46 protein-coding genes and 2 pseudogenes (1 of these 48 running past the window's edge) are annotated in these 57,671 nt (G+C 62.5%); 28 read left to right on the top strand and 20 right to left on the bottom strand.

Going from position 1 to position 57,671, the window contains the following annotated elements; all coding sequences use genetic code 11:
* Window positions 1–1,061: the 5' portion of an aldehyde dehydrogenase family protein gene (locus tag SOP95_RS23585; protein ID WP_323608510.1), read on the bottom strand. Its footprint begins 430 nt before the window's first position; 1,061 of the gene's 1,491 nt are visible here — the first part of the coding sequence; the start codon lies at window positions 1,059–1,061; the stop codon falls past the left edge of the window.
* A gap of 9 nt (window positions 1,062–1,070) precedes the next feature.
* A complete protein-coding gene (locus tag SOP95_RS23580) occupies window positions 1,071–1,463 on the bottom strand; it encodes a c-type cytochrome (protein WP_274076201.1) in 393 nt (130 codons plus the stop codon).
* 257 nt (window positions 1,464–1,720) lie between these two features.
* On the opposite strand from SOP95_RS23580, the gene SOP95_RS23575 reads away from it, so the two are divergent.
* The 4 genes and pseudogenes from SOP95_RS23575 (at window position 1,721) to SOP95_RS32245 (ending at window position 6,194) form a co-directional block, all read left to right on the top strand.
* Complete coding sequence (locus tag SOP95_RS23575) at window positions 1,721–2,437, top strand: glycosyltransferase family 25 protein (protein WP_274076200.1); 717 nt, start codon at window positions 1,721–1,723, stop codon at window positions 2,435–2,437.
* Window positions 2,438–2,612: 175 nt separating this feature from the next.
* Entirely contained in the window at window positions 2,613–3,935 is a 1,323-nt protein-coding gene (locus tag SOP95_RS23570; protein WP_323608508.1) for a hypothetical protein, read from the top strand.
* Window positions 3,936–4,067: 132 nt separating this feature from the next.
* A pseudogene (locus SOP95_RS32250) lies at window positions 4,068–5,339 on the top strand (HAMP domain-containing protein); the annotation flags it as partial.
* A 24-nt stretch (window positions 5,340–5,363) separates the two neighbouring features.
* Window positions 5,364–6,194 carry a methyl-accepting chemotaxis protein gene (locus tag SOP95_RS32245; RefSeq protein ID WP_442967759.1) on the top strand — a complete coding sequence of 277 codons (831 nt, stop codon included), beginning with the start codon at window positions 5,364–5,366 and terminating at the stop codon, window positions 6,192–6,194.
* Between the two features lie 754 nt (window positions 6,195–6,948).
* On the opposite strand, the gene SOP95_RS23560 is transcribed toward SOP95_RS32245, so the two are convergent.
* Window positions 6,949–8,028 (bottom strand): sigma-54 interaction domain-containing protein, encoded by a 1,080-nt coding sequence (locus SOP95_RS23560; protein WP_274076189.1) that lies wholly within the window; start codon window positions 8,026–8,028, stop codon window positions 6,949–6,951.
* A gap of 307 nt (window positions 8,029–8,335) precedes the next feature.
* Between SOP95_RS23560 and SOP95_RS23555 the strand changes: the two genes are divergently transcribed.
* From SOP95_RS23555 to SOP95_RS23530, 6 genes are all read left to right on the top strand, one after another.
* Window positions 8,336–9,412, top strand: coding sequence for an ABC transporter substrate-binding protein (locus SOP95_RS23555; protein WP_323608506.1), 1,077 nt, complete (start codon window positions 8,336–8,338; stop codon window positions 9,410–9,412).
* Between the two features lie 10 nt (window positions 9,413–9,422).
* Window positions 9,423–10,646, top strand: a complete 1,224-nt coding sequence (locus tag SOP95_RS23550; RefSeq protein ID WP_274076187.1) for a lipase family protein — start codon at window positions 9,423–9,425, stop codon at window positions 10,644–10,646.
* A gap of 15 nt (window positions 10,647–10,661) precedes the next feature.
* Entirely contained in the window at window positions 10,662–11,870 is a 1,209-nt protein-coding gene (locus SOP95_RS23545; protein ID WP_274076186.1) for an LLM class flavin-dependent oxidoreductase, read from the top strand.
* Between the two features lie 4 nt (window positions 11,871–11,874).
* Entirely contained in the window at window positions 11,875–13,461 is a 1,587-nt protein-coding gene (locus SOP95_RS23540) for an ABC transporter substrate-binding protein (RefSeq protein WP_323608505.1), read from the top strand.
* 161 nt (window positions 13,462–13,622) lie between these two features.
* A complete protein-coding gene (locus tag SOP95_RS23535; RefSeq protein WP_323608504.1) occupies window positions 13,623–16,205 on the top strand; it encodes a TonB-dependent receptor plug domain-containing protein in 2,583 nt (860 codons plus the stop codon).
* 40 nt (window positions 16,206–16,245) lie between these two features.
* Window positions 16,246–17,331 (top strand): LLM class flavin-dependent oxidoreductase, encoded by a 1,086-nt coding sequence (locus SOP95_RS23530; protein WP_323608503.1) that lies wholly within the window; start codon window positions 16,246–16,248, stop codon window positions 17,329–17,331.
* A gap of 572 nt (window positions 17,332–17,903) precedes the next feature.
* On the opposite strand, the gene SOP95_RS23525 is transcribed toward SOP95_RS23530, so the two are convergent.
* The 7 genes from SOP95_RS23525 to SOP95_RS23495 all read right to left on the bottom strand — a co-directional run bounded on the left by SOP95_RS23525 (window position 17,904) and on the right by SOP95_RS23495 (window position 26,338).
* Window positions 17,904–19,706, bottom strand: a complete 1,803-nt coding sequence (locus SOP95_RS23525) for an ABC transporter ATP-binding protein (RefSeq protein ID WP_323608502.1) — start codon at window positions 19,704–19,706, stop codon at window positions 17,904–17,906.
* On the bottom strand, window positions 19,703–20,548 hold the full coding sequence (locus tag SOP95_RS23520; RefSeq protein ID WP_323608500.1) for an ABC transporter permease: 846 nt from the start codon (window positions 20,546–20,548) through the stop codon (window positions 19,703–19,705). Before SOP95_RS23520 ends, SOP95_RS23525 begins: the two co-directional genes overlap by 4 nt.
* 10 nt (window positions 20,549–20,558) lie before the next feature.
* Window positions 20,559–21,620: an ABC transporter permease gene (locus SOP95_RS23515; protein ID WP_274076180.1), complete on the bottom strand. Its 1,062-nt coding sequence runs from the start codon at window positions 21,618–21,620 to the stop codon at window positions 20,559–20,561.
* Window positions 21,613–23,184: an ABC transporter substrate-binding protein gene (locus SOP95_RS23510; RefSeq protein WP_323608499.1), complete on the bottom strand. Its 1,572-nt coding sequence runs from the start codon at window positions 23,182–23,184 to the stop codon at window positions 21,613–21,615. The genes SOP95_RS23515 and SOP95_RS23510 overlap by 8 nt, the downstream gene beginning before the upstream one ends.
* A 10-nt stretch (window positions 23,185–23,194) precedes the next feature.
* Window positions 23,195–24,394, bottom strand: coding sequence for an LLM class flavin-dependent oxidoreductase (locus tag SOP95_RS23505; protein WP_323608498.1), 1,200 nt, complete (start codon window positions 24,392–24,394; stop codon window positions 23,195–23,197).
* Window positions 24,395–24,535: 141 nt separating this feature from the next.
* Window positions 24,536–25,267, bottom strand: a complete 732-nt coding sequence (locus SOP95_RS23500; RefSeq protein WP_323608497.1) for a class II aldolase/adducin family protein — start codon at window positions 25,265–25,267, stop codon at window positions 24,536–24,538.
* A 15-nt stretch (window positions 25,268–25,282) separates the two neighbouring features.
* Window positions 25,283–26,338 (bottom strand): ABC transporter substrate-binding protein, encoded by a 1,056-nt coding sequence (locus tag SOP95_RS23495; protein WP_323608496.1) that lies wholly within the window; start codon window positions 26,336–26,338, stop codon window positions 25,283–25,285.
* A 438-nt stretch (window positions 26,339–26,776) separates the two neighbouring features.
* Here SOP95_RS23495 and SOP95_RS23490 point away from each other — a divergent pair, with 438 nt between their 5' ends.
* From SOP95_RS23490 to SOP95_RS23435, 12 genes and pseudogenes are all read left to right on the top strand, one after another.
* Complete coding sequence (locus tag SOP95_RS23490; protein WP_323608494.1) at window positions 26,777–28,048, top strand: acyl-CoA dehydrogenase family protein; 1,272 nt, start codon at window positions 26,777–26,779, stop codon at window positions 28,046–28,048.
* Window position 28,049: 1 nt separating this feature from the next.
* A complete protein-coding gene (locus tag SOP95_RS23485) occupies window positions 28,050–29,831 on the top strand; it encodes an ABC transporter ATP-binding protein (protein WP_274076174.1) in 1,782 nt (593 codons plus the stop codon).
* On the top strand, window positions 29,824–31,692 hold the full coding sequence (locus tag SOP95_RS23480; protein ID WP_323608492.1) for an ABC transporter ATP-binding protein: 1,869 nt from the start codon (window positions 29,824–29,826) through the stop codon (window positions 31,690–31,692). Before SOP95_RS23485 ends, SOP95_RS23480 begins: the two co-directional genes overlap by 8 nt.
* A gap of 312 nt (window positions 31,693–32,004) precedes the next feature.
* On the top strand, window positions 32,005–33,165 hold the full coding sequence (locus SOP95_RS23475) for an LLM class flavin-dependent oxidoreductase (RefSeq protein WP_274076172.1): 1,161 nt from the start codon (window positions 32,005–32,007) through the stop codon (window positions 33,163–33,165).
* Window positions 33,166–33,185: 20 nt separating this feature from the next.
* Complete coding sequence (locus SOP95_RS23470) at window positions 33,186–34,238, top strand: ABC transporter substrate-binding protein (RefSeq protein ID WP_323608491.1); 1,053 nt, start codon at window positions 33,186–33,188, stop codon at window positions 34,236–34,238.
* 36 nt (window positions 34,239–34,274) lie between these two features.
* Window positions 34,275–35,333 (top strand): ABC transporter substrate-binding protein, encoded by a 1,059-nt coding sequence (locus SOP95_RS23465; RefSeq protein ID WP_323608490.1) that lies wholly within the window; start codon window positions 34,275–34,277, stop codon window positions 35,331–35,333.
* Window positions 35,334–35,809: 476 nt separating this feature from the next.
* Window positions 35,810–38,077, top strand: a complete 2,268-nt coding sequence (locus tag SOP95_RS23460; protein WP_323608489.1) for a TonB-dependent receptor — start codon at window positions 35,810–35,812, stop codon at window positions 38,075–38,077.
* Window positions 38,078–38,101: 24 nt separating this feature from the next.
* Window positions 38,102–40,564 (top strand): TonB-dependent receptor plug domain-containing protein, encoded by a 2,463-nt coding sequence (locus SOP95_RS23455; protein ID WP_323608488.1) that lies wholly within the window; start codon window positions 38,102–38,104, stop codon window positions 40,562–40,564.
* Window positions 40,565–40,791: 227 nt separating this feature from the next.
* A complete protein-coding gene (locus SOP95_RS23450; RefSeq protein ID WP_274076167.1) occupies window positions 40,792–41,553 on the top strand; it encodes an ABC transporter permease in 762 nt (253 codons plus the stop codon).
* 9 nt (window positions 41,554–41,562) lie between these two features.
* The gene (locus SOP95_RS23445) at window positions 41,563–42,324 is read left to right on the top strand and encodes an ABC transporter permease (RefSeq protein ID WP_274076166.1); all 762 of its coding nucleotides are present in this window, start codon (window positions 41,563–41,565) and stop codon (window positions 42,322–42,324) included.
* Window positions 42,325–42,335: 11 nt separating this feature from the next.
* Window positions 42,336–43,130, top strand: coding sequence for an ABC transporter ATP-binding protein (locus SOP95_RS23440; RefSeq protein WP_323608487.1), 795 nt, complete (start codon window positions 42,336–42,338; stop codon window positions 43,128–43,130).
* A 72-nt stretch (window positions 43,131–43,202) separates the two neighbouring features.
* Window positions 43,203–43,346: pseudogene (locus SOP95_RS23435) on the top strand (MotA/TolQ/ExbB proton channel family protein); the annotation flags it as partial.
* Between the two features lie 33 nt (window positions 43,347–43,379).
* Here SOP95_RS23435 and hpaC read toward each other — a convergent pair.
* The gene (gene hpaC / locus SOP95_RS23430; RefSeq protein ID WP_274076164.1) at window positions 43,380–43,892 is read right to left on the bottom strand and encodes a 4-hydroxyphenylacetate 3-monooxygenase, reductase component; all 513 of its coding nucleotides are present in this window, start codon (window positions 43,890–43,892) and stop codon (window positions 43,380–43,382) included.
* Between the two features lie 257 nt (window positions 43,893–44,149).
* Between hpaC and SOP95_RS23425 the strand changes: the two genes are divergently transcribed.
* Window positions 44,150–44,779, top strand: coding sequence for a response regulator transcription factor (locus SOP95_RS23425; protein WP_323608486.1), 630 nt, complete (start codon window positions 44,150–44,152; stop codon window positions 44,777–44,779).
* 103 nt (window positions 44,780–44,882) lie between these two features.
* Here SOP95_RS23425 and feaR read toward each other — a convergent pair whose 3' ends face one another.
* The 9 genes from feaR to SOP95_RS23380 all read right to left on the bottom strand — a co-directional run bounded on the left by feaR (window position 44,883) and on the right by SOP95_RS23380 (window position 52,677).
* Window positions 44,883–45,803 carry a transcriptional regulator FeaR gene (gene feaR / locus SOP95_RS23420; RefSeq protein ID WP_323608485.1) on the bottom strand — a complete coding sequence of 307 codons (921 nt, stop codon included), beginning with the start codon at window positions 45,801–45,803 and terminating at the stop codon, window positions 44,883–44,885.
* A 59-nt stretch (window positions 45,804–45,862) separates the two neighbouring features.
* On the bottom strand, window positions 45,863–46,813 hold the full coding sequence (locus SOP95_RS23415; RefSeq protein WP_323608484.1) for a PDR/VanB family oxidoreductase: 951 nt from the start codon (window positions 46,811–46,813) through the stop codon (window positions 45,863–45,865).
* A 150-nt stretch (window positions 46,814–46,963) separates the two neighbouring features.
* Window positions 46,964–47,704, bottom strand: a complete 741-nt coding sequence (locus SOP95_RS23410; protein WP_323608483.1) for an SDR family NAD(P)-dependent oxidoreductase — start codon at window positions 47,702–47,704, stop codon at window positions 46,964–46,966.
* A 10-nt stretch (window positions 47,705–47,714) separates the two neighbouring features.
* On the bottom strand, window positions 47,715–48,215 hold the full coding sequence (locus SOP95_RS23405; protein WP_323608482.1) for an aromatic-ring-hydroxylating dioxygenase subunit beta: 501 nt from the start codon (window positions 48,213–48,215) through the stop codon (window positions 47,715–47,717).
* Window positions 48,212–49,495 (bottom strand): aromatic ring-hydroxylating oxygenase subunit alpha, encoded by a 1,284-nt coding sequence (locus tag SOP95_RS23400; RefSeq protein WP_274076158.1) that lies wholly within the window; start codon window positions 49,493–49,495, stop codon window positions 48,212–48,214. Before SOP95_RS23400 ends, SOP95_RS23405 begins: the two co-directional genes overlap by 4 nt.
* 23 nt (window positions 49,496–49,518) lie before the next feature.
* Window positions 49,519–50,643, bottom strand: coding sequence for an amidase (locus SOP95_RS23395; protein WP_323608481.1), 1,125 nt, complete (start codon window positions 50,641–50,643; stop codon window positions 49,519–49,521).
* Window positions 50,640–51,110: a nuclear transport factor 2 family protein gene (locus SOP95_RS23390; RefSeq protein WP_323608480.1), complete on the bottom strand. Its 471-nt coding sequence runs from the start codon at window positions 51,108–51,110 to the stop codon at window positions 50,640–50,642. The genes SOP95_RS23395 and SOP95_RS23390 overlap by 4 nt, the downstream gene beginning before the upstream one ends.
* Window positions 51,111–51,113: 3 nt before the next feature.
* A complete protein-coding gene (locus SOP95_RS23385) occupies window positions 51,114–51,485 on the bottom strand; it encodes a hypothetical protein (protein ID WP_323608479.1) in 372 nt (123 codons plus the stop codon).
* 28 nt (window positions 51,486–51,513) lie between these two features.
* Window positions 51,514–52,677, bottom strand: a complete 1,164-nt coding sequence (locus SOP95_RS23380; protein ID WP_323608478.1) for an acyl-CoA dehydrogenase family protein — start codon at window positions 52,675–52,677, stop codon at window positions 51,514–51,516.
* 314 nt (window positions 52,678–52,991) lie between these two features.
* Here SOP95_RS23380 and SOP95_RS23375 point away from each other — a divergent pair, with 314 nt between their 5' ends.
* The 5 genes from SOP95_RS23375 to SOP95_RS23355 all read left to right on the top strand — a co-directional run bounded on the left by SOP95_RS23375 (window position 52,992) and on the right by SOP95_RS23355 (window position 57,584).
* Window positions 52,992–54,479, top strand: a complete 1,488-nt coding sequence (locus SOP95_RS23375; RefSeq protein ID WP_323608476.1) for a sensor histidine kinase — start codon at window positions 52,992–52,994, stop codon at window positions 54,477–54,479.
* Window positions 54,480–54,712: 233 nt separating this feature from the next.
* Window positions 54,713–55,864: an amine dehydrogenase large subunit gene (locus SOP95_RS23370; protein ID WP_323608475.1), complete on the top strand. Its 1,152-nt coding sequence runs from the start codon at window positions 54,713–54,715 to the stop codon at window positions 55,862–55,864.
* 14 nt (window positions 55,865–55,878) lie between these two features.
* The gene (locus tag SOP95_RS23365) at window positions 55,879–56,418 is read left to right on the top strand and encodes a MauE/DoxX family redox-associated membrane protein (protein WP_323608474.1); all 540 of its coding nucleotides are present in this window, start codon (window positions 55,879–55,881) and stop codon (window positions 56,416–56,418) included.
* 5 nt (window positions 56,419–56,423) lie between these two features.
* Window positions 56,424–57,044 (top strand): methylamine dehydrogenase accessory protein MauD, encoded by a 621-nt coding sequence (gene mauD, locus SOP95_RS23360; protein ID WP_075949195.1) that lies wholly within the window; start codon window positions 56,424–56,426, stop codon window positions 57,042–57,044.
* A gap of 18 nt (window positions 57,045–57,062) precedes the next feature.
* The gene (locus SOP95_RS23355; RefSeq protein ID WP_323608473.1) at window positions 57,063–57,584 is read left to right on the top strand and encodes a methylamine dehydrogenase light chain; all 522 of its coding nucleotides are present in this window, start codon (window positions 57,063–57,065) and stop codon (window positions 57,582–57,584) included.
* The last annotated feature ends 87 nt before the right edge of the window (window positions 57,585–57,671 follow it).

Below are 57,671 nucleotides of genomic sequence, written 5' to 3'. Positions count from 1 at the left end.
ACGCTTTGCTGCTGCTTGCGCGACACCAACGGGTTGATCGCCGCTTCGCCGTTCATGCCTGCGCCAATCGGCATCGCCGAGACCGCCGCCGCGAGTGCTTCGACAAACTGGTCGTGGATCGAACGATGCACGTAGAAGCGCGAGGCCGCTGCGCACACCTGGCCATTGTTCAGCAGGCCGCCGAGGATCGCGCCCTGCACGGCTTTTTCGATGTCGGCATCGGCGAGCACGATCATCGGGTTCTTGCCGCCCAGCTCCAGGGAGAAGCGCGTCATGTTTTCCATGCACGCCACACCGACGCTCTTGCCCACGGCGGTCGAGCCGGTGAACGACACCTTGCTCACCAGCGGGTGCGCGGTCAGTACGCCGCCGACCGAGGCCCCGCCGCCGGTCACCACGTTGAACACGCCCGCCGGAATGCCCGCTTCCAGGGCCAGTTCGGCCAGGCGCATGGCGGTCAACGGGGTTTCCATCGCCGGCTTGATGATCACCGTGCAACCGGTGGCCAGCGCCGGCATCAGTTTCCAGGCGGCGATCAGCAGCGGGAAGTTCCACGGCACGATGCCGACCACGACGCCCACCGGCTCACGCTTGGTGAACGCGGTGAATTTGGCGCCCGGCGGCAGCGGGATCGACACATCGAAGGTCTGCCCTTCGATCTTCGTCGCCCAGCCGGACATGTAGCGCATGAACTCCACCGTGGCGTTCAGGTCCAGCGCGCGGGCCATGTTGATCGACTTGCCCTGGCTCAGGGTTTCCAGTTGCGCGAGCTCTTCGGCATGCTCCTCGACCAGGCGGGTGAAGTTCAGCAGGATGCGCTCACGGTCCGCCGGACGCAGGCCCGACCACACGCCGGACTTGAAGGCCTGGTGCGACGACTGCACGGCGCGCTCGACGATTTCCAGGGGCGCGTCGAGGGTTTCGCACAGGGTTTGCCCGGTGGCCGGGTTGACCACGGCAATGCTCGGGCCTTCGGCAAACACCCACTGGCCATCGATGAAGCAGCCGTGCTGGCGATCGAGGAATGCAGCAACCTGCGGCAGGATTTCAACGTTGCTCATGAATCACCTTCAGTTCTGTTGTTCTTTGAGGAAGCACACGACCGCCTGGCGATCATCTGCCGAAGCCATGCCCATGTAAGGCATGTAGGTGCCAGGCACATAGGCCTGGGGTTGGGTGATGAGTTGCGCGATGTTCTCGGCTTGCCAGTCGATGTTCTTGTTGCGCATGGCCTGCGAGTAGTTGAAGCCTTCCACCGAGCCGGACTTGCGCCCGATCACACCCGCCAGGTTCGGCCCCATCATGCCAGTCGTGCCTTTGCTCACCGCATGGCAGACCCCGCATTCATTGGCGAACAGTTCGGCGCCACGACTCTTGACCGGTGCGCAATCGGCCGCCAGGGCGGCCTGGGCCAGGGTGAAGGTCAACAAACCAACGAGGGGCAAACGCAGGGTGGCGAACATGGGAAACGACCTTGAAAATCCACGCGTTCGCCAGCCGGCGAACGTCAACACAGAAAGTGCCGAGGCGACGGGGCTTCGGCAGGTTGAGAGGGATTGTCGGTGCTGCGCGATTCGCAGGTTTTGCCCTGCGTGCCAGTTGTGTTGGCGGTTCTGCCAAACTGCTGCATGGGCACGACGGGTGATGGCAAAGCGACATTCAAAGTTCTGCCTATACTGCAACCCAGCCGCCCTGATCACCTGCGCTGAGGAATTGCTGGATGAATGTGACCGACTATTTTGATCGAGCCAGAATCATCAATATTTCGTCGAGAAAGGATCGCCGTGTAGAAACGGTGGAAGAATTCGCGCGCAACGGTTTTCCCTTCGATCATGAAAAAGTCAGCTTTTTCCAGGCGGTGACGCCCAGTGAGGACGATGGCTTCCCGAGCATCGGCGCCCGGGGCTGCTTCATGAGTCACTTGGGCATTCTGGAAGAGGCGATCCGCCTGAACGTAAGCAACATCCTGATCCTGGAGGATGACATTCAGTTTTCCAGGCGCATTGGCGAGTATGGCAAACAGGCCATCGAGTCCCTGCAAGGCATGGAGTGGGACATCGCCTACTTCGGCCATCCGTTTGAAGGCGACTCCAGCTCGCCCTCCTGGAAAGCGGTCGACCAACCCATACACCTGTCGCATTTCTATGCGGTAAACGGCAAATGCATTGTCAGGCTGAGGGACTTTCTGCTGCAGATCCTCGAGCGCCCGCCGGGGCATCCGGACGGCGGTCCGATGCACTATGACGCGGCCCTCAATACGCTCATTCATTCGAACAAAGACGTGCAGGCCTACTACTTCACCTGGAATCTTGGCTATCAAAGACCCTCACGCACCGACCTGCATGCACTGTCCCTCTTCGACAGGACTCCTGTGCTGCGGGATGTCATGGGCATGCTCCGCAAGTTGAAGGCCAGGAACCTGAGACGAATTCGTTAGATCGAAAAACGCCCCTTCCCGAGCAGTGCACGGACCTGTGCACTGTCACCCCGCCCTGCAATCTGGCAAGCACAACCAACTCTTTGGCACCGTGGCAACAAGGCGCAAAAAATCCCGGCATTAGTATCTGGCGGGACGCAAACCTGCGCTCAAGAACAAGAACGGATGCCACACCATGCTCAAGTCCCCCTTGCTTCGCCTCTCGACCCTGGCGCTGATGATCAGTGCTGGCCAAGCGAGCGCCTACGAACTCTACGCCACTGACGACAGTCACCTGAACGCCACCCTGGAAGCGGTTTTCGGCGTTTTCCACAGCCAGGAAAACTACGCCCTGTCGGGTCGACTCGACGAAGGTTCGTCGTCGTGGCGCGAGGGCTACATCAAGTACGGCCTGAGCTTCGACCAAGGCCTGGCGGGGGTCGGCACGGCTTACGGCGCGGCGAACATGCTCAGCTCCGGCACCTGGGGCGACGGTGATGCCGCCGGCTTCACCGACGGCTCGGAACGCACCAGCAAGTTCGAAGACGCCTACCTCGGCTGGCGCTCGAGCGACCTGTTCCCTGTACTGGGCGCTGACGGCATCGACCTGTCGTTCGGCCGCCAGAACATCATGGTCGGCGACGGTTTCCTGATCAACGGCGATGCGCTGAACCTGGGCAAAGGCCTGGCCGACGGCGAGTTCAATCGCGGTGGCGCCTACTGGCTGGCCGCGCGCAAGGCGTTCGATGAAACCGCAGTGCTGCGTATCGGCGGCAAGGAAGGCTGGCGCAGTGACCTGATGTGGCTCAAGTCCAACAATCGCGCCCAGGCCATGACCGAAATGTACGTCGGCACCCTGGAACACGTGTCCGAGGCCGGTACTGTCGGCCTGACCTACATCGACACCACGGACATCGACGAGCAGTACGCCTCCCCCGCGCAACTCGAGCGCGACGGCATGAAGACCTACAGCCTGCGCGCAACCGGTAACGCCGGGGTCAAGGACCTGTTCCTGTCCGGCGAATACGCCAAGCAGGACAAACCCCACACGGCCACCGAGGACGCCTGGTACCTGGAAGCCGGCTGGACCTTTTCCGAAGCACCCTGGACGCCCTATGCCGGCTACCGCTACAGCCGTTTCTCGGAAGGCTACGACACACTGTTCTACGGCTTCAGCCGCGGCTTCGGCACCTGGTTCCAGGGTGAAGTGGCGGGCAACTACGCCGGCCCGTTCAACAGCAACTCGCGCATCCAGCAACTCAAGTTCACCGTCTCGCCGCTGGAGAACCTGACCGTCGGCGCGATGTACTTCAACTTCGACACCATCGACCGCGACCTGGGCAACACCGATGGCCACGAAGTCGACCTGTACGCCGAATGGCACCTCAACGACCACCTCACGGTGATGCCGCTGGTGGGCCTGTTCCAGCCGGACAAGAGCGCCGACCAGGGCGGCACGCAGTTGGGCAACAACGACAAGAACCTCTACAGCCAGCTGATATTCGCCACTACTTTCTGATCTCGAGCCCCTGTAGGAGCTGCCGCAGGCTGCGATCTTTTGATCTTGAAAGTCAAAAGATCGCAGCCTGCGGCAGCTCCTACAGGTTCGTGATGGCAGCGCCAATGCATTCCAGGGAAAAAGGTGTTTCCAATGCACAAAAGATTTCTCACGATACAGAGCAAGATCACCCTGCTCGCCGGCCTCTGCCTGGTGTTGGTGGTGGGCTTGCTGATGGGCCTGTCGCTCTACCAGACGCACCAAAGCAGCCAGCAAGTGGCCCGGGCCAGCAGCGACATGCTCGCCGATGCCGCCAAGGAACACATGCAGGCCCTGGGCAAAGTGCAGGCCATGCAAGTGCAACGCACCTTCATGCAGACCCACGAATACGGCCAGGGATTATCGCGGTACCTGTTGTATCTGAGGCAACTCCAGCAACAGGGCAACCTGACCCGCCAACAACTGCGCCACGAGCTGAGTACCCAGCTTCAACAGGCCCTGATCGACAAGCCCGACCTGCTCGGGCTTTACGTCATTTTCGAACCCGACGCGCTGGACGGCGCCGACGCCGGTTTCGCCGACAAGCCGGACCTGGGCAGCAACGAAACCGGACGCTTCTCCCAGTACTGGGTGCAGGGCAACCCCGGCGAACTGCAAGCGGTGATCGGCGATGAAGGCCTGCTGGCCAACACCGAGCCGGGCCCCAGCGGCGCACCCTACAACGCCTTCTACACCTGCGCCCGCGACACCCGCCAGGCCTGCGTGCTGGAGCCCTACTTCGACGAGGCATCGGGCAGTCGCAAGCTGGTGACCAGCGTCGCCTTCCCGCTGCTGGAGAACGGCAAAGTCATCGCCGTGGTCGGCCTCGACATCAACCTCGCCGCGTTGCAAAAGAACAGCGAAGCCAGCGCGCTGCAGCTGTTCGACGGCCATGGCCAGATCAGTATCGTCAGTCCCCGTGGCGTGATCTCCGCCAACAGCCAGGACATCAGTCGCCTCGGCCAACCGATGGACAACGCCCAGGTGATGGACGCCTTGCGCCAGGGTCGGCCGAAGGTGTTTGTCGACCCGCAGCAGATCAAGGTCCTCGAACCGCTGCCGCCGATTGCCGGTGCCGCGCCCTGGGGTGTGCTGGTGGGTGTACCACAAGACGTATTGCTGGCACCGGTCACCACCCTGCAAAAACAACTCGATGCCAAAAGCATGCAAAGCACTGCGCTGGAACTGCTGCTCGGTGGCGGCTCGGCCCTGCTCGGCCTGCTGCTGATGGGCTACACGGCACAGCGCATCACCCGGCCGCTAAAAGTGCTGACCCGGGTCATGGAAGATATCTCCCTCGGCGAAGGCGACCTGACCCGGCGCCTGCAAGTGCAATCGCGGGATGAAATCGGCCAGTTGGCCACGGCGTTCAACCGTTTTGTCGAGCGCATTCACCAGTCGATCCGCGAAGTGTCGTCGGCGGCCCATGGCGTCAACGAAGGTGCCCGCCGCGTGCTGGACGCCACCAATTCGTCCCTGAGCAATTTCGACGATCAATCGAGCCGCACCAACAGCGTCGCCGCCGCCATCAACCAGTTGGGCGCTGCTGCCCAGGAGATCGCGCATAACGCCTCCGATGCCTCGCAGCAGGCTTCTTCCGCCCGACAACAAGCCGAAGACGGTCGCCAGGTGGTGCAGCGCACGATAGAAGTGATGAACGAACTGTCCGGCAAGATCAGCGCGTCGTGCAGCAACATCGAAGTGCTCAACGACAAGACCGTGAACATCGGGCAGATCCTCGAAGTGATCAAGGGCATCTCCCAGCAGACCAACCTGCTGGCACTCAACGCCGCCATCGAAGCGGCACGTGCCGGTGAAGCCGGCCGCGGCTTTGCCGTGGTTGCCGACGAAGTGCGCAGCCTCGCTGGCCGCACCCAAACCTCGGCACTGGAGATCCAGCAAATGATCGAGGAGCTGCAAATCGGCGCCCGCGACTCGGTCACCACCATGACCGAAAGCCAGCAGCACAGCGAAGAAAGCGTCACCATCGCCAACCTCGCCGGCACCCGCTTGAGCAGCGTGACCCAACGCATCGGCGAGATCGACAACGTCAACCAGTCCGTCGCCGCCGCCACCGAAGAACAGACCGCCGTGGTCGAGGCCTTGAACGTCGACATCACCCGGATCAACACGCTGAACCAGCAAGGGGTGGAGAACCTGCAGGCGACGTTGCGGGCTTGTACGGAGCTGGAGCAGCAGGCGGCGAGGTTGAATCAGTTGGTGGGGAGTTTTCGGATCTGAGATAGGTGTTGCCTGATCTACCGTCTTCGCGAGCAAGCCCGCTCCCACACTTTGATCTTTGCCACACACAAATCCCGTGTTCACTGAAGACCCCCTGTGGGAGCCAGCTTGCTCGCGAAGAGGCCATCAAATCCAACATCCCTGGCGACTGACACTCCGCCATCGCGAGCAGGCTCACTCCCACACTTTGATCTTTGCCACACACAAATCCCGTGTTCACTGAAGATCCCCCTGTGGGAGCGGGCTTGCTCGCGAAGAGGCCATCAAATCCAACATCCCTGGCGACTGACACTCCGCCATCGCGAGCAGGCTCACTCCCACACTTTGATCTTTGCCACACACAAATCCCGTGTTCACTGAAGATCCCCTGTGGGAGCCAGCCTGCTGGCGATGAGGCCATTACTTCCAACATCCCTGGCGACTGACACTCCGCCATCGCGGGCAAGCCCGCTCCCACATTTGATCCTCGTCGAACACAGTCTTTGTGCTCACTGGAGATCGAGTGTGGGAGCGGGCTTGCTCGCGAAGGGGCCGGCACATTCAACATCGATGTCGACTGACACACCGCTTTCGCGAGCAAGCCCGCTCCCACATTTGATCCTCGGCGAACACAGTCTTTGTGCTCACTGGAGATCGAGTGTGGGAGCGGGCTTGCTCGCGAAGGGGACGGCACATTCAACATCAATGTCGACTGACACACCGCTTTCGCGGGCAAGCCCGCTCCCCCAGGGGGCAGCGGCGAGTCGCTGCGACATTACTCCTCCACCGACAGTGGCTTGTTCAGTTCTCCGATCTTTTCCAGTCGAGCCCTCACGATATTGCGGCTGATGTTCAGCAGTCGTCCGGTCTGCAATTGGTTGCCATGGCAGAAACGGTAGGCCGCACGAAAGATGGTCTCCTCGATGTGCTCGTAGAGGTCTGGAATGTTCTGCTCGAACAGCGCGTTGAGCGCCGTTTCCAGGTCCACCGGGCCGGCAATGGCATGACTCGTTTGAACCGTTTGCTCCTGTTCATGGCGGATGCCTGAGGAGCGCATGTCCACCAGGTGCAAGTCCCCCGGTGCGACTCGCTGGTTACGGCACACCAGCAAGGCGTGGTGAATGGAGTTTTCCAGTTCGCGGATGTTGCCCGGCCAACTGTGTTCCAGCAGTTTTCGCTCCGCCTCGACACTCAATGAGGCGCGGTTGTAACCCAGGCGCTGGCAGTGCTCCTCAAGGAAAAACTCGGCCAGTGGCAGGATGTCGCCCGGCCGTTCGCGCAAGGGCGGCAGGCGAATCGTGGCGACGTGCAGACGGTAGAACAGGTCCTCGCGAAAATGCCCGGCAACGACTGCATCGGCAAGGTTGACGTTGGTCGCGGCGACCAGTCGTACGTTGATCGGAATCGGCGTACGCGAACCCAGGCGCACCACCTCTCGCTCCTGCAATACCCGCAGCAGCTTGACCTGCATGTTCAGTGGCAGATCGCCGATTTCATCGAGAAACAGCGTGCCGCCATTGGCCGCCTCGAACCAACCGGCCTTGGTGGTCGTGGCACCCGTGAATGCGCCTTTCTCATGGCCGAACAACTCGCTTTCCACCAGGGTTTCGGCAAACGCACCGCAATTGACCGCCACAAAGGGCTCACGCCCGCGGCGGCTCAAGTGGTGGATGTGGCGGGCGACCAGCTCCTTGCCGGTACCGGTTTCGCCGATGATCAACGTATTGGCTTCGCTGGGCGCCAGGCGCTCGATTCTACTGAGCAACTCCTGTGAGCGCGGGTCCTTGAACACCAGAACGGTGGCCCGCACCGATTTGGTCAATTCGCGGGCGTTTGGATGTGTGATCAGCGACATGGTGCATTCCTGGCAGTAAAAGCGCGTGCTCAATAGTGCACGAAGATATATAGACTAAAAAATTATTAATTAGTATTTATATATTCCCAATACGAATAAGCCATTGAACTGTTCCTGCCCTGTTGCTGGAGCAGCAATGGGCAAGCATCACCCTGCTGACAGATCAGCACCCAGCCTGGCTTACCACGCTCGCTCACTTCCTCGAAAGCCCCGCCGCGCAAGGCCTGCAGACGTTTTTGCGCGCAGTGGCATGCAATCTGCTCTCTCCCTGGGCGTGTTTGCCAAATAGCCACACAGGGAGATTTCAATGAAAAGTTTCTGGCGCAACGGCCTGGTCGCATTGACCGGCTTACTGCTCAGTGCCATCGCACTGGCCGAACAGGCTCCGACCGCGGTGAAGATCGCCATTGTCGCCTACACCCAAGGTGGCAAACCGGTATTTGGCGGGATCGCCGGGCGAGTGATCGAGGACGGCTGGCTTGAACAACAACTGAGCCAGCGCGACATCAAGCTGGAGTGGATCGCCCTGCCCCACGCCGGCGCCGGTCCGCAGATCAACGAAGGCTTCAGCAACAACAGCATCGACTTTGCCGTGCGCGGCGACCTGCCTTCCGTCATCGCCGGTGCGGGTGGTGTGCCGGGCAAGCTGATCGTGCCCGGTGGTAGCGGTAACAACATCTACCTGGTGGTACCGGCAGGCTCCGAGGCCAAGAGCATCGAAGACCTCAAGGGCAAGCGCGTGGCCCTGCACCGCGGTCGCCCCTGGGAATTTGCCTTCAGTAACTTCCTCGCAAGCAAAAGCCTCAAGCTCGATGATTTCAAGATCGCCAACCTCAACCCGCAGGTCGGCGCGGCAGCCGTGTCCGCCGGTAAAGTCGACGCGGCGGTGCTGCTCAGCGAAGCCTATGCCCTGGAAGACAAAGGCGTAGGCAAGATCATCTGGTCGACCAAACAAGGCGCCAACGACTGGCGCCTGGTCTCCGACCTGTGGGGCACCGACCTTTTTGTCCAGCAACACCCGGACCTGACTCAATTGCTGGCCACTGCCTGGGTCAAGGCTGCCTGGTGGATCTCCCAGGAGCAGAATCAGGACGCGTACTACCAACTCTCCTCCCGCGCCGGCACCGCTGAAAGCGTGTTGCGCCGCGACGACCAGAACGATCCCGTGGCCTGGAAAGATCGTTGGGCGCCCAAAAGCGACCAGCAACTCAAGGCCCACTACCAGGCGCTGACAGCCTACGCCCTGGCTAATCACCTTATCCGCGACAACTACGACATCACCCCATCGCTGGCCACCGGTTTCACCAACCAGGCGCTGATCGATCTGAAGCTCACCGACTACTGGCCGGCCCTGCGTGGCCAGGTCAGCACCCTCCATGAATAGGGAAATCCAGATGAAACTGCCGCAAAAATTCGTCTTCGGGCTGAGCGTCCTGGCGCTGTCCTTGAACGCCATGGCCGCCGGCGTGCATGCACCCAAACCCGATCCGCTGCAAGGCGACGGCCGAGTCTCGGCGTTCTACACCTGGCAAGACGTGATCCCGACCACACCGGGCAAACTGCTGCGCAGCGAGCCGTTGGACAAGACCCTTAGCCTGCCCAACGCCGCCAGCGCCCAGCGGATTCTCTACAGCTCCACCGACGGCATCGACAACAAGACCCCGATCGTGGTCTCGGGCACGCTGTTCCTGCCCAAGGGCAAGGCGCCGGCCGGTGGTTGGCCGGTGGCCAGTTGGGGCCATGGCACCGTCGGTGTAGCGGATGTTTGCGCGCCGTCCTGGCAAGGTCGCTCCTATCGTGACGTGCAATACCTCAGCCGCTGGCTGGACGAAGGTTATGCCATTGTCGCCACCGACTATCAGGGCCTTGGCGTTCCCGGTGGCCATCCGTTGCTGAACAATCGCATGGCGGCCTACGGCATCCTCGATGCGGCCAAAGCCGTGGTCGCCGGAGTTCCGGGGCTGGCCAACAAAGTGCTGATCGTCGGGCAGTCCCAAGGAGGCGCGGGCGCGTTCGCCTCCGCCGCCTACGCGCCGACTTATGCGCCCGACCTCGGCGTCAAAGGCAGCATCGGCACCGGCGTGATCTACACCGTGGGTGCGAAAAACGTCGGTGAACAGGACGTCAACAAGGTCGACGCGTCACTCGCCTACGGCTTCTACACCTTGCTGGCAGCCCAGCAGTATGACCCGAGTATCAACCCCAAGGACTTCTACACCGACAAGGCCTTGCCACTGTTCGAGCAGGCCCGCACCAGTTGCCTGGCGGCGCTGGTCAGCGATGTGGTGGGCGTCGGCCTGACACCGGCCAATGCAAAAAAAGACTACCAGGGCGACCAGCTCGCGGCGTGGCAGAAGCAGGTGTCCTACCCGACATTGAAACTGGCCCAACCGATATTCATCGGCACCGGTGCCGAAGACAAGACCCCGGCCGCCTCGACCCAGGTCGCGCTGATGCAGGACGCCTGCAAGACCGGCTCGGTGGTTGAGGGCCATCTCTACAAAGGGTTGGGCCACAGCGAAACCGTCAACGCCTCCCTCAAGGACTCGGTGCCGTTCGCCCACAAGGTCATCAACGACCAGCCGATCACCCCGATCTGCAATCCCAGCGTGCAGTGAGACGGAGCCCTCGACATGAGCATTGAATTCTTCACCCGCCTGCCCCTGCATGGCGAAACCCAGTTCCTCCCCGGCGACCCGCGCAACCGTGGCGACTGGCACCGTGGCGGCCCGAGCACCGGTGCTGTCTCGGCCTTCAGCGTCGGTGACCACTTCACTTACATCGATTACCTGGGACAGATCGCCAAAGCCGCGGAAATCAACGGCTTTGGTGGCGCGCTGATGGTCAACGCCCCCTCCGGCGAAGAGCCGTGGACGGTCTGCTCGTTGCTGGCACGGGAAACCCGAACGCTGAAATTCGTCACGGCGTTCCAGCCCTATCACTACACGCCGTGGGTGGCGGTGCAGCAAGCCGCGACTTATCAGCGCGCCACCGGCAACCGGTTGGTCTGGAACATCATCAACGGCGGCTCGGACGCGATTCAGCGCCAGGTCGGCGACTTCAGCGATCACGATGAGCGCTATGAACGGGCCATCGAGTTCATGGACGTGGTCAAGGGTTATTGGCACAACGAAAATTTCCACTACGAGGGCAAGTTCTACAAAGCCGAAGGCGGTGGTTTGCGCGGGCCGTTGAAAAAGGCCGAGCTGCCACTGATCTGCACGGCGGGCTCATCGATCCCGGCCCGGGAGTTCGCGGCCAGGCACGCCGACTTCTACCTGATGCGCGCTGAGCACCCGGACGAAATTGCCGCGCTGATTGCCGATATACGCGCGCGTGCGTTGAAGTATGGGCGCACCGACATTCGTTTTGGTTTGTCGATCGATGTCATTACCCGCGAGACCGAGGAACTGGCCCGCACCGAGGCCAAGCGCTTCTTCGATGAAGGCATCGCCAGGGGCGCGGTCAAGGCTGTGGCTGCCCATGCCGGGCTGCGCACCGCGCGCAAACTCAGCTACGAAAATGAATTCGCGCAAAAAGCCGAGACCCAAGGCTTCGACGACTTTTTCATCCACCCCAACGTCTGGACCGGTTTCGGCTACATCGGCATTCCACCAGGCTGCGCGCTGGTGGGCAGCTACGAAAATGTCGTGGCGCGGATTCGCGAGTACAACGCCATCGGCATCGATCTGTTCTTCCTCGCCGGCTACCCCCATCTGGAGGAAGCCTATCGCCTGGGCGAGCACATCCTGCCGCACTTTCGCAGTGAACGCGTGCAATTGAGTCGACCGTCAGAAGCGCCGCTGGAGTTGCGCTCCGCCAACGGCCCGGCCGGAGCCTGATGCCATGAGCGACGATCACTCATCATTCAGCCGCCGGGATTTTCTCGGCCACAGTGCGCTGCTGGGCGGTGGCTTGCTGCTCGGTGGCGGCCTGCTCGCCGGTTGCGGCCCGAGTAGCGAAAAGCCGATCGCCAGCGCCATTGGCGACGATCAACCGCGGTATGGCGGACGTCTGCGCCTGGGCATTCTCGACGGTAACCAGAGCGGCAACCTCGACGCCCACAAACCCATCGGCAGCGGCATCGTTCGCGGCTTTGCTCTCTACAGCAAGTTGTGGGAATGGGACGAGCAGATGCAACCGCGCCTGGCCCTGGCCGAATTCGCCGAGCCGAATGCCGATGCCAGCAGCTGGACGCTTCGCCTGCGTCCAGACCTGGAATTTCACCATGGCAAGACCATCGACGCCGATGACCTGATCTTCTCCATCCGCCGCCTGACCGACCCGCAACTGGCATCGCCCTATGCCGCGCTGCTGCACTGGGTGGACCGCGACAACCTGGTCAAGCTCGATTCGCGCACCGTACGCCTGAACTTTCGCGAAGGCCGCAGCTACATGCCTTTGGCGGAAACCTGGGTCAATTTTGGCGGCATCGTGCCGGTGGACTATCACCCGGTCAACAACCCGGTGGGCGCCGGCCCCTACAAACTGAAAAGCTTCACCCCCGGCCAGCGTTCGTTGTTCACGCGGTTCGAGAACTACTACAAGGACGGCAAACCCTACGCCGACGAGCTGGAGATCATCGACTTCAAGGATCAGGTCTCGCGCCTGGCCGCCCTGCGTTCCGGACAGATCGACATGGCCAACGTGATGCCCACCGAACAGCTGGAAGTGCTGCAGCGCGATCCTCGGCTGAGGGTGCTCAAATCGGTGACCGGCAACTGGCTGTCGTTCGACATGAACCTCGACAAACCACCGTTCAACGATCCACGGGTACGCGAGGCGTTTCGTCTGTTGGCTGATCGGGAGGAACTGGTGCGCCGGGCGCTCAATGGTCAGGGCCGGGTCGCCAACGACCTGTATGCGCCGAGCGATCCGACGTTCAACCATGGCCTTGGACCGCGTGCCCACGACCCGCAACGGGCGGCGCAACTGCTCAAGGAAGCCGGGCATGAAAACCTTGAACTGGAACTGGTGACGACACCCGGTCCGGGACTGACGTCAGCGCTGGTGCTGGCGGAACAGGCCAAGCGCATTGGCGTGACCCTCAAGGTCAAGCAGGTCGACCTGGCCACTTTCCAGGGCCCGCAGCGCAACGACTGGACCTTGAGTACCGGCGGCAGCATCGGCGCACCGTTCCTGGCCAGTGCGATCCATACCGACGCGCCATTTGCCGTGTCGAACAAGACCCACTTCCACGACCCGCAGTTCAGTGAGCTGTTCCTGGCGGCCATGGCCCAACCCGACCTGGAAAAACGCAGGGCCCTGGTGCATCAGGTGCAGCAAATCCAGTACGAGCGCGGCGGCCTGTTGATCTGGGGTTACGCCGATCTGCTCGATAGCGTGGCCAACCGCGTAGGCGGCGCGGCGGCCGAGGAGTCGCTGTTCAGCACCTGGCGCTTTGAAAAGCTCTGGTTGAAAGACACGGCCTGACACACCGCGACCTGTGGGAGCCGCCCTGCTGCGGGCGGCGTTCCGGCGATGGTGGCGGTGAACGTTACGACGTCATCGCCGGCAGGCCAGCTCCCACGGGGTTTTGCCGGGTGTCAGGGACATCGCCATACCCATTTTTTTTGTTGCGAGGCTCATTCGTCATGCCCTCTATCGCCTTTCGTTTGCCTGTAAAACGCTCCGCCCTGGCTATGGCGGTGGTGTCGACATTTTCGCTACCAACCTTCGCCGCCGACACCCAACTGCAAACCGTCACTGTCCAGGCCAGCGCCAGCGATTCCGACGATGACGCCCTGCCCACCCGGCCGGAGTCTTCGATCTACGGCGGAATCGAAACCAAGGTGCTCGACACCCCGCGCTCGATCACTCAGGTCAATGCCGAGCAACTGGCCAACGACCCGATCCGCAGCGCCGACGACCTGGTCAAATACGCGCCGGGCATCACCCGTGGTGGCGGCCAGAACGCCGGGATCGCGCCGCAATTTCGCGCCCAGGGCTCTGAAGTCTTCCAGGACGGCCAGCGCGCGTACGGTGTGCGCCACCCGGCCAACTTCAACGCCTATGAAGGCGCCGACATCGTCGCCGGTCCGTCATCCGTCACCTATGGCTCGGTGTCCGGCAGTGGCGGCTACGTCAATTACCTGAGCAAGAAACCCAATTTCAGCGAGTTCAAGACCCGGCTCAGCGGTGAGTTGGGCACCTGGGTACCCGACGGCGAATCCCGTGACTCGAGCAAATTCAGCGTCGATAACACCGGCCCGCTGAGTGACAATCTCGCCTACCGGATCAGCATTACCAAGCAGCGCCAGGAGGATTACTACGACAACGTCGACAACAACTTCGACGCCTTCTACGGCGCCCTCGCCTGGCGCAATGACAACGTGCGCGTCGACTGGAATGCCAGTTACGACGACTACTACGACTACAACATCACCCACGGCTGGAACCGCGCCAACCAGGCGTTGGTCGACCACGGCAAGTATTACGCCGGACGGGCCACGCCGATCATCCAGAACGGCAACACCCTGTGGTCGCCGGTACTCGCTTCCGGTGCGGCTGATGCGCCGACCCTGGGCTGGGTCCAACGCCAACGTAACGCCCAGGGCCAATACAGCGTGGTCGATGGCAGTTTTCAGTCAGCTTCCCCAAACACCCAAAGCAACCCCGGCAGCCTGCGAGGCTGGGTTTACGACCCGTCGCTGGCGGGCAACGGCCTGACCTCGCTGTCGTCCCAAACCGGCCAGCGCGACGAGGATGAAAACACCTCCCGGCGCTTCACCACGCAACTGCGGGTAGAAGCCGATCTGACCCCCACCATCACCCTGGCCAACAACACGTTTTACCAACGCTCACGGGACATGACCGACGCCGTCGGTTCTTTCCAGGTGCAGTCCAAGGACAATATTTTCGATAACCGCTTCGAGTTCCGCTCGCGCAACGAAGTGCAGTTGGGCGACTTGACCCTGCGTGATGACAGCAATACCGGGCTGATCTACCGCCGCGAGTTCAACCAGTCGATCGCCGCCAACAACAGTTTCGGCTCGACCATCAACGCCTATGACCTGACGCAGGACCCTTCGGGCAAAAATCCGGGGGATCTGCTGGGGCTGACCGGTTCCAATCCCGCCGGTGGCAATGCCGGCTGGATTGGCCAGCCCGGCGTGTCGCAATTCTCCAACTTCTATGGTTGGCTGAATCTGCCCCCGATGTACCCGGCCGGTCACGGGCTGTACGCCGAATCCGTCGCGCCTTACACCGCTGAAAGTACCTGGTCCACGCGGACGTTGTTCACCCAGCACAACCTGCGATTGGGTGAGCGCGTCGGCCTGAACATCGGCGCCAGCCGCAGCTGGATCGATGCCGAAATCGAAAACCCGTTCGTGCTCGCTGGCGGCAACCCGCGCAAGGACAGTGACAACTACCGACTGTTCGCCTTTCAGGTCAGCCCATACGTAAAGCCGACCGAAAACAGCACGCTGTACTACACCTTCGATCGCTCGTTGGCGGTCAACACCGGGTTCTTCTCCAACGGCCTGGGCTGGGGCAGTGGTGCCGGCGCCAACCTGCTCAACCCGCTGGCGTTCGAAAGCCTCAGCGTGCTGCACGAAGTGGGGTTGAAAGTCGAAGCCGTGCCCAACGAACTGTTCATGACCCTGGCAGCGTTCAAGCAGGAACGGGATCAGTCACCCGACAGCAACAACAACATTGCCCGACTGGTGATCAAGGGCGTGGAGTCGACCATTCGCTACCAGCCCGATGATCACCTGCGCACGGCACTGAACCTTTCCAAACTCACCGCCTACAACGAATTTGCCTCCCAGGCCGGTTTTGCCTCGGCGGGGTTCATACCCGACAACGGCACGGTGTTCGGCGACAACAACAGCCTCAACCAGCGGCCGTCCGGGCGCTTCGACGCGGTGCAGATTCCCGAGTACACCGCCAGCGGGTATGTCGACTATCGCTTCGACTCAGGTTTTGGCGCGGAGCTTTCCGGCTGGTGGACCAGCAGCTGGTACCTGAACCTGAGCAAGACCGTGAAGATCCCCGACGAATACAACCTCGACCTTGCCGTGTATTACCGCCAGCCGCAGTGGAGCACCACCCTGCGCGTGCTCAACCTGACCAACGAGCTGAACTTCGTCAGCGGCCTGGCCGGTTCCACCAATACGTTTTTGCAACCCATGCCTGGCCGCACCTTGCTGGCCCAGGTGGATTACCAGTTCTAAGCCCGCGGCCAGCCCGCCTTCCGCCCTCAGGAGTGTTCCAATGTCCATTGAATTTGTCGGCATGATTTTCCCTCGCCAGTGGTCCGAGACCCGGGGCGTGCGCAGCCCGGATTTCGATCTGGGGTTTATCCGCCACCACGCCCGTGCCCATGAACAGGCCGGCTTCGACCGGGTGCTGATCGCCAGCGGCCCGGGCAGCGCAGACAGTCTGCAGATCGCGGCCTATGCCGCCGCTCATACCGAGCGCCTGGGTTTCATGATCGCCCACCGTCCCGCCCTCACTGCCCCGACCGTTGCCGCGCGGGCTTTCGCAACACTGGATCACACCACCGGCGGCGGCCGGATTCGCCTGCATGCCATCACCGGCATCACCGCCGAACCCCAGGAGGGCGACTTCCTGCTGGACAAGACCGAACGCTACAAACGTACTGACGAATACCTGGAGATCGTCCGGCGCACCTGGACGGCTGAAGAACCGTTCGACTTCGAGGGGGAGTATTTCAACATCAAGGGCGCTTTCTCACCGGTCAAGCCGTTGCAGCAGCCGCACATTCCGATTTCCTTCGGCGGGTCTTCGGCCATCGCCTATCAGATCGCGGTAAAGCATGCGGACCTGTATGCCTTGTGGGGTGAACCCTTGAGTGGTGTAGCCGAGCAGATCGGCAAACTGCGGGCGGCTGCCAGCGCGGCGGGTGTCGAGGCGCCGCGAGTCAGCCTGTCCGTACGCTTGATTCTGGGTGCTACCGAGGAACTGGCGTGGCAAAGGGCGCAACAGATCCTCGAACAGATCAAGGCCAATCCGCAATTCGCGGCCGGCAGCCCGTGGCAAAAACGTATCAAGGGCACCGGTTCCGAACGTTTGCTTGCCGCCGCAGCCCTGGGTGATCGTCATGACCGTGCACTCTGGATGCCCACCGCCACCGCCGTCGGGGCCTACGGCGACACCACCGCCCTGGTCGGCACCCCGGAAACGGTGGCCCAGGCCTTGCTCGATTATGTCGACCTGGGCGTGACCACTTTCCTTAACCGGGGTTATGACCCGCTCTATGACACCGTGGACTACGGACGCTGGATCATCCCGGCGGTGCGCGAAGAAGTGCGACGTCGGAAGGCGCGGGTGGCATAAGCACAGCGCAATATTCACCAACGCCATCGCCGGCAAGCCGGCTCCTACAGAACGCGTGCATGCCACAAATCCAACTTACCCCGCAAATCCTGTAGGAGCTGGCTTGTCGGGCCGCCGCATCGCAGCGATGGCGGCATAACGGCCACCATCGCTTCGCCAGCAAGCCGGCTCCTACAGAGATGTGTCACGCCACAAACCCAACGTACCCCCGCAAATCCTGTAGGAGCTGGCTTGCCAGCGAAGGCGGCATAACGGCCACCATCGCTTCGCCAGCAAGCCGGCTCCTACAGATGCGTGCATGCCACAAATCCAACTTACTCCGCAAATCCTGTAGGAGCTGGCTTGCCAGCGAAGGCGGCACAACGGCCACCATCGCTTCGCCGGCAAGCCGGCTCCTACAGATGCGTGTCACGTCACAAAATCAACATACCGCCGCAAACCTGTAGGAGCTGGCTTGTCGGGTCGCCGCATCGCAGCGAAGGCGGCATAACGGCCACCATCGCTTCGCCGGCAAGCCGGCTCCTACAGATACGTGTCATGTCACAAATTCAACATGGCCGCGCAAATCCATGTCACCGCAATGTCGGGGAGTTTTCCAGCAGGGTGCGGGTATAGGCCGCCTGCAGTTGGTCCAGGACCTGATCGACCCGCCCCTGCTCCACCACCCTTCCCAATTTCAACACCAACACCCGATCGGCAATGGCACGGACAACGCCCAGGTCGTGGGTGACGAACAGTAGCGTCAGCCCTTCCCGCTGCAATTGACGCAACAGCGCCAGGATCGATGCCTGTACCGAAACGTCCAGTGCCGAGGTGATTTCGTCGCAGATCAGCAGCTTTGGCTCACAGACCAACGCCCGTGCAATCGCCACGCGCTGGCGTTCACCACCGGACAGGCTGTGGGGATACTGGTCCGCCACCGAGGACGGCAACGAAACCCGCTTGAGCACGGCATGCACTTTTTGCCGAGCAGACGCGCCCTTGATACCGAAGAAATGCTCCAAAGGCGCACTCAGCGTCTGGAAAACCGTTTGCCGCGGATTCAGCGCCCGGTATGGATTCTGGAAGATGTACTGGATCTGATGCCGCAGCGACCCACTGCGCTGCCGCGCCGACAGGCTCAACGACTCGCCCGCGTAACGCAGCTCGCCCTCGGCGTTTTCTCCCAGCCCGGCAACGGCACGGGCCAGGCTGGTCTTGCCCGACCCGGACTCGCCCACCAGCGCCAGGCACTCGCCGGTAGCCACCCGCAGCGACACATCGAACAGCACCTGCCGGTCGTAGGCCAGGTTCAGGTCCTTGACCTCCAACAGCGGCGGGCACTCCACCGCCTCGGCGATTGGCGGTACAGAGGCTGGGGCAACCCGTTGCAGGGCTTGAAGATGCGGGGCCAGGCAGGCCACCCGCTGCCGTAACGACAGTTCCTGCAATGACGGCTCGAGTACCGAACACGCCGCAACGCGACGGGAGCACCGCGGTGCGAAGGCACATCCTTGCGGCCGCTGTCCCGGTGCCGGTGCATGTCCGGCAATCGCCAGCAAGTCCCGGCGTTGCGACACATCGGGAATCGCCGCCAGCAAGCCCCGGGTATAGGGATGAGCCGGTTGATGGAACAGCACGTCGCGCTGTGCAACCTCGACGATACGCCCGGCATACATCACCATCACTCGGTCCACCAGGTCCTTGATCACCGCCAGGTCATGGGACACATACACCGCCGCCACGCCCAGGCTTTTACACAACCGGCGCAACGTCGCCAGGATGTGAGCCTGGGTGGTGACGTCCAGCGCAGTGGTCGGCTCGTCGAGGACGATCAATGCCGGACGCAGTACGAAGGCCAGCGCCAGCATCACCCGCTGTTGCTGCCCGCCGGACAGTTGATGGGGAAAGCGTCGCAGGAACTGCGCATCATCGGGCAGGCCGACGTCGCGCAAGGTCTCGACGATGCGCTGCTGTTGCGCGGCGCGATCGAGTTCAACCTGATGAACGCCCAGGGTTTCACGCAGCAGACTGCCGATACGCAGCGCCGGATTCAGCGCGGTTGCCGGGTCCTGGGCCACGTAGCCGATCAGGCTGCCCCGAGCCCGACGCAGATCCTCGCCCGCAAGCGTCAGCAGCGATTGACCGGACACTTCGACCTGCCCGCCGACGATCCGTGCGCCCCTTCGGGCATGGGCCAGCAAGGCGGTAGCCAGGGTGGTCTTGCCGGACCCGGACTCCCCGACCAATCCAATAATTTCTCCGCGCTCAAGATTGAAGGTGACGCCGGACAGTACGTCGATCTGCCCCGGCAACTCGACGCGCAAATCGCGAACCTGCAACACCTGCGTAGTCACTAGAGGAGGACGGGATTCGATCCCGGCAATAGCGTTCATGGCTGTTTCTCTCCGATCCTTGAACTGCTGCGACCGATGCCTTCGGCCAGGATATTGGTGCCATAGGCGAAGATGCCGATCAGGATCGCCGGGGCCAATACCGCCCAAGGTTGCACCAGCAAACCCGCCTGGTTCTCGTTGATCATCAGCCCCCAATCAGCCGTCGGTGGCGCGACGCCGTAACCGAGGAAACTCAACCCCGAAAGCATGCCCACGCCCCAGGTCAGCATGTTGCCGAAGTGCACCAGCAGCGGTGTAAGGATGTTCGGCAGGATTTCCCTGAACAGAATCCGCCGCCTTGAATAGCCCATCATCTGCGCGGCCTCGACGAACTCCTGCCCCGCCACCGCCACCGCGCTGCCCCGGGCCAGACGAATCACGCCCGGGGTAAAGGCGATGGACACGGTCAATACGATCAGACAAGGCGCACGCCCCAGCATGGAGACAATCAACAGCACCAGGATCAGGTCGGGAAAGGCCAGCGACACGTCCGCCAGCCAGGTGATCAGTTGATCCAGGCGTCGCCGGGAAAATCCCGCCAACAGGCCCAGGGTGCTACCCGCCAGCAACGCGATCGACGCTGCCGCCACTGACATCCACAGCACCGACACGCCGCCACTGAGCAAGCGCGACAACACGTCATGGCCGAGAAAGTCATAGCCCAGCAACGCTTTGCCCACGGGGGCGCCGTACACCGAACCGAGCATTTCCGTTGGGCTGTGGGGAGCTAAAAAAGGGCCAAGCAGTGCGAGCACTACCACCGCCAGTGTAATCAACGCGCCCTTGCGGGTTTGCGGTTGCGCCAGCCACAGCGGCCAGCGCACAGGTCGCGAATCAGTCATGCCTCACCTCTCAAGGTGCCTTGGATGGGGAGCGACGCCACCAGGGCTGGATGCCCCGACGGTTACGCCGGATCATGGTCACCCGGCGGGCGGTGCGCAGTTTTGGCGTCAGCAGCACCGTCAGCAGATCCGCGAACAGGTTGATCAACACCACGCCCAGGGTGATCACCAGCACGATGGCCTGGACCATCGGCAAGTCGCGCATCTGGATCGCCGAGTTAAGCGAAGTGCCGATGCCCGGATAGCTGAAGATCACCTCGGCCAGCAGCGCCCCGCCGATCAAGGTGCGCAAGGTCAGGGCCACGCCCTGGATCGCCGGGATCAATGCATTGGGCAAGGTGTGACGCCAGACGATTCGCCACTCGGGAATACCCCGCAGCCTGGCGGCGACGACATAGTCGGACTCCAGCGCCTCGATCATCGACGCCCGCACCATGCGCGTCAGGTACGGCAACGTCGACAGACTCAGGGCCAGCACCGGCAACACCAGGAACTGCAATTGGCGCAGCAGCGATTTGTCCGGATCGAGAATGGACACCGCCGGCAACACGTCCATGTGCGGCATGGAAAACAGCAGCACCAGACCGATGGCCAGGAGAAAACCCGGGGTGGCCTTGAGGAAAATCAGCAGCGACAGGCTCCAGCGATCCAGGCGACTGTCACGGCGCAAGGCCAATGACACGCCGAGCAACAACGCCGCTGGCACAACCACGGCAATCACCCCGGCCAGCAGCGCTAATGTGTAGCCGAAGCGGCCGAACAGGATGTTGCCGACCGGCACATTGGAGTCCAGCGATACCCCCAGCTCGCCACTCAGGGCATTTCCCAGCCAGCGCAGGTATTGCTCGATGATCGGCCGGTCCAGGCCCAACTGGCGCTGCAAGGTGAGGATGCTTTCCAGCGGCGCATCGGGACCGAGGATCACCCGCGCCGGGTCCGAGGGCAGTGCCTGCGTGGCAATGAACACCACCAGGCTGATGACCCAAGCGGTCAGCAGGCCATAACCCAGGCGGCCGATGAACCAGGACAGCCAGGCTGGCGTGCGCGGATGCTTGCAGGAAGATTCAGGCATGGTTCACCCACATTTCATCGAAACGCCATGAAGCAAAGGTCGTTTGTTCAGGCGCCAGCCCTGCGACTCGAACAGAGGCGGCATCCAGCACGTCATTGAAACCCCAGATCAGCAGCCCGCCCCGCTCGTGTTGAATAGCCTGGGCTTCATGCACGAGCACCTTGCGCTGTTGCAGATCCGGCTGTGCCAACGCCTGTTGGTACAACGAGGTGAAACGCTCGTCGTGGAAATTGCTACGGTTGTAAATGGCCTGGGGCGCGTCGTTGTGCAGCGCCGAGGCAAGGAAACCCCGGGCCGGAGTGGAGCCCGGGGACAACAACCAGTTTTCCCGTTGCGCACCGTTGAACACCGAGCCATCGACCTGGGTGACCTTGATCTCGACGCCGGCCTTCTTCGCCTGCTGGGCAAACACCAGCGCCGCATTGACGCCCGGCCCCGGCGTAGTGGTCAGCTCCACGCGCAGATCGTTTTGCCCGGCCTGGCGCAACAGCGAACGCGCCTGATCCAGGTCGTACGGACGCTGGACGATGCCGTGGTTGTACGTCGGGTCATGGGGCGAATACAGGTCATTGGCGATCCGTCCGAAACCGTTGAGGCCGCGATCGACCAGTTCACGCCGATCAGCCAGCAGACGAAAAGCCTGGCGCACTCGCTGATCCTGAAAGGGTGCCTTGGCCAGATTCAGGTTGAAGCCGGTAAACGAGGTGCTGGGCGACGCGTAGAAATTGAGCCGGGAATCGGCCTTGAGCAACGCGCTGTGCTCAGCCTGCACGCCGCTGGCGACGTCGATCTGCCCGGCACGCAACGCGGCGGCACGGGACACCTGATCCTTGAATTCGATGATTTCCAGCTCATCGGCATAGGGCTGGCCAGGCTTGTAGTAATTGGCAAAACGCTCGTAGAGCGAGCGCTGACCGGGAATGAAGCTTTTGAGTTTGTAAGGCCCGGCGCCCACCGGATTGCTGATCGGGTCGTAGTCGGTGGGAACGATGCCACCGAAACTGATCAGGGTTTCATCCAGCGGGAAAAAGCTCTGCCCCTGCTTGAAACGGATTTCAATGGTGCGCTCATCGAGTTTGCGCAGGGCATTGCGATCGATCGCACCCACCAGGCCGGCAAACGGCGATGCCAGTTTCGGATCGGTCAGGCGCAGGATCGAGAACAGCATGTCGTCGGCGCCGATGCTCTTGCCGTGATGAAACTCCAGCCCCGGCTTGATGCGAATGGTCCAGGCGCTGGCATCGGCGTTGGGCTCGGCGAACTCGGCCAGGGCCAGGCGCGTGCTGACGTCGGTGTTCCATTCCCAGAACTTGCTGTACAGAGCCCAGCCGCGAATGATCCCGCCGCCCACCGGTTTATGCGCGTCAAGGTTGCCTGACTGGTCGCCATCGATAATGCCGACCCGCAAACGACCGCCGTGCACCGGTGTACTGGACAATGCCGTTGCGCCACTGACGGCTGCTCCACTGTCGCAACCGCTGAGCAGGCTGCTGCCTGATATCAGGCCACCACAGACCGCCAGGCCGTTACCCAGAAACCTGCGCCGGGAGAATCCTTCGCTCATGAATGACTCCTCAGGCCCGCTCGACCACGTTGGCGCGTTGTGGCACCGGCGTGTCAGCGCGCAGGCGCGGCACGTCGAAACCGTGATCAAGGTCGAGCAATGGGAACAACAGGTCCGCCACCCGGTGCGCCTCATCGATCAACGGGAAGCCGGAGAGAATGAACGCCGATGTACCCTGTGCTTCGTACTCGCGAATACGCTCGGCAACCTGCTCGGCGCTGCCTACCAGATAGGTGCCGGCCGCCGGGCCGAGGATGTTGAAGCCGAACAGGCTCGGACCCAGCCAGACGTTGGGATAGATCTGCAGGTCCCTTGCCTTGGGCAGGCGACCTGCACGGACGGCGTCGACGTTGCGCTGGATCTGCGGGTCGTCGCTGCGGAAGCTGTCCAGGGTCTCGCCCGGTGGCAGTTGCCGTTCGATGGCCGCGCGTGCGGTTTGCAGCGAGGTGCGTTGCAAGAGCTTTTCGGCGTGGGCCCAGGCTTCCTCTTCGGTCTCACGGACAATGATTTGCAGGCGGGTGCCGAACGTCAGCTCGCGACCGATTTTTGCTGCCTCGGCCGCCACTTTGCGGAATTTCTCGCCAAGTTTTGGTGGGGTGTTGGCGAAGCTCAGGTACACGTCGAGCAAATGCACGGAATGGGCAACGCCCGGCCCCGAGGTGCCGGCGCCCCACAACGGGATGCCGGGTTTCTGCCTGGGCGGATGCCAGCCACCCAATGGATGACTGGCAGCGGCCGGTGTGCGCGGTGCCAGCTTGACGTACTGGCCGTCATATCCCGAGGTATCACCGGCGTAGAAGGCCTGGAAGGCTCGCCAGTACTCGAGGCTGAAGTCATAGCGCTCATCGTGGGGGTAATGCACGCCGAGGGTAGCCAGGCCGGCATCGTTGCCGTTGACAACGTTGAACAACAGACGACCGTTGGAAAACTGATCGAAGGTCAGGGCCCACTTGGCCAACACCGCGGGCGATAACTCGCCGGGGTGCTGCGCCACCAGGAAACGCAGGCGCTGGGTGGCATCGATCAACGCGGCGGAAACGGCCAGGCTTTCGTTGGGGCTGGAGCCCAGCAGCGATCCGTAATACCCCAGGCGATCACTGGCCACGGCCAGTTGCTTCAGATGCTCGAAATCGGTTTTCCAGCGGCCCTCGGGCTCCCACGGATAAGGCCCGTCGGGGGTTGTGAGGTACCAGAGAATTTTTACAGCCATGGGCATGTACCTTGGTTATGTGTCGACCTGTGGGAGCCGGCCTGCCGGCGATGAGGCCCTCGGGCCTTGCATCAATTTCTCGGCCGCCATCGCCGGCAGGCCGGTTCCCACAGGTTTTTTGGTGGCTGGGAGATCGGCGGGTCAGGTGCGACGATCAATGGCGGGCACCAGGCCAAGCTCCGTGGCTTTTTCGTACAGCCCGCTCATCTTCCATTGCTGGGTCAGCACACCGGGACCGTAGGCGCGGGAACCGCCCAGGGCATCGGCGAGCAATTGCAGTTGCGCCCCCTCCTCGAGCAACAGGATGAATTCAGCCGTGGCGCGCAAACCCTGTTTGCCCCACACGGTAGAACCACCGTTGGCTTCCAGAATCGCCAGGTTGAAAGGGTTCTCGGCAATCCTGTCGAGGATGAAATCGACTTCCGGCTGACGTCGGTCGATGTAGACCGGCAACTCCCGGGCCAGTTGATAACGCTGCACCGGCACGTAGTGAAATGGCAGGGTGCGATGGGTCTGTGCCCAGGCGCCGAGGTACGGCGAATGCACGTGGGACACGGTGGTGACATCCGGATGCTGCTGGAACAGTCGGGTGTAGCGGCCCAAACCGCCCTTGCCTTTGCCGTAGATCACCTTGCCGTCAAAATCGGTGACCGTCGCTTGCAGTGGTTTGCGGTAGTTCCACGGACCGCCGTAGTTGACCGACACCAGCAGCTCTTCGCCGGGTACGCGTTCGATGAAACCTACCGTGCCATTGGCGGTGATGGTGTTGGTTTCACGGAACACCGTGAAGGCTTCTTCAGCCTCGATCAGCACCTTGTCGATGAAGGCCTTCAGCGCTTGGCTGATCAGTTGTTCATTAATCAGTACGGTCATGGCAGTTCTCCGGATTCAGGCGCGGCGCTTGGCCAACAGTTCATGGGCGGCTTGCAACGGGCGCGGATCGACCCAGTCGGCGATGGAAAAATCGCGTTCCAGGAAGCCGTGCAGGTAAAGGAAGTCTTTCTGGATATCGAGAAACTCCAGACGCTGTGCAGAGAGGTCCGGTGCCAGCGTGGTGTGGAATTCCCCGCGATAGGCCTCGGCGACCCCGGCGCTGCCGGCACGGGTTTCCTCTTCGAGAATGGCATTGAGTGCCTCGCGGTTATTGGCAGCCCAATCGGCGGCGCTGAGGGTTTGCGCGAGGAAACGCACCACCAGGTCGAAATGGTTGTCGAGCAGGCTCTGGTGCACGGTGATCGGACGCGGCGTTCCGTTGTTGATGCGATAGCGCGGTTCAGCGATCAGGTCCAGGTCGATACCCACCACCAGGCCCAGACGCCGTGCGGCATCGGCAGCGGAAGCACCTTTGACATAAACCGCGTCTACTTCCCCACGCACCAGGTAATCGAGACCCGACCACAGGCGCTGCAACCCTTCCTGGGGATTGGCCGCCCGCTCCTGGTCCTGCAGGGCGACCTCCACCAGTTCGACATCACCGAAACCCAGCCCGGCCAGGCTCAGTGCGCCTTTGTAACCGTGCAGGCTCATGGCACGAGCGATGCTCCCCGGGCGGGTTTCACCCCAGGCTGGAAGCGCCAGGCGCTTGCCTTTGAGATCCTGCGGGTGCTGGATGCCGGAGTCAGGACGAACCAGGATGGTTTGCCATTCCTCGATCCAGGTCAGGCCGATCAAGCGGCTCGGCGCACCGGCCGCACGGGCTGCCAGCGCCGGTACGTTACCGCCTTCGCGAAACAGTCCCGGCAGCTCGTGATCGTAGTGGTGATGCCCCAGTTGACGAGCCTCCTGCAGGGTCGAAACCGGCAGGCCGTCAGCGGCGAATTCATCGCTCAGCCAGCCGAGTTTATAGGCGATTCCGGAAGCCGTCGGCACCGGGCAACGGGTGAACCAGATCTGCTCCAGTTCTGCCGTGGTATCGGGTTGGATGTGTTTCGCAGCAAGCGTCATGAGCAGCTCCATCTGGTTGGGCATGTGACTGTTGCCCAAGCCATTGCAGTGCCCGTGCCAACAGCTGAAACCCCTGGTTTACGTGGCTTGGCGCCTGCAAGGAATTGACCAGGTGCTGCAAATTGCTGGCCTGCCAGCAGCAATGCGCATCGGCTGCTGCTGCTCGAGCAGTCGCGGTCGACAGGTTGCTTCTCCAGCAACACTACCCTTTCTCGCGCTTCACCAAACCCTGTGCCCGGCACGCTTTCAAGCCCTTGGCGCAGAACTTGCTCAAAGCCCTCTCAACACCCGAGAACACCGCAAAACCTGTAGGAGCTGGCTTGCCAGCGATTGGCCTTCAAGCCTTGCGCCGTACTCAAGGACGCCATCGTCGGAACGCCGCCCGCAGCCAGCCGGCTCCTGCAAGGTCATCAGCAGATCAACGACAGAGGGACAGCAATGAGCAAGGTCGAACACAACCCCAGCGGGCACCTGATACAGGAACAGGCACCGATCCGACTGCTGCAGAGCGAAGCTCAAGCCATTTCCGCGGCTAGGGAAATAGCTGTGGAAATCGCCGAAATCGCCGCAGACACCAGCCAGAACGGCCAATTGCCCTGGCGTCAGGCACAACTGTTGTCCGAAAGCGGACTGACCGCCATTGGCGTGCCGAAAGCGTTTGGCGGTCTTGGCGCTTCGGTGGAAACCATCGTCGAAACCGTACGCCTCATATCAGTCGCCGACGGCGGCGTCGGCCAGTTGCTGCAAATCCACAACGTCATGTTGCGCGGGATTTTCACCGGCTACAGCGATGAGATTCGCGACCGGCTGATCCGCGATGTACTCGCTGGCAAACGTTTCGGCAACGCCTTGGCGGAAGTCGGCGGCAAGAACAAGTTCGCGCTCAAGACCCGGGTCGAGCGGCGTGCCGATGGCAAGCTGATCCTCAATGGCAGCAAGTTCTACTCCACCGGTTCCTACCTTGCCGAGTGGATCTCCCTGACGGCCGCCAGCGACGAGGGCGGCGCCGGGGTGCTGCTCAACCGCAACACGCCCGGCCTGACACTGGTGGATGACTGGGAAGCCTTCGGCCAGAAGAACTCCGTCAGTGGCACGGTGATCTTCGACAACATCGAGCTCGACGAAGGCTTCGTTTCCCAGCGCAAAGGTCCGATGAAACGCACCGGCCTGACCTTCCCGCAGATTCTCCATGCCGCCATCGACACCGGCATCGCCGAAGGCGCGCTGGCGGCCGCGGTGGACTACCTCAACCACAACGCCCGGCCATGGGTGGAAAGTGGCGTCGATCACGCCAATCAGGAGCCGCACATCATCAAGCAGATCGGCGAATACGCCGTGGCCCTGCGCGGTGCGCAATCCTTGCTGCGCGATGCTGCACGGGTGTTCGACCAGCACGAACTCGACCCGGACAACAAGACTCTGCAGGACGAGCTGATTCTCTCGGTGGCCACCGCCCGTGCCCACTCCGACTCGACCTCGCTGAAAATCTCCAGCGACATTTTCTCGCTGCTCGGCGCCAGCTCATCACTGAGCAAATGGAACCTCGACCGTTTCTGGCGCAACGCCCGGGTCCACACCACCCACGACCCGGTCCGCTGGCGTCTGCATCACGTCGGCAACTACTACCTCAACGGCGTCGATCCGGGAGAGTACACCGCGATCCTCAACGCCAAGGAAAAACAGGGCGCCACCCGCCCCAAAGAGCAATGACATGATCGAAAAACACCCCCTATTGCGCTGCCTGGCGATCTACCGGGAAATGCCCTGGCGCTTTGCCCTGGTCGCGGCGCTGTTCATTTCCGTGAACCTCGCGCTGGTCTGGCAGCAATGGCTGATCGGGCATGCGGTGAACGACGTCAGCGCCGGTCGCGCCGTCGTGCGCCAGGCCGATGGCACCCTCGACGCCAGCCTGGGCTGGTACTGGCTGTGGCTGATGCTCGCCGTGGCCCTGGGTCGTGGCGTGTTGCAATACGCCGCCAGCGTGTGGTCACTGGTGCTCAGCCAGGAACTGCTGACGCGCCTGCGCGAACGCATCCTGCAACAGGTACAGAACCTGCACCTGGGTTATCACTGGCAGCACGGCATGGGGGAGATGATTACCCGCACCACCCGTGATGCCGACAAGGTTCGCGATGCCCTGATCAGCTTCTGGCGGCAGGTCGTGGAAACACCGCTGGTGGTGCTGGCGACGGTCGGCCTGCTCAGTTGGTACAACCCGCTGCTGGGGCTGGTGCCGTTGTTGCTGACGGTGGCAGGCCTGTGGGTTTTCGTGCGTCAGACCGAACGCCTGGTCAGCCTCGATCGCGCCGTGGGTGCCGCCTACGACCGGGTCAACCAGGAGCTCAGCGAGGGCATCGGCGGTGTCCGGGTAATCAAGTCCTTTGGCCTTGAGCACAGCCGCATCCAGCGTTTCGCCACGCAAGTGACGGTGTTCGCCGACCACGCCCGTCAGGCACTCGCCTATTCCAGCTCGCGGATACCGCTGCCGCAAGCCATCGTCGCCCTGGGTCATGTGTGGATCCTGGTGTATGGCGCGCATCTGGTGGCAACCGCCCAATTGGGCATCGGCGAGCTGGTCACCTCGCTGCTGATCGCCACCACCCTGGTGTTTCGCATCGAGGGCATTGGCCGCGTCATGCAGACCTTTGCGGACGCGCGCTCCAGCGCCGAGCGCATCTGGCAACTGCTGGACGAACCGGCGGCCATCCGCAGTGGCCAGGCCAGGTTGCCCGACACCCCCCTGGGATTGAAACTGGAACACGTCAATGTCAGTGCGCCCGGCGGCGGGCTGGATATTCTCCACGATTGTTCGCTGACCTTGCAGCCGGGTGAAATCGTCGCGCTGGTCGGTGCCACCGGCACCGGCAAAAGCCTGCTGGCCAGCCTGTTGCCGCGCCTGAGCGATGCCGGTTGCGGGCGCGTGTCGCTGGGGTCGGACAGCGCCGGATGGCAGGACATTCGTCAGCTGGACCTGGACGAACTCAGACGCCGGGTGCACGTGGTGCCCCAGGAAAGCTTTCTGTTTTCCGACACCCTGGCAGCCAACTTGCGCCTGACCGCACCCAATGCCAGCGACGAACAATTGCGCCAGGGTTTACGCCTGGCGGCCGCCGAAGATGTGCTGGACCGCCTGCCTCACGGCTTGGCCACGCCCCTGGGGGATCGCGGCGTGACGCTGTCCGGCGGCCAGCGCCAGCGCCTGAGCCTGGCCCGCGCGCTGCTGGGCGAGCCGGACGTGCTGTGCCTGGACGACGCCACCAGCGCACTGGACGCCATCAGCGAGCGCCAGTTGCTGAACAACATTCGCCAGCTGCGCCGAGACCAGGGTCGGGCCACCACCTTGCTGGTGATCTCCAGCAAGCTCTCGACCATTCTCCTGGCGGACCGCGTGTTGATGCTCCAGGACGGCCGGATCGCCGCCAGCGGCACACATGCCGAACTGCTCAACACCAACCCGGACTACCGCGACCTGCTAGGGATCGATCATGGCTAACCCAATCGCCGGCAAAGCCCTGAGCGACATCGAAATCGAAGAAATGCTGGCCAGGAAGGCCCTCGACCGCAGCATGTTCAGCCGACTGCTGCCGCTGCTCAGGCCTATTCGCAAACACATTTTCGCCGTCATCGGCATTGAATTGCTGCTGGTGTTCACGGTGTTCATGCGCCCCTGGTTCGTTCGTCAATTGCTCGACCACGGGCTGATCCAACAGGACGATCACTGGCTGCTCGATGAACGTCTGGTGCTGTGGCTCGGCCTGGGGCTGGCGCTCAGTTGGCTCGGGCGCTTCATGCTGGCCGGGGTTTCGCAGTACGTGGCTGGCAGTGCAGCGATCCGGGTGCTCAACGACTTGCGGGTGCGCGTCTTTGCCCATGTACAAGGCTTGAGTGTCAGCTATTTCGACCGAACCAAGGCCGGGCGAATCATTTCCCGCGCCGACCGCGACGTCGACGCCCTCGAACCGCTGCTGATCCAGGGACCGCCAGAGCTGCTCGGTGCCCTGCTGCGCTGCGGGCTGGCGGCGGTGATGCTGTGGCGGATCGACCCGCGGTTCTTCCTTAGCCTCGCTGCCACCGTGCCGTTGCTGGTGCTGGCGACCTGGAGCTTCAAGCGCATCTCCCACCGCAACTGGGCGAAGGTCGCGGAGAACCGCAGCCGCTTCACCGCCCATCTGGTGGAGAGCGTCAGCGGTGCGCGCATGCTGCAGCAGTGCGCCCGGCAAACGCCAAACCTGCGACGCTATCGCGGCCTGCTGGATGACTTCAATCAGGCGCTGGTGCGCGGCAGCCTGCGATCCGGCTGGTTCGCACCGTTCACCGCCCTGCTCAGCTCGGCCGGCATGGCGGTGCTGTTGCTGGTGGGTGCCTACGGCCTGGCGCAGGCGGATGTCACCGTTGGCCAGATCGCGGAAAGCCTGTTTTATGTGTTCCTGTTTCTCGGGCCGTTGCAGGAGCTGTCGGACTTGTTCGAGCACTACGCCACCGGCTCGGCATCGGCACAGCGAATTTTCCTGTTGCTCGACACCCGGCCCGACATCAGTGACAGCAGCACAGTGCAAAACCTTGGGCGAGCGAAAGGCCAGGTGAGTTTTGAACGCGTCGGCTTTGCCTACGATCCTGGCGCTGCGACACCGGTGATCAATGAGCTCAACCTGCACATCCGCGCCGGCGAAGTGCTGGCGATCGTCGGGCCTTCGGGCCACGGCAAGAGCACCCTGGTGCAGTTGCTGACACGTTTCTACGAGGTGCAATCAGGTGCGGTGAAACTCGATGGCATCGACATACGCGACCTCGCCCAGCAGGAGCTGCGGCGCAATATCGGCGTGGTACTGCAGGATAACGTGCTGTTCAGCGGCAGCATCCTCGACAACCTGCGCCTGGCCTCGCCCCTTGCCGACGATGCCAGTCTGATTGCGGCCGCACGAGAGCTGGGCGCGGACGAGGTGCTGGAACGCTTGCCGCATCAGTACCAGACCGAAGTCGGGCCGCTGGGCGGGCACCTGAGTCATGGCCAGCGGCAACTGGTCTGCCTGGTGCGCGCTTACCTGGCGGACCCGGCGGTACTGGTGCTGGACGAGGCGACCTCGGCGGTCGATATCCACACCGAGCGCCGTATTCAGCGGGCGTTTCGACGACTTTGCGAAGGCCGCACCGCCATCATCATCGCTCATCGCCTGGCAACCATCCGCGACGCCGACCGCATCGCGGTGATTCGTCACGGCCGCCTGGTCGAACAAGGGCCGCATCGTCAATTGATCGAGCAGGGCGGTGCTTATGCGGCGCTGTATCAGACGTACCTTCGCAGTGCCGAAGCCGGTTCATCCATTGACGAGATCGTCGCTACTGCATCGGCGTGATCGCGACCGCCATCGCCGGCAGGCCGGCCCCACAGGTCAGCGTTGTGACCCCGATTCTGTGGGAGCCGGCCTGCCCGCGATGGCGATTGCCAGATCACCTGAAAACCACCTGCTGCACCCCGAGCAACCATTGCTGACGCACTGCTGCTACAGCAGCACCCCCGCCCTCCCGCCCTCTCCACTCCCCCGCCAAACGCCCGGCCCTGCTGGCCACAACCCCGCTCGCCGGGCATGGCATGTCCGTTGCAACCACCCTGGCAAGACGTCCTCGCACCTGCGCGACGCAACGCGTATCTGAATCAGGAGCACCCCATGAGCACTGAATTTTTCTGGCGCCTGCCACTGGGCACCGATGGTCCGCAGTTGACCACCGACAAACACAATCGCGGCAACCCGGACTACCGCCCGGGTCACATTGCGCCAGGGCGCTTGCCCAATGGCGAACCCGATGACTTCACCTACATTGACTACATCGCCCAGGTCGCGAAAGCCGCAGAACTGGCCGGTTTTGAAGGCGCCCTGCTGCCCACCGGGCCAGAGCCGTGGATTGCCGCGGCGGCCCTGGCCCGGGAAACCCGGCGGATCAAGTTCCTGATCGCGTTCCAGGCCACCTGGACCCTGCCGGCCTACGCCGCACAACAGGCAGCGATACTGCAGAACCTCAGCCGTGGTCGCCTGGAGTGGAACATCATCACCGGTGGCAATCCGGCCAGTCAGCGGGCCAACGGCGACTTCCTCGAACACGACCTGCGCTACAAGCGCACCGGCGAATTTCTCGACATCATCCAGGGCCTTTGGCAAAACGAGCGTTTCTCCTACGAGGGCGATATCTACCAACTGGAGAACGGCGCCCTGCCCCACGGCCTGCACAACGAGCGCAAACCCGGCGTGTACTTCTCCGGATTCTCCGACGCCGCCCTGGATGTCGCCGCCAGGCACGCCGATGTCTACCTCAACTGGGCCGAGCCCATCGACAAGCTCAAGCCACACATCGAGCGGGTGCGCGAACTGGCGGATAAACAGGGTCGCAGCGTGCGATTCGGCCTGCGGGTCGACCTGTTCGCTCGGGAAACCGAAGAGTTGGCGTGGAAAGATCTGCGTCGCCAGTTCGACAAACTCGAAGGCAAGGGCAGCGTGGTCGCCAAGGGTTTTACCAGCGGCTCCGATTCCGTCGGCGGGGCACGGCAAACCGCCTACCACCAGAACATCGATCGCTTCGACGACCTGATCATCGGCCCGAACCTGTGGGCCGGTTTTGCCAAGGCCAAACCGGGACCGACCGTGGGATTGGTGGGCAGCCACCAGAACATCGCCGAACGCCTGGTGGAATATCGCGACGCCGGATTCTCGACCTTCATCCTGGCCGGCAATCCGCACCTGGAGGAAGCCTTGCGCATCGGCCAGGAAGTCCTGCCGCTGGTGCACCAACGCCCTGTCGCAACACCTGCGACCCACTTGAAGGCCAGCGCCTGAGCGCTGCGGGAGACTGATTGATGACCCACCCCCTCGACACCCTCTGGTACACCCGCTGCCCGGTCCCCACCGGGCTTGGCATCGCTGTGCAAAAAGGCTGGCTGCAGGAAACCGTCGGCACCCTGGGCACACAGGTCCAGTCGCTGCGCGAGTCCACCGACAAAGTGGTTCGCGAATCGCATTTCGATCACACCCTGCGCAATTCGGTACGCCACGGCGGCAACATCCCGGCCATCTGGGCCCGGGCCCAGGGTCGGGAAACCCGGGTCATCGGGCTGTCCTGGGCCGACGAAGTACAACTGATCCTGACCCGTGGCGACAGCGGCATCAACACCGTGAAAGACCTCAAGGGACGCCGCTTCGGCCTGCCGGACTGGGCGGGTGCGCAGATCGACTTCACCCGCGCCCAGGCCCTGCGCGGCCTGGAAAACGCCCTGAAACTGGAAGGCCTGCAGGTCGGTGATGTGCAGTTGGTGAACTTCCGTTATGAGGGCACCTTCAGCGATCCGCAGGTGCGCACCGTCAATGGCACGCCGATCAGTACGCAGCGGGTCGAGGGACGCAACCTTGAACTCGTCGGCCTGTTGCGCGGAGAGGTCGATGCCATTTTCCTCAAAGGTGCCAGTGCGGCGCGCCAGGCACATGAGTTCGGCCTGCACACGGTGATCGACACTGGCGCCCATCCCGACCCGCTGATTCGCAGCAACAACGGCACGCCTCGCACGCTGGCGGTGGACCTGCACCTGCTGGAAAACCACTTCGACGTCGCCAGCGGCATCCTCGATTCGGTGCTGCGCGCCGAGCATTGGGCGCACACCCATCCAGAGGAAACCCGTCGCTACCTGGCCCGCGAAACCAATAGCAGCGAGTACTGGGTCAGCGCCGCCTATGGCGACGACGCTCACCTGCGCCTACGTACCGAACTGGATGAGCAGGCGATCGAGGCCTTGCAGGATTTCACCCACTTCCTGCATCGCTGGCGCTTCATTGCGAACAGTTTTGATGTACGTGACTGGATCGATCACCGGCCGCTGCAAGGGTTGCTGGAAACAAACACCGCACTGGCAGGCTAACCCGCCAGATCTCATGGATTCGAACTGAAGGCCATTATGAGCAAACCACTCGATACGCTTTGGTATACCCACAGCCCGGTCCCCACCGGGCTTGGCATCGCGGTGCAGTCCGGTCGACTGGCGCAAGCCTTTCTGCCGTTCGGTACCAACATTCAGTCCTTGCGCGAGTCCAGTGAACGGGAAGTTCGCGAAGCCCATTACGACCATCACCTGAAAAACTCGGTGCGTCACGGCGGCAACATCCCCGCCATCTGGGCCTACGCCAGCGGCGTGCAGACCCGGGTGCTGGGACTGTCCTGGAGCGACGAGGTGCAGTTGATCCTGACCACCGCGGAAAGTGGTGTGAAGAGCATTCGCGACCTGAAGAACCGTCGTTTCGGCATACCGAAATGGGCCAACGTGCAGATCGACTTCACCCGCGCCCAGGCCCTGCGCGGGCTGGAAAACGCGCTCAAGCTCGAAGGCCTGGAGGTCTGCGATGTCGAACTGGTGGACTATCCCTATGGCGGTACTTATAGCGACGACCAGAAGCAGCATGTGTTCGGTTCGGAGGTCAGCCTCGGGGTTTCTCGCTTCAGCCGTCGCAACAACGAGCTGATCGGGCTGTTGCGCGGCGACATCGACGCGATCTTTCTCAAGGGCGCGCATGCCGTGCACCTGGCCAATGAGTTCGGACTGCAGGTGGTGGTCGATACCGGCTCCCACCCTGATCCACTGATCCGCTCGAACAATGGCACGCCCCGGACGCTGACCGTGGACACGCACCTGCTGCACGAGCATTTCGATGCCAGTGTGAAGATTGTCGATACCGTGCTGCGCACCGAACAATGGGCCTGGGCCAACCCGGATGAAACCCGGCGCTTTCTTGCACGGGAGTTGAACACCAGCGAGTACTGGGTCGCCGCCGCCTATGGCGAAGACGCCCATCGGCGTTTACGCACCACGCTCGATGGCCGCTCCATTGAAGCGCTGCAGGATTTCACCGATTTCCTGCATCGTTGGGACTTCATCCCACGCCGTTTCGATGTGCGGGACTGGATCGACTTCAGCGTGCTGGAAAATGTCATTGGCTCTACCTCTCGCTTGGCGGTTTGAGTTTTTCGTCACCAGCAATGCCGCCATCGTCGGAACGTCGCCCGCAGCAGGCCGGCTCCTGCAGTCATCACTGATCACACAAAAAGCTGTAGGAGCAAGCTTGCTCGCGATGGAGGTCAACGATGACGCGGGGAGCCTGGCACCCCGCGGTGCTCTCAGGTTTTTCGCGAGCAAGCTCGCTCCTACAGGGTCCGCATCCTTGAGGCCAATACATTGCTGGCCAGGCAACACTCCCACACTCACCGCTTGCTGCTCCAGCAACACCCGCCAAGCAACTTCTGCTGAATGTCTGGCAGACTTTTCACCTCCTACTGGATCCAACTAACAAAACCTTGGAAAACCTCAACAAACACAACTATCACAAATATTAATATCCTTTAAATACAGCCACTTAATAAAACTAACCGATCCACAAAACCTCTTGGCACGATCTCTGCTCTACCCCCACTAGTGAAACTTTATCGGGGGAGACTTAAATGCATAAACTTAATCCAATCGCCAAGAGTATCTGGCTAACCTTGTTGCTGGCCGGGGGCGGTGTCAGCGAGGGATTGCTGGCAGCCGAAACCACGGAAGCCGACAGCAGCAATACCACTACCGAACCTTCACTCAAGACCGTGACCGTCACCGCTCAACACAGGGAAGAAACCCTGCAAGAGATTCCGGTGGCGGTCTCGGCGGTACAGGGCACCAGCCTTGTCGCCGACGGCGTGCGCAACATGGGCGACATCACGACGTTCGTGCCCAACGCTTCCGCAAAAAACCCGGACGGCGATGGCCGGCCACGTTGGTACATCCGTGGCCTCGGCACCGGGGATACCGGCCCTGCGACCGTCTTCCCGGTAGGGATCTATGCCGACGACGTGTACCTGAACGCACCGATTGCCGGCGGCGGGCCGTTGTTCGACCTGGAGCGCATCGAAATCCTGCGTGGCCCGCAAGGCACCCTGTACGGCAAGAACACCACCGCGGGCGCCGTCAACGTCATTTCCAAAAAGCCGACGTTCGACACCGATGGCTTCGGCACGATCGGGTTTGGCACCAAGAACGAACGCATCGTCAGCGCAGCCCTGGGCGGTGCGCTGGTGGATGAGAAACTCGCGGCGCGGGTCTCGCTGTATTCCGAGGAGCGTGACGGTTTCCAGGAGAACCTCGTCGACGACAACACCTACGGCGACGTCAACAAGAAAGCCATACGCCTGCAGTTCCTCGCCCAGGTGAACGACGACCTGGAAGCGCTGTGGAAAATCCACAGTCGCGAATACAAAGGAGACGGCAGCAACGGCTCGCTGGCCGTAGGGCGCTATTACAACGTTGGCTATGAAAGACCCAGCGGACGCGATATCGCCATCAATGTGAATGAAGACTCCAAGCTCAACCACGATGGCACATCGCTGACCTTGAACTGGCACCTGGGTGACTACACCCTGACCTCCATCAGTGCCTATGATTACATCCGCGGTCAGTCCACCAGCGATGCCGACTACACGCCTTACGAAGTCAACGGCGCGGCGATTGCCGATAACCGATATGCGCAATATTCCCAGGAGCTGCGCCTGGCCTCGCCACAGCAGGAAACCTTGCGCTGGCTGGTGGGGGCGCATTACTTCCACGAAGACCTCGACAGCTCAGGCCAGCGCATCATCACGCCCGGGCCGACGCCCAACGGCACCGGCTCGAACCAGATCGGCGCGACCGACTTTCGTGACCTCGACTTCGACCACACCACCGATAGCTACGCGCTGTTCGGCAACCTGACCTACGACTTCACCGATGACTTCACCGTGACCGGCGGCCTGCGTTATACCCAGGAAAAGAAAGACATCGACCTCGACCTGACCCAATTGACCCGCACCAGCGCCAACGGCCCATTGGTGCCTTTGCCCGGTGTCGGCACCAATGGCAATCGCCAGGAAGCCAACACCTGGGAAGCCTGGACCTACGACCTGACGCCGGAATACCGGATCAACGACAACCTGCGGGTGTTCTTTCGCTATGCCCACGGCTTCCGTTCCGGCGGTTTCAACACCGGGCTGTCGACCAGCCTTGCGCAGCTGACCACGGTGGACCCGGAACAACTGGACGCCTACGAAATCGGCCTCAAGTCCGAATGGTTCGACCATCGCCTGACGGCCAACGCCAACATCTTCTATTACGACTACTCGGACATTCAGGTGAACCTGCTGACGGTCAACAACGGCGTACTCACCACGGCGCTGACCAACGGCGCCAAGGGTACGGTCAAGGGTGCCGAACTTGAGCTCGAGGCCCAGCCGACCGATTACCTGCACCTGCGTGCGGCGGTGTCGTTCCTGGACACCGAATACACCGACTTCAAGAACACCAACCCCAACACCGGCGTGGTCACCGGTGACTACAGCGGCAACAGCTTCGTGCGCTCGCCGCGCAACGTGGTGTCGCTCGGTGCCGACTACACCTTCCCGCTGGAGATCGGCGGCAAACTGGTGGCCGGTGGTGATGTGAGTTTCCGCGACAAGGAATACTTCCTCGCCGACCGCCAGAGCAGCGCCGACAAGACGCTCAGCCAGCCGCACTACACGTTGGCCAACACCCGCCTGACCTGGTTCAGCCCGGACGATAAAATCAGCGTCACCGGTTTCGTCAACAACGTCACCGACCGTCGCTACCAGGTTCACGGCCGTCCGAATGGCACGCTGGGCCAATACGTCATCACCTACGGCGATCCGCGCACCGTCGGCCTGAGCGTGACCAGCCGCTTCTGACCTTCGCCTGAAAGGAATTTATCCATGTTCCATCACACCCCGTTGGCCGGCGCTATCGCGCTGGTCATTGGCAGCCTTGCCGTGCCTGTGGCGGTTGCCGAAACCCGCCCCGTCGCCGGCAGCGACCACCTGGACACTGTCGTCGTGCTCGGCACCCGTCGCAGCGACGTCACTGCGCTGGAAAGCGCCGCGCCTATCGATGTCCTGTCGGGCGAACAACTGCAGCAGACCGGCGCCAGCGACCTGTCCGGCGCCCTCACGGCCCTGTCCCCTTCGTTCACGTACCCGCAATCACCCCAGGGCGCCTTTGCCGGTTCCATCGCCCAGGGCGCATCGTTGCGCGGCCTGGCGTCTGACCAGGTGTTGGTGCTGGTCAACGGCAAGCGCCGCCACACCAGCGCCAACGTCACCCGCCAGAGCCTGGTCAATGGACGCGGCGCAGCGGCGGTTGACTTGAGCCTGATCCCGTTGAGTTCGATCCAGCGCGTAGAGATCCTGCGCGATGGCGCGGCGGCCCAATATGGCTCGGATGCCATCGCCGGGGTGATCAACATCGTGCTCAAGGAAAAGGACGAGGGTGCAAACCTCGGCTACCGCTTCGGCGGTTACGACAAGGGCGACGGCATCCAGCGCAAGCTTAGCGGCTGGAAAGGTTTCGCCCTGCCCAACGACGGCTTCCTCACACTGGGTTTCGACGCCGGCAGCCAGGACCCGGCCAGCGACACCAATCCGGACAACCGGATTTTTTACCCGGGTTCCACCAGCATCAACACGCCTCGCGAGCAGAACAACCGCTACCGGACCTGGCGTTGGGGCTCGGGCAATGTGTCGGACCAATACAACTTCGCCGCCAACAGTGAAATCGGCATTGGCGAGGGTGTGACGGCCTATGGCTTTGCCACCTACTCCCACAAGAACACCGACGCCGAGGGATTCTTCGACCCACCGACGACGCTGCGCAACAACTACGGCAGCACCGCGTTGCAACGCTTTCCAGACGGCCGCCTGCCGATCACCCGCTATTCGCTGGAAGACTACGCCATGACCGGCGGCCTGCGCTACGAAGACGATTTGCTGGGCAAATTCGATTTCGCCGTCAACCATGGCGACAACACCCTGAAGTCCGACGACCGCAACGCGATCAACCCCAGCTGGGGCGTCACCAGTCCACAAAGAATCCATACCGGCGAGCGTGAGGCCGATCAGACCAACGTGACCCTCGACTGGGTGCGGGATGTCCCGACCGACCGGTTGTTCAAGCCGCTGACACTGTCCGCCGGCCTGGCCTGGCGCCAGGAGAACTACGAACTGAGCGCAGGCGAGGCCGCGGGTTGGCAAAATGGCCCGCTGTTCAATACCGTCGACCCGGTTACGGGGCGGCGCATTCCGGGTTACTACTCCGGCATTACGCAAGTCGATGCAGCCTCGCTGGATCGCAACGTACTGGGTGCCTACATCGACGTCGAAGGCCAGGTCACGGAAAAATTCCAGGCGGGCGTCGCGGTGCGCAGCGAGCACTATTCGGACTTCGGCGATACCACCAACGGCAAACTGTCCCTGCGTTACGACTTCACCCCGCAGATTGCCGCCCGCGCCACCGCCAGTACCGGCTATCGCGCACCGTCCCTGGTGCAGAGTGGTTTGTCGTCGTTCAGCGTGCAGGTGGTGGAGCAGCCACCCGGCAGTGGCAACTATGTCGAGGTGCAGCAACGCACACTGCGTGCCGACAGCCCGGAAGCGGCGTTGCTGGGTGGCAAGTCGCTGAAACCGGAAGAGTCCACCAGCTATTCGCTGGGCCTGGTGTGGCGCCCACTGCCCAATGCATCGGTGACGCTGGACGCCTACCGCATCGATATCGACAACCGCATCACCCTCTCCGACCAGCTGCCGGCATCGGTTGTCTCGCCGATCTTCGCCGGAACGCCGTACGCGAACATCCAGAGTGCGGCCTTCTACACCAACGTCGCGGACACCCGCACCGACGGTGTCGAACTGTCCGGCAACTATCAGCTGGACCTGCAGCAATGGGGACAGCTGAACCTGAACGCAGGCGTAAGCCAGAACAACACAAAAATCACTGCCCTGAGGGATGTCGGCAACATCAAGGGTTCACAGATCGTAGGCCGCACCACCCAGGGCCTGATCGAAGATGGCACCCCCGAAACCAAGCTGATCCTCAGTGCCAACTGGCTGTATGACGGTTGGGGCATCACCCTGTCCCAGCGCCGCTATGGTGAATGGAAGAGCCTCAACGCGACCAACCCGACCCTGGACCAGACCTATAGCCCGCAGTGGGTGACCGACCTGGATTTGTCCTATACCTTCAACAGGACCCTGAAGGTTTCGCTTGGGGCGATCAACCTGTTCGATACCCACCCGGACGAGGCTGACGGCGTGCAGTTGTACGGTGTACCGAAATACTCGATCACCAGCCCCGAAGGTGCCCAGGGCGCGTTCTACTACACCAGCGTCAGCTACGACTTCTGACGGGACTGCTGGTGGGGTGTTGCCCTGGCAGCAGTGGGTGCTGATCAGGCATCAATCTGCGCTGTTCATTCCGACGCCATCGCCGGCAGGCCAGCTCCCACAGGGTGGTGCATAACCTGTGGGAGCCGGCCTGCCGGCGATGGCGTCATTACGTCCAGGCAGGAACCATTGCAGCTGGCACAGCTCTTGCGATACCCCTTGGGTACTTCGCCGAAATAAGACCTGCCATGCGTACCCAACGTCTGCTCTCCTCCCTGACCTGGCTCATCTCCCCCGTTGCCCTGCTGTTGCTGTGGGCAGTGGTGGCCGAGGCCGGGATTTTTCCGCGCAACCTGCTGGTTCCACCCGCGCAGGTCTGGCACACATTCGAGGAACTGCTGGTCAGCGGTGAGCTGCTCGAACACCTGCTCAACAGCCTGTCGCGACTGGGGGCGGGATTTGCCATCGGCTCGCTGCTGGGCCTGGCTTTCGGCGTGCTCATGGCCTTGTCGAAGAACGTCGAGGTCTACTGCTCGCCGCTGTTCCACACCCTGCGCCAGATTCCCAGCATCGCGTTGATCCCGATGTTCGTGCTGCTGTTCGGCATCGATGAAACCTTCAAGATCATCATTGTCGCCAAGACCGCATTCTTCCCGGTAGCCCTGGCCGCCAGCGAAGGGGTCAAGGCCATCCCGCGCAGCTACTTCGAGGTCGCCGACGTCTATCGCCTGCGCTGGCCGACACTGGTCCGCGAAATCGCCCTGCCCGCCGCGGCGCCACCGATCATCACCGGCTTTCGCATCAGCCTGACCCGCGCCTGGGTGGTGCTGGTGGCCACCGAGTTGCTGGCCGCCGACAGCGGCCTGGGGCAGATGATCGAAATGAGCCGGCAGATGTTGCGTATCGATGTGGTGATGGTAGGCATCGTGGTCACCGGCCTCATCGGTTTCACCCTGGATTTCACCTTTCGCCAACTGGAACAGCGGCTGTTCCGCTGGCAGACCCGCTAGGAGTCGTCGATGTCTAGAATTCTCGCCAGATCCCGTGGCCTGCTGTTACCGCTGTTGTTGATCGCCGGCTGGGAATGGCTGTCGCGCCAGGACGCCGCCGGGGCCTACGCCTTCGTGCCGCTGTCGGCCATAGGCTCGGCCTTGATCGAACTGCTGGCCAACGGCGAACTGCTGGTCAATCTCTGGGCCAGCCTGGCCCGCACCAGCACCGGCCTGGCCCTGGGCATTTTCTTCGGCGTGCTGCTGGGGGTGCTGATGGCGCTTTCAACGCTGGCCAACCGGTTGATCGGACCACTGTTCCACTCCATTCGCCAGGTGCCGATGCTCGGCTGGATTCCGCTGATCGCCATGTGGTTCGGCAACGGCGAATTTTCCAAGGTGCTGATCGTCAGCCTCGCGGCGTTCTACCCGATGGTGCTCAACACGTATCAGGGCTTCAGCCATGTCGAGCAGCGCTACCGCGAAGTCGGCCAGGTGCTGGTCCTGGGTCGCTGGCAACGCTTGCGCCATGTGCTGCTGCCCGCGGCGCTGCCGAGCATCGCCACCGGCGTGTTGCACGCACTCGCGTTTGCCTGGGTCACCGCCGTCGGCAGCGAGCTGTTCCTGTCTTCAGGCGCCGGCCTGGGCAACCTGATGATGAACGCCGAAGCCGGCTCGCGCATGGAGGTCATCGTCCTCAGCGTGCTGTGCATCGGCCTCTGCGGCTACCTGATGACCCTGCTGTTCACCCTCCTGAGCCGCCACTTGCTGCGCTGGCGCAACATTCGTTGAAAGGCCACTCCATGAACGCAATTGCACAACATGCCTTGCTACACAGCACTCCCTTGCAGTCCGGCGCACTGCAGATCCGCGGCCTGAGCAAGGCTTACCGGATCGAAGGCCAACCACTGCCGGTACTGCAGAAGATCGACCTCGACGTTCGTCCCGGAGAATTCGTCAGCATCCTCGGTGCCAGCGGATGCGGAAAGTCCACGCTGCTGCGGCTGATCGTCGGGCTCGAGGCCGATTACGAAGGTGACATTGTGCTGGACGGCAAGCGGGTCGTTGCCACCAGCCTGGAGCGCGGGATCGTATTCCAGGACCACCGGCTGTTTCCGTGGATGACCCTGAGCCAGAACATTGCCCTGGCGCTGAAGAACCACCCGCTGTCCCGGGCGGAAAAGGACCGGCTGGTGGCCGAGCACATCAGCCTGGTCAACCTTGATGGCTTTGCCAGCGCCTACCCGCACCAGCTGTCCGGCGGCATGGCGCAACGGGCCGCCATCGCCCGGGCGCTGATCAACAAGCCGAAAGTGCTGTTGCTCGACGAGCCCCTGGGCGCCCTCGATGCGTTGACGCGGGTCCGCCTGCAACACGAGTTGCAACGCATCTGGGTGCAGCAACGTTGCACGGTGATCATGGTCACCCACGACATCGAGGAAGCGTTGTACCTGGGTGACCGGGTGATCGTCATGGACGCTCATCCCGGGCGGATCAAACACGAAATCAAGGTGGACCTGCCTCATCCGCGTGATCGCGCTTCGACGGTACTCCAGGGCTACAAAGAGCAGTTGCTGGAAGAACTGGTGGGCCATTGACCGCTAATGGCCGATCCGACGCGGCATGGAACAATTGAAGGTTCACAGGAGTAAAGAATGGGCAATGGCCAGAAACTGACGGCCGCCGACCTCGATGACTTCGCCCACGACTTCTACAGCCTGGCGCAAAAACATGCGTTGCGCGTGCACCTGCACCCGCTGCCGGGCAAGTCCGGCGCCAGCGTCGCCGGGCAGAAAGTCAAGGAGGCGTTCTGAGGAGCTGCCGCAGGCTGCTCCTACAAATGCAATTCAGCAATGCGCTCCGGCATGTTCCAGGCGATGGAACAAGCGGTTGAAGTACACCAGGCTATCGCGCGGCTCCCGCACGCCGACATTATCCAGCTCCACGAACATCACCGAGTGCGAACCCACTTCCTTGCACTCGCTGATCCGCCCCTGCAGTTGCACCAGGGCATCGCGCAGCACCGGCACTTCGGCGGCGCCGTCGTCCCACAGGTCCCAGGCAAAACGTTCAGCCATGGGCACCTGGGTCATGCCGGCGAAGTGACGGGCCAGCTCTTCCTGTTCGCCACACAGCACGTTGACGCACAGGCGACCGTTGGTGCGGAACACGTCGTGGGTGGCGCTGTTGCGGTTGACGCACACCAGCACCGTGGGCGGCGAGTCGGTGACCGAGCACACGGCGCTGGCGGTTATGCCGCAGCGGCCGCCCGGGCCATTGGTGGTGATGATGTTCACCGCAGCAGGCAGCTGCGCCATGGCGTTGCGAAAGTCGATTTGCTGCTGGCTCAGGTCGGCCATGTCGATGCCCCTTCCTTCAGGAGGACCGCTTTGAAGCGGCCCGTAGGTGATGGAACAAGACTAAGGCTGCGCGCGCGCTGCAACCATTCTGACGATCCCCATGGCGAGGTTGGGTTTCCGCTAGTCGACTAGGTGGTTTCTTTATCGCAAGGGCCGCCGACAGTGGGTATTCTGCTTACAGGCTGGAAAACACACAGCCGATGCGTGCCGCGCGTTCGCGTGCGAAAACAATAATTAGAATTTTCGTGGCAGCCCTGATGCAAACCCGCAAACCGATTGTTTACATCGTTGACGATGACAAGGACCTGCGCACCTCGCTGGCCTGGCTGCTGGAGTCGGTCAGCGTGCAGGCGCAGTGCTTCGCTGGCGCCGATGAGTTCCTCAGCCAGTACGACCCCCAGCAGCCCGCTTGCCTGGTGCTGGATGTGCGCATGCCGGAAACCAGCGGTTTCCAGTTGCAGGAGATCCTCAACCAGCGCGGCAGCACCTTGCCGACCATTTTCGTCTCGGCCCATGGCGACATTCCGATGTCGGTCACGGCGATGAAGAACGGCGCCCTGGACTTCGTCGAGAAGCCCTACAACCCGCAGCAGATGATCGACCGCATCCAGGCGGCGCTCAAGACCGCCGTGCACGCCCAGGCCGACCAGCAACAGCGGCAGAACCTGCAGGGCAAGCTGGCGCTGCTGACCAGCCGCGAGCGTGAAGTGTTGATGCTGGTGATCGATGGCAAGGCCAGCAAGGTGATTGCTCGGGAGCTCAATATCAGCGTGAAGACCGTTGATGTGCACCGCACCAAGATCAAGGAAAAGATGGGTGTGAGCAGCATTGCCATGCTGGTGCGCGAAGTGCTGCATTTGCCGGTGGATGAGCCGGTGCGGCACTGAGGGATCTGCGGCGGTCATCACACCGCCATCGCCAGCAGGCTGGCTCCCACAGGTCAGGTCCACTGTGGGAGCCAGCCTGCTGGCGATGAACGATAACGCGGTGTCAGTGCTGGCTGTAGCGCTTGCGATAGGCACCCGGCGACACGCCAAAGCGCGATTTGAAGGCCGACGAGAAGTAGCTCGAATCCGAGAACCCCCAGGCATAACACAGCGCCGACAGCTTCTGCTCGACATCGCTGCGGCGCAGGTTTTCCGCGCAGAAGTCCAGGCGTCGGTGCTTGATGTATTGCGCCACCACCAGGCCGCGCTTGGAGAACATCCGGTACAGGCCGCGCACGGAAATGCCCACTTCACGGGCGATCAGTTCCGGGCACAGTTCTTCGTCGCTCAGGTGCGCGTCGATGAAGGCGATGATCTTGCGGAACTGCCGCTCATGGGAATCGGCAGCGCTTTCACGGGCGCTGATCCCCGGCAGCAACAGGCTGGCCAGGGCGTCGAGCACCGCTTCGCTTTCCTGCATGTCCAGGCCTTCCTGCTGGCGAGTCTCCAGCACCAGCTTGTTGGCCATCGCCGCCAGGGGGCTGTTGGCGCCGATGCGCGTGGCGCAGTTGACCGCGTTGAAGTGCGAACCACGCTCCACCACCTGACGCGGCAGAATCAGCGACAGCTGTCGGCAATCGTCATTGTAGATCATGTCGCTCGGGCGGCTGGCGTCGATCAGGGCGATGTCGCCACAGCCCAGTTGCGCGCGGTTGTCGCCCTGCTCCAGGTGCGAACTGCCGCGCAGCTGGAACACCGCGTAGTAATGGCCGTCGCTGCTGGTGCTGACGTCCTTGCTGGTGCGATACAGATGCACGTGCGCCATGTCGACCACACTGAGGCTGATCGCGCCGCTGCGAAATTCCGTCAATTGGCCATAGAAGTCGGTGTCCAGCGCCCGGGCGTCGAAACGCCCGCAGGCCTGGTTCACCTGGCTCAACCAACTTTCGAACGCCTCATTGCGCACCGTCGATGCTGTAGTCATGTCCGCAAAGCCTCAGGTTTTTTGTTGTTATTTCTCGACGTATTCCAGCGTCCTTTACCTCAAATGTCCAATACCAGACGAGCGGAAAGTGCCCGGGAAACGCAGGCGCATATCTGCTTGTTGGAGGCCTTTTCCTTGTTCGAAAGGCAGTTGTCGCGGTGCTCCGGCACGCCGTCCAGCACCTCGACGATGCAGGTGCCGCAGATGCCTTCGCGGCATTCGGTGTCGATGTCGCAACCGTGGGCCTGCAGCACGTCGACCAGGCTGCTGTCGGCCGGCACGTGCAGCACCACGCCGGAACTGGCCAGCTCCACTTCGAAACCACCGGCCGGAGCGCTGTTGGCGGCAGGGTCGGCGGCGAAGTGTTCCAGGTGAATGGCGTCGTCGGAACGGGTGCGCGCGGCCACTTCCACCACTTTGTTCATGAACGGTGCCGGGCCGCAGGTGTAGACGTGGGCCGCAGGATTGGCGCGTTCAAGGCAGGCGCTCAATGCGCCGTCCAGATCCGCCGGTTCCACGCCGTAGTGGAATTCCACATGATCGGCAAAATTCGTCGCCAACAGCTGGGTAAACGCCGCGTATTGCGCCGAACGGGCGAAGTAATGCAGGCGGTACGGCTGGCCGCTCTGCGCCAGTCGATAAGCCATGCTCAGCAGTGGCGTCACGCCGATACCGGCGGCGAACAACACGTGTTCGCGGGCACTTTCATCGAGACGGAACAGGTTGCGTGGCGCGCCCATTTCCAGCTCCATGCCCTCTTCCACCTGCTCGTGCAGCGCGAGGGAGCCACCGCGCGACTGCGCTTCTTTTTTCACCGCCACCAGGTAGGCACGGCGATCCTCTGGCGGGCTGCACAGCGAGTACTGGCGGGTCACGCCGGTCGGCCCGGTGAGGTCGACGTGGGCACCCGGTTCATAGGTGTCGAGCGGCTGGCCGTCACTGCGCACGAGGCGAAAGGAACGGATATCCAGCGCTTCGTCGACGATCCTTTCGATCTTCACCTTCATCATTGCATCACCTGACTATTTATTTTCTTGTTAAACACAGCCCCCCTGTAGGAGCTGGCTTGCCAGCGATGGCGGCCTTCAGTCTTGCATCGCCTATGTTGACGCCTTCGCCGGCAAGCCGGCTCCTACAAGGGTTATTTTCCGGGTTGGACATCAGCGCATGAACAGGCCGCCGTTGACGTCCAGGCACGCGCCGGTTACGGACGTTGCGTTGTCGGCGATCAGCAACAGCACGCTGTCGGCGATGAACGCCGGGTCGCCGAGGGTGCCGACCGGGATCATTTTCAGGATCTGTTCCAGACGCTCCGGGGCCACGGTTTCACGCACCACCGGCAAGTCCAGCGGACCTGGCGAGATGCTGTTGACCGTCACGCCTTGTGGCGCCAGTTCACGGGCGAAGACTTTGGTCAGCGTCGCCACGCCGCCCTTGGCCGCCGCGTAATGGGCGCCGGTGGCGGTGCCGCCGTTCTGCCCGGCCAGGGAGGCGATGTTGACGATGCGGCCAAAACCACGCTCGGCGAAGTGGGCGCCGAACACCTGGCAGGCGACAAAGGTGCCGCGCAGGTTGATCGCCATCGACTCGTCGAACTCTTCGGGCGTGATGTCCATCAGCGCCGCGACTTTCGACACGCCGGCGTTGTTCACCAGAATGTCAGTGCCGCCCCAGTGCGCAGCGAGCAGGTCGCGGGCGCGCTGGAAGTCGGCCTTGCTGCGTACATCCAGCTCGATGGCGACGGCCGTGGCGCCGCTGCCGTCCAGCTCGGCGGCCAACGCCTGCACGCCATCGAGGCGCACATCCGCCAGTCCGACGCGATAACCGGCGGCGTGCAGACGGCGGGCGATGCACTCGCCCAGTCCGCGCGAGGCACCCGTTACGAGGGCTACTCGACTCATGATGTTGCCCTCACAGAAGGAAGCCGAGCGCGCTCAGGCTGTCGGTAGAGTTGATCAGCCGAACCACTTTGCGCTCCAGGGTCGGCACGCCATCGGTGAAGCGGATGCGGTGGTTCAGGTCGGCCACGAACGGCGTGTGCACCCCGCGCTTGTAGGCGTACAGCAACTGCGCCGAATTGACTTCGACGATGTCGCCAGCCGCTTCCACCAGGCGGAAGCGCGAGACGGTGCGGATGGTTTTCGCCGCGTCCACCGCCGACGGCGAGTAGCCGGCGGTCAGGCGTTCGATGCGCAGGTCACGCATGCGTGCGTCGTCGTAGGCGTAGTTCAGCGTCGCTTCGAAATCCTCGGTGTCCGGGTCGATCGGCACGATGTACTTGCCGCTCTCGCTCCACAGGGTCGCCCACTCGGCGTAATTCTTGTGGTCGAGCAGTTCGGCTTCGCGCCAGATGAATTCGATGGCCTGGGCCAGCGGGCCGGAAAAGCCGTTCAGCGTGTCTTGATTACTCATTGGCTCATCATCCTTTTCCACATGTCGTAGGCACCGCGCATGCCGCCCTCGTCGGTGGCGTGGCTGACCTTGTCGCCGTTTTCAGCGGTGATTTCGCGGTTCAGGCCGCGGTTGACCAGGATTGGCGCGTCGACGCCGGCGTACGAGCCGCGCTGTACGCGGTCCCAGGCTTCAGCATCGTCGGGGCTGCCGAAACCGAACGGGCCCTGGAAGTGTTCGTGAATGCGCATGCGTTCGCGGTTGGCGATTTCCGGGCCGCCGTCCATGCCGAGGGCGACGTGACGGATCTCGGTTTCGGTGACCGACACCGGACGCAAGACGCGGAAGAACGACATCGACATGGCGATGTTGGGGAACAGGTTCAGGTTGAAACCGGCGCCGTGCAGCGAGCGTACGATGCGGCGTACTTGATCCGCCGGCATGGTTTTCGACAGTTCTTCAGTGACGTGGGCGAAGCGTTCCTGCAACTGCTCGGTGCCGTCATCGTGATCCAGATCGACGTGCTCCGGCACCATCACCATCACGCTGTGGCCGTTGCCCAGCGAATGGGTCACGGCTTGTTCATCGGTCATGAACGAGAGCATTTCCGAGGTTTCTTCATCCACCGACGACATGAACGACTTGTGCACGATCGGGAAGTGGTAACCGTCGGTGGTGTTTTCCAGCTGGATCTTCCAGTTGCCCTTGAAGCTGAACTTGTGTTCGCCCTGGGTCTTGATCGGGTAACCGGCGCCCTGTTTCATGAACAGATCCATCCAGTGTCTGGCGCCGCCGAGGAAGTCTTCCAGCGGCTCGATCTCGTCGTTGTAGCTGGCGAAGACCATGCCGGCGTAGCTTTCCACGCGCAGGCTGGTCAGCGGCAGTTCGGATTTCTCCAGGATGCCTTCGTAGCCATCCGGATACGGCAACGCGCGCAGCTTGCCGTCCAGGCCATAGGACCAGCTGTGGTACGGGCAGGTGAAACCGGTGGCGTTGCCCTTGTGCTTCTCGCACACGGTGGCGCCACGGTGGCGGCAACGGTTTTCCAGCACGTTGATGTTGTTCTTCTTGTCGCGAACGACGATCACCGGGCGACGGCCGATGGTGGCGGTCTTGAAGTCGCCGCTGTTGCGCACTTCGCTTTCGTGGGCAACCCACACCCAGGTGCGGTAGAAAATCTTCTCGAGCTCGGCTTCGAACAGCGCCGGGTCGTTGTACAGCGAGACGTCGACGCGGTCATGCTGGACCAGGTCTTCGGGGCTTTTCGACGTTGCGATCAGCCGGTATTCATGAGTGCTCATGCGGTTCTCCTCATGGCTTCTTTTTATGATTGATTAGTAGAGGCTTGCAGCTGCGCACCGAAGGCGCAGACCAGTTCGTCCTGACCTTTGCGACCGACGATCTGCAGGCCGACTTTGAGCCCGCCGCAATCGAGTTCCACCGGCACGCTCAGCGCTGGGTGGCCGCTGAGGTTGAAGGGGCGCACCAGCGGCGTCATGCCGGCGACGGCCTTGCTGGCGCTACGCGCTTCACTCAGCGTGGGTGGCAGGCTTGGCATCGTCGGCAGCAGCAATACGGCAAAGTCTTCCAGCACCGCGTCCACTTGTTGGGTGAACGCTGTGCGCACGGCTTCGGCCTGGGCCAGCTCGTCACGCGTAGTGCGGCTGGCCACCAGCAAGCGTGTTTCTACATCGGAGCCAATCAGGCCCTTGCCGGTCAGGTGGCCGAACGCTGCCCAGTTTTCGAAATTGATCACGGTCAGGCCGGCGGCGAAGGCAGCTTCGAATTCGCTCAATTGCAGGTGGCTGCGACGCCAGCCCGCGCGGTCGGCGGCAGCACCGAGGCTGGCTTGCAGATGCGCGTCGCAGGCCACGTCGAGGAAGCCGACCCTGGCACCGTCACCGGGCAAACCTTGCACGGCGAAACCCGGACAAATCACCTGCATGGCGGCGATCAGATCGTCCATGGTTTTGGCGAACGGCCCGACGCAATCGAGGCTGGATTCCAGCGGATGTGCGCCAACACGACTGACCCGACCGTAAGTCGGCTTGAGCCCGGCGATGCCGCAGCAGGCCGCCGGCACCCGCACCGAACCACCGGTGTCGGTGCCGATGGCGATATCCGCCAACCCGGCCGCGACCGCCGAAGCGGAACCGCTGGACGAGCCGCCAGGAACACGATCCGGCGCTTGCGGATTGATCGGCGTGCCCGTCCAGTCGTTGATGCCGGTGACGCCAAAGGCCAGTTCGTGCAGGTTGGTCTTGCCGACGATCTGCCAGCCGGCGTTGAGGATCGCGTCCACCACTTCGGCGTTTTTAGTTGCTGCGGGTGCATCGGCAAAGGCACGGCTGCCCGAGCGGGTCGGATGGCCGGCGATGTCGATGGAGTCCTTGATGGCCACGCGCTTGCCGTTGCCACCGAGGAGGAATTCGCTGATGAACGTACTCATGCATTGAGCTCCGTGTTGAACAGCCGTTGCGTACGGAAATGCGCGATCAGCCAGGTGCCGTCGACACAGCGGAAATCAATGTTCAGACGGGTGCCGAACAGCTCGTTGCGGCCATCGGCGTAGGTGGAGATCTGCTGCATGATCCACTGCCCTTGCGCCGCGCTGCCGTCGACCAGGATCGATTCGCTGGTGAGGTAATGCAGGTTCAACCGGAAGTGGTCCGAAGGCGGCAGGTAACCACCGACAAAGGCGGCCACCGCTTCACGTCCACGATGTTGGCCAAACGTCTGCGCAGCGGAACTGCCTACGCCTTCCCAGATCGCATCGACGGTGAACAACCGGGCCAACTCACTGACTTCAACCACCGCCCGCGGCACATCGCACAGGTCCATGTAGCGCGCCATCAAGCGGCGCACTGCGCTTTCCCCTTCGAGTGTCTGAAGACGCTGCAGCAAGGCCTCGTTCATGGCTTACACCCTGGCCGCATCAGGGATGGTCAGCGGACGACCGATGCGCGCTTCGATCTTCGCGTAGCGCCACAGGCTGTATTGGCCGACCGGCGTGGTGCGGAACAGGTTGCAGGCGTCGATCACCGACTGGTGGCAGTCGACGTCGGCCATGATGTACACGGTCCAGGGCGAGTTGGTCGACGGGCCGACCATCAGGCGGTCGTCATCCATGGCGCCGAGCACGGTGATGCCGGGCATGGCGCCGAGGTCACCCATCATCTGGCTGAAGCCTTTCCATACGCTCAGGCCTTCGCCGGTGGGCAGGTCGAAAAAGTTCTGGGTGATGCCGATGCAGAAGACGACGCGCAACGGTTCTTGAGTGGTCTGTGTCATGAGTGTCGATCCTTTTGAAATAGAGAATTCAGATGTAGCCCGGGAACGGCGGTACGCCGAGGAACACCGAGCCGGCGCCGTCGTACAGCCCTTCGCTGAGGAAGGCGTGCTGGGTCACCACCATCGAGTCGCGCATGTAACGCTGCAGCGGATGGCGCAGGTAAATGGCAGTGGTACCGGCCAGGCTGTAGGCGCTCTGCACCACGGCGGCACCGGCCTGCGACACGTGGATGGCGGACAGGCGCAGCAGGCTGGTCTGCTCCGGCGTGACCGGGTTGCCCGCGAGGATCGAGTTCCATACCTGTTCGGTGGCGTTGTAGAAGAAACCGCGCGCAGCACTGAGCTTGGCTTCAGCCTTGGCGATTTCGATGCGCACGTAAGCGCGGTCGGCTAATTTCGGCGCGCCGGTGATACCCGAACCGCCGGCCATGCGGCTGATTTCATCCAGTGCAGCACGGGCCAGGCCGAGGTTGACCACTGCCAGCACTTGCGCGGCGTAGGCAATCGACGGGTACCGGAACAACGGCTCATCGATGGTTGCAGCCCCACCCCGGATAAAGGTCCAGCGCTCGTCGACGCGCTTGTCGGTGACGCGCAGGTCGTGGCTGCCGGTGCCTTTAAGGCCAACCACGTCCCAGTTCTCGACGATCTCTACCTGGTCCGGACGCAATACCGCTGTGCGCGGCTTGCCGCCTGCGGCACCGATGCCCACACCCAGCAGGTCGGCGCCTTTGCAGCCGCTGGCAAACTTCCAGGTGCCGTTGACCTGGTAGCCACCCTCTACCACCTCGGCCGGTTGCAGCGGAAACAGGGCGCCGGCAAAGACCAGGTCAGGGCTTTGCGAATAGAGTTCAGCCAGGGTTTCTGCTGGCAATGCGGCAAGATAGACGCCGGCGCTGCCGAAGCTCGCGACCCAGCCAGCAGAGCCGTCGGCTTCGGAGATGCGCTCGATCATTTGCAGAAACTTTGCCGGGGCCAGGGCGTCGCCGCCGTAGCATTTCGGCGTGGCGGCGCGGTAGATGCCCACCTGCTTGAAGCGCTCGATCATGTCCCGTGGCACGTGGGAGCCGGCGTCGAAATCGTTGCGGCGTTGGCGTACTTCTTCCAGTACCTGCGCAAAGGCCGGGCTGTCGACGACATTCTCGTCAACGCCGATCGATGCGTCTTGTTGCACGACCGCTGAACGCAGCATGGGCTTTCTCCGATTTTCTTATTGTGTAGGAGCGAGCTTGCTCGCGATGGCCGACCAGACACCGCGAGCAATCAGGCGGCCCGCGTCATCGTTGACGCCTTTCGCGAGCAAGCTCGCTCCTACAGGTAATGGGTGGTAGTCACCCTTGCATTGCGGTCCAGTGTAAAAACCGCATGCCGGCGCAACTATTGGTGCGTGCAGCCCCCCGACTAAAGAAAACCCCTAGAGCCACACCGGTAACCTCTGAGCGCATCCCGCTGTGCGAGCAGGTATAAAACGCCATACTGCAAATCTCTGCCGCCAAGGGCCGTGCGATGTACTTGCCAAAACCAAACGATTTTTATGCGCTGGTCGAAGCCATGCCGCTGTGCATCATTCTTCACGATGCGCAGACCAAGGAAATTCTCTGGGCCAATGCTGCCGCCTTGGCGGCGCTGGGTTTTACCCTGGAGGAACTGACGCCGCTCAAGGCCCCGGACATGACCCGCGACGCACCGAAGTACCGGCGCTCGGTGGGGCTGCGCTGGCTGGAAGGCGCCGCGCGCACCGGCCAGCGCGCCATCGAGTGGTGCTATCGCTCCAAGCAAGGCGTCGAGATTCTTTCCGAGGCGGTGGCGACCCTGGTGCACCTGGACGGTCGCGATGTGCTGATGGTGCAGTTTCGCGACATCTCCAAGGAGGACAGGGTCAAGCGTGACCTCAAGCGTTTCGAAAGTCGGCTCAAGGCTTTCATGCAGGATTTGGCCGAAGGCGTGGCGGTGCTGGGCCCCGAGGGTGATATCCGCTTCATCAGCGATTCCGGCGCGCATTTGCTCGCTAGCGAAGTGCGTCAGCTGATGGGCAAGAATTTTCTCGGCTGGTGCGACGACGCTTCACGCCAGCGCCTGTTGCAACAGCTCGCCAACGAAACACCGGAGCACGCGCCGTTCAGCGTTCACTACAAAGTGCAGCGGCGCGACGGCGAGTGGCGCTGGCATGACGCAACCTGCCGCTACATCGAGATTGAGGACGATCTGGTCGGGCACCTGCTGTTGTTCCACGACGTCACCGAACAGGTGCAGGCGGAAGAAGCGCGGCGGGTCAGCGAGCAGAAACTCGAATACCTGGCGCGCTACAACGCCATGGGCGAAATGGCCGTGGCCATCGCCCATGAACTGAGCCAACCGCTGGCCGCCACCCGCAATTTCATCGAGGGCGCGGTGATTCGCCTGGGCAACGCCGCCGATGCAGATCAGGGCGTCGCCTGGGGTCTGCAGAATGCCGTGCGGCAGATCGAGCACGCCTCGGTGATCATCAAGAGCGTGCGCGATTACGTAGTGAAACTGGAGCAGAGCGAAGAGCTGATCGACCTCAACGAGTTGCTGCGCGAAACCCGCTACTTCATCAGCCTGCGGGCCGACCCGAGCCTGGTGCGCGTGGACGTCATCACCTCTCCCGAGCCGCTGCGGGTGAGCTGCGAGAAGGTGTTGATCGGCCAGGTGATCCTCAACCTGGCGTTCAATGCGATCGAAGAAATGGCCGACCTCCCCGTCGAACGCCGTTTGCTGCGCATCCATGCCCGCGCCGACAACGGCATGGCGCTGGTGAGCATCGAGGACAGCGGCCGCGGCATCCAGGCCCAAGCGCAAGAGAAGCTGTTCGACGGTTTCTTCTCGTCCAAGGTCAGCGGCAACGGCATCGGCCTGGCGCTGTGCAAGAACATCATCGGCCGTCACCGGGGCGATATCTGGGCGCAAAACCTGGAGCCTTGCGGTGCCGTATTCAGCTTTTCCCTTCCCCTGGCCACCCCCGCCCCCCTGTAGGAGCGAGCTTGCTCGCGAAAAACGTCAGGACGATCCGGTCATTCAGGCAGCGCGCGTTATCGTTGACGTCCATCGCGAGCAAGCTCGCTCCTGCAACATGACACTGGCACAGATACACAAACACTTGGCAGGCAGGGCAATTCCTGGGATTGCCGGGCGAGGCACTATTCGATGGTCAGAATCTGCCCACTCACCCGCGATCCGCGTTACCAACAATTCAGGAAGTTCCCCTTATGCGAACAAACAGGATCTCCGTACAGTCAGCGCTAGGCCTGAGCCTGCTTGTACTCGGTTTGAACAGTGCCCGTGCGGACCTGCCGGCCGACACCGGCATCGGCCAGACCACCCTGGCCTTCCCCGCTGAACCGCACCGCGCGTTTGTCGTCGATGTCGAGTTCGAAAGCTTCGTCGCCGGCCGTGTCACCGTGGTCGACCCGGATCAGAAACGTGTGCTGGGCATGGTGCCGACCGGTTTCGCCGCGCCTTCGGCCCTGAGCCACGACGGCAAGCTGCTCTACAGCGCCGACATCTGGTATTCGCGCGGCACCCGCGGCACCCGCACCGACGTCCTGACCGCCTGGGACAGCTCGACCCTGTCGCCGGCCTGGGAAGTGCTGATCCCGAACAAGCGCGCCGAGTCGCTGACCCAGCGCTACGCCCTGAAGACCAGCGGCGACGATCGTTTCGTCTACGTCTACAACTTCACCCCCTCGACCTCGGTAACCGTGGTCGACACCCAGACCAAGGCCGTCGCCAGCGAAATCTCGATCCCTGGCTGCGTGCTCAATTACCCGGTGGGCAAACGTCGTTTCGCCTCGCTGTGCGGCGACGGCAGCCTGCAGGTGGTGACCCTCAACGACCAGGGCCAGGAAACCGCGCGCAACCGCACGCCGTTCTTCGATCCGAACGCAGAAAAACTGGTGGAGCGCGCGGTCAACGTCGGCGACACCTACTACTTCACCACCACCACCGGCACCGTGCGCGCCGTGGATTTCTCCGGCGACACGCCGAAAATCCTGCCGAGCTGGTCGCTGACCACCGACGAAGAAAAGAAAGCCGGCTGGGCACCGGGCGGCTGGCAGCTGATGGCCGTCGCGCCGAAGCTCAACCGCCTGTACGTGCTGATGCATGACGCTCATGAACCGATGAAGTGGGAAGACCCGAGCACCTTCATCTGGGCCTTCGATCTCAAGACCATGAAGAAAGTCGCCACCCTGCAAGCCCCGGCACCGGTGTGGAGCATGCAGGCAACCGGCGACGACAAGCCGCTGTTGCTGGGCACCGACGTTGAAGGTGGCTTGCAGATCTTCGACCTCAAGACCAACCAGCACACCGGCAGCATGGCCAAGGTCGCCAAAACCGCGACCCAGGTCATGAGCTACTAAACGAGATTCGGCCCATGCAATCAGATCCGATCTTCATTAATGCCTGCGCCCTCGCCATTTCGGCGCTGCTGGCCAGTGCCGCGACCCACAAGGTGCGCGCCCCGGGGCGCTTCGCCAAACAGCTGGCGGATTATCAACTGCTGCCTACCGCACTGGTTCGCCCGAGCGCCAGGCTTATCCCGCTGCTGGAACTGGCCATCGCTTTCGCGTTGCTGGTCCCGGTCAGCCGGGGCTGGGCGGCGTTGAGCGCGGCCAGCCTGCTGGCGCTGTACGCCGCCGCCATCGGCATCAACCTGTGGCGCGGTCGTCGCGACATCGACTGCGGCTGTGCCGGTCCAGACCAGGCACAACCGCTGCGCCCGGTGCTGCTGCTGCGCAACAGTGTGCTGGTGGCGCTGGCGCTGCTGGCCAGCGTGGCGCCGGTGGTGCGTGACATGACTGTGTTCGATGGCTTCGTCACCGTGGCCGCCGCCGCTGTCGCGCTGCTTATCTACGCCGCGGCCGATGGCCTGCTGGCGAACTCCCCTCTTCTGCTCAAATTGATTGGTAGGTAATCGAAATGGAAGGCTTGATAGTTTCCAATGTTCTGCTCTGGGTGCTGCTGGTGGCCGTGGCGTTTGTCGTCATGGGCCTGGTCCGTCAGATTGGCGTGCTGCACGGTCGCCTGGCGCCGGCCGGCGCGCTGATGGTCGACAAAGGCGTGGCCGTCAACGAAGCCGCACCGCAAATCACCGCCGCCGACCGCAAGGGCCGCCCGGTGAACTTCGGCTATGCTGGCGAAAAATCGCAACTGCTGTTTTTCCTCTCGCCGACCTGCCCGATCTGCAAGTCCTTGCTGCCGGCGATCAAATCCATCGCCAAAGAACAGGCCGGTACGCTCGACGTGGTGTTCGTCAGCGATGGCGACATGGATGCCCAGCAAGCGCTGATCCGCGAACACAAGCTCGAAGACGCCACCTACGTGGTCGGCCCGGAAGTGGGCATGACCTACCAGATCGGCAAGCTGCCCTACGCCGCCCTGATCGACAAGTCCGGCACCCTGCGCGCCAAAGGCCTGGTCAACTCCCGCGAACACCTGGACAGCCTGTTCGAAGTTGAGCACTTGAAGCACGCCACGCTGCAGCAATACCTCAACGCGCAGCCCCACGACCATGACCACAGCCACGGCCATAGCCACTGATAAGGCAGGGAGACCTTCATGAAACTGCTGGATCTGTTGTTCGAGCGCTCGACGCGCCGTGTTGCCGACACTACTTCGCGCCGCAAACTGCTGTCGCGCATGGGCTCGCTGATGGTGGCCGGTGCCGCCCTGCCGCTGCTGCTGCCCCTGGATCGCACCAGCAAGGCGCTGGCCGCCACTGACCCGAAGGCCGGTGACCCGGGTGATCCGAACAGTTGCGACTACTGGCGCTACTGTTCCATCGACGGTTTTCTGTGCAGTTGCTGCGGCGGGTCGGTGACGTCCTGCCCACCGGGCACCGAAGCCTCGAAAGTGACCTGGATCGGCACCTGCCGCAACCCGGCCGACGGCAAGGACTACATCATTTCGTACAACGACTGCTGCGGTAAGCAAAGCTGCGCCCAGTGCGCCTGCACCCGTAACGACAGTGAAGAACCGGCCTACCGCCCGTTCAACAACAACGATGTGAACTGGTGCCTGGCGGCCAAATCGCACATCTATCACTGCACCGTTTCGATCATCCGTGGCGTGGCGGTCTGACACCCACCGCCGGTTGCCCTGGCAACCGGCATTTGATTTGTAGGAGCCCGGCTTGCCGGCGAAGGCGTTTATAAGGACGCCTTCGCC

The organism is Pseudomonas sp. YuFO8 (genome assembly GCF_035065025.1).
GTDB lineage: Bacteria > Pseudomonadota > Gammaproteobacteria > Pseudomonadales > Pseudomonadaceae > Aquipseudomonas > Aquipseudomonas putida_AE.
The sequence above is the reverse complement of the archived record's forward strand: the minus strand, read 5'-3'. Positions and strand labels throughout refer to the sequence as shown.

Coding starts and splice junctions, on each gene's coding strand:
- SOP95_RS23580 (WP_274076201.1), bottom strand. CDS start 1,463: ATGTTCGCCACCCTGCGTTTGCCCCTCGTTGGTTTGTTGACCTTCACC.
- SOP95_RS23575 (WP_274076200.1), top strand. CDS start 1,721: ATGAATGTGACCGACTATTTTGATCGAGCCAGAATCATCAATATTTCG.
- SOP95_RS23570 (WP_323608508.1), top strand. CDS start 2,613: ATGCTCAAGTCCCCCTTGCTTCGCCTCTCGACCCTGGCGCTGATGATC.
- SOP95_RS23560 (WP_274076189.1), bottom strand. CDS start 8,028: ATGTCGCTGATCACACATCCAAACGCCCGCGAATTGACCAAATCGGTG.
- SOP95_RS23555 (WP_323608506.1), top strand. CDS start 8,336: ATGAAAAGTTTCTGGCGCAACGGCCTGGTCGCATTGACCGGCTTACTG.
- SOP95_RS23550 (WP_274076187.1), top strand. CDS start 9,423: ATGAAACTGCCGCAAAAATTCGTCTTCGGGCTGAGCGTCCTGGCGCTG.
- SOP95_RS23545 (WP_274076186.1), top strand. CDS start 10,662: ATGAGCATTGAATTCTTCACCCGCCTGCCCCTGCATGGCGAAACCCAG.
- SOP95_RS23540 (WP_323608505.1), top strand. CDS start 11,875: ATGAGCGACGATCACTCATCATTCAGCCGCCGGGATTTTCTCGGCCAC.
- SOP95_RS23535 (WP_323608504.1), top strand. CDS start 13,623: ATGCCCTCTATCGCCTTTCGTTTGCCTGTAAAACGCTCCGCCCTGGCT.
- SOP95_RS23530 (WP_323608503.1), top strand. CDS start 16,246: ATGTCCATTGAATTTGTCGGCATGATTTTCCCTCGCCAGTGGTCCGAG.
- SOP95_RS23525 (WP_323608502.1), bottom strand. CDS start 19,706: ATGAACGCTATTGCCGGGATCGAATCCCGTCCTCCTCTAGTGACTACG.
- SOP95_RS23520 (WP_323608500.1), bottom strand. CDS start 20,548: ATGACTGATTCGCGACCTGTGCGCTGGCCGCTGTGGCTGGCGCAACCG.
- SOP95_RS23515 (WP_274076180.1), bottom strand. CDS start 21,620: ATGCCTGAATCTTCCTGCAAGCATCCGCGCACGCCAGCCTGGCTGTCC.
- SOP95_RS23510 (WP_323608499.1), bottom strand. CDS start 23,184: ATGAGCGAAGGATTCTCCCGGCGCAGGTTTCTGGGTAACGGCCTGGCG.
- SOP95_RS23505 (WP_323608498.1), bottom strand. CDS start 24,394: ATGGCTGTAAAAATTCTCTGGTACCTCACAACCCCCGACGGGCCTTAT.
- SOP95_RS23500 (WP_323608497.1), bottom strand. CDS start 25,267: ATGACCGTACTGATTAATGAACAACTGATCAGCCAAGCGCTGAAGGCC.
- SOP95_RS23495 (WP_323608496.1), bottom strand. CDS start 26,338: ATGACGCTTGCTGCGAAACACATCCAACCCGATACCACGGCAGAACTG.
- SOP95_RS23490 (WP_323608494.1), top strand. CDS start 26,777: ATGAGCAAGGTCGAACACAACCCCAGCGGGCACCTGATACAGGAACAG.
- SOP95_RS23485 (WP_274076174.1), top strand. CDS start 28,050: ATGATCGAAAAACACCCCCTATTGCGCTGCCTGGCGATCTACCGGGAA.
- SOP95_RS23480 (WP_323608492.1), top strand. CDS start 29,824: ATGGCTAACCCAATCGCCGGCAAAGCCCTGAGCGACATCGAAATCGAA.
- SOP95_RS23475 (WP_274076172.1), top strand. CDS start 32,005: ATGAGCACTGAATTTTTCTGGCGCCTGCCACTGGGCACCGATGGTCCG.
- SOP95_RS23470 (WP_323608491.1), top strand. CDS start 33,186: ATGACCCACCCCCTCGACACCCTCTGGTACACCCGCTGCCCGGTCCCC.
- SOP95_RS23465 (WP_323608490.1), top strand. CDS start 34,275: ATGAGCAAACCACTCGATACGCTTTGGTATACCCACAGCCCGGTCCCC.
- SOP95_RS23460 (WP_323608489.1), top strand. CDS start 35,810: ATGCATAAACTTAATCCAATCGCCAAGAGTATCTGGCTAACCTTGTTG.
- SOP95_RS23455 (WP_323608488.1), top strand. CDS start 38,102: ATGTTCCATCACACCCCGTTGGCCGGCGCTATCGCGCTGGTCATTGGC.
- SOP95_RS23450 (WP_274076167.1), top strand. CDS start 40,792: ATGCGTACCCAACGTCTGCTCTCCTCCCTGACCTGGCTCATCTCCCCC.
- SOP95_RS23445 (WP_274076166.1), top strand. CDS start 41,563: ATGTCTAGAATTCTCGCCAGATCCCGTGGCCTGCTGTTACCGCTGTTG.
- SOP95_RS23440 (WP_323608487.1), top strand. CDS start 42,336: ATGAACGCAATTGCACAACATGCCTTGCTACACAGCACTCCCTTGCAG.
- hpaC (WP_274076164.1), bottom strand. CDS start 43,892: ATGGCCGACCTGAGCCAGCAGCAAATCGACTTTCGCAACGCCATGGCG.
- SOP95_RS23425 (WP_323608486.1), top strand. CDS start 44,150: ATGCAAACCCGCAAACCGATTGTTTACATCGTTGACGATGACAAGGAC.
- feaR (WP_323608485.1), bottom strand. CDS start 45,803: ATGACTACAGCATCGACGGTGCGCAATGAGGCGTTCGAAAGTTGGTTG.
- SOP95_RS23415 (WP_323608484.1), bottom strand. CDS start 46,813: ATGATGAAGGTGAAGATCGAAAGGATCGTCGACGAAGCGCTGGATATC.
- SOP95_RS23410 (WP_323608483.1), bottom strand. CDS start 47,704: ATGAGTCGAGTAGCCCTCGTAACGGGTGCCTCGCGCGGACTGGGCGAG.
- SOP95_RS23405 (WP_323608482.1), bottom strand. CDS start 48,215: ATGAGTAATCAAGACACGCTGAACGGCTTTTCCGGCCCGCTGGCCCAG.
- SOP95_RS23400 (WP_274076158.1), bottom strand. CDS start 49,495: ATGAGCACTCATGAATACCGGCTGATCGCAACGTCGAAAAGCCCCGAA.
- SOP95_RS23395 (WP_323608481.1), bottom strand. CDS start 50,643: ATGAGTACGTTCATCAGCGAATTCCTCCTCGGTGGCAACGGCAAGCGC.
- SOP95_RS23390 (WP_323608480.1), bottom strand. CDS start 51,110: ATGAACGAGGCCTTGCTGCAGCGTCTTCAGACACTCGAAGGGGAAAGC.
- SOP95_RS23385 (WP_323608479.1), bottom strand. CDS start 51,485: ATGACACAGACCACTCAAGAACCGTTGCGCGTCGTCTTCTGCATCGGC.
- SOP95_RS23380 (WP_323608478.1), bottom strand. CDS start 52,677: ATGCTGCGTTCAGCGGTCGTGCAACAAGACGCATCGATCGGCGTTGAC.
- SOP95_RS23375 (WP_323608476.1), top strand. CDS start 52,992: ATGTACTTGCCAAAACCAAACGATTTTTATGCGCTGGTCGAAGCCATG.
- SOP95_RS23370 (WP_323608475.1), top strand. CDS start 54,713: ATGCGAACAAACAGGATCTCCGTACAGTCAGCGCTAGGCCTGAGCCTG.
- SOP95_RS23365 (WP_323608474.1), top strand. CDS start 55,879: ATGCAATCAGATCCGATCTTCATTAATGCCTGCGCCCTCGCCATTTCG.
- mauD (WP_075949195.1), top strand. CDS start 56,424: ATGGAAGGCTTGATAGTTTCCAATGTTCTGCTCTGGGTGCTGCTGGTG.
- SOP95_RS23355 (WP_323608473.1), top strand. CDS start 57,063: ATGAAACTGCTGGATCTGTTGTTCGAGCGCTCGACGCGCCGTGTTGCC.